General features: G+C 61.9%; 56 protein-coding genes and 1 pseudogene (1 of these 57 running past the window's edge). 19 read left to right on the top strand and 38 right to left on the bottom strand.

Annotated elements, in window-relative coordinates; all coding sequences use genetic code 11:
• Positions 1 to 174 carry the 3' portion of a hypothetical protein gene (locus AC07TV_RS20915; RefSeq protein ID WP_494650308.1) on the top strand. It extends 600 nt beyond the left edge of the window, so 174 of the gene's 774 nt are visible here — the last part of the coding sequence; its start codon lies beyond the left edge, outside the window; the stop codon is at positions 172 to 174.
• 353 nt (positions 175 to 527) lie between these two features.
• Here AC07TV_RS20915 and AC07TV_RS20910 read toward each other — a convergent pair whose 3' ends face one another.
• Positions 528 to 1079 carry a hypothetical protein gene (locus tag AC07TV_RS20910; protein WP_494650307.1) on the bottom strand — a complete coding sequence of 184 codons (552 nt, stop codon included), beginning with the start codon at positions 1077 to 1079 and terminating at the stop codon, positions 528 to 530.
• Between the two features lie 136 nt (positions 1080 to 1215).
• Here AC07TV_RS20910 and tfpB point away from each other — a divergent pair, with 136 nt between their 5' ends.
• The gene (gene tfpB, locus AC07TV_RS20905) at positions 1216 to 3000 is read left to right on the top strand and encodes a type IV pilus assembly ATPase TfpB (protein WP_494650306.1); all 1785 of its coding nucleotides are present in this window, start codon (positions 1216 to 1218) and stop codon (positions 2998 to 3000) included.
• A 70-nt stretch (positions 3001 to 3070) separates the two neighbouring features.
• On the opposite strand, the gene AC07TV_RS20900 is transcribed toward tfpB, so the two are convergent.
• The 3 genes from AC07TV_RS20900 to nth are packed head-to-tail and all read right to left on the bottom strand — an operon-like array spanning position 3071 to position 5140.
• Positions 3071 to 3502 (bottom strand): DUF1841 family protein, encoded by a 432-nt coding sequence (locus AC07TV_RS20900; protein WP_494650305.1) that lies wholly within the window; start codon positions 3500 to 3502, stop codon positions 3071 to 3073.
• Entirely contained in the window at positions 3495 to 4511 is a 1017-nt protein-coding gene (locus tag AC07TV_RS20895; RefSeq protein ID WP_494650304.1) for an FIST C-terminal domain-containing protein, read from the bottom strand. Before AC07TV_RS20895 ends, AC07TV_RS20900 begins: the two co-directional genes overlap by 8 nt.
• Positions 4508 to 5140 (bottom strand): endonuclease III, encoded by a 633-nt coding sequence (gene nth, locus AC07TV_RS20890; protein WP_494650303.1) that lies wholly within the window; start codon positions 5138 to 5140, stop codon positions 4508 to 4510. The genes AC07TV_RS20895 and nth overlap by 4 nt, the downstream gene beginning before the upstream one ends.
• An 85-nt stretch (positions 5141 to 5225) precedes the next feature.
• Between nth and AC07TV_RS20885 the strand changes: the two genes are divergently transcribed.
• Entirely contained in the window at positions 5226 to 6635 is a 1410-nt protein-coding gene (locus AC07TV_RS20885; protein ID WP_494650302.1) for a sensor domain-containing diguanylate cyclase, read from the top strand.
• Here the strand turns inward: AC07TV_RS20885 and AC07TV_RS20880 are convergent.
• The 8 genes from AC07TV_RS20880 to AC07TV_RS20845 form a co-directional block, all read right to left on the bottom strand.
• Positions 6624 to 7697 (bottom strand): RNA methyltransferase, encoded by a 1074-nt coding sequence (locus AC07TV_RS20880; RefSeq protein WP_494650301.1) that lies wholly within the window; start codon positions 7695 to 7697, stop codon positions 6624 to 6626. The genes AC07TV_RS20885 and AC07TV_RS20880 overlap by 12 nt on opposite strands.
• Positions 7698 to 7739: 42 nt before the next feature.
• Entirely contained in the window at positions 7740 to 8429 is a 690-nt protein-coding gene (locus tag AC07TV_RS20875) for an electron transport complex subunit E (protein WP_494650300.1), read from the bottom strand.
• Positions 8426 to 9091 carry an electron transport complex subunit RsxG gene (gene rsxG / locus AC07TV_RS20870; protein WP_494650299.1) on the bottom strand — a complete coding sequence of 222 codons (666 nt, stop codon included), beginning with the start codon at positions 9089 to 9091 and terminating at the stop codon, positions 8426 to 8428. The genes AC07TV_RS20875 and rsxG overlap by 4 nt, the downstream gene beginning before the upstream one ends.
• Positions 9088 to 10104, bottom strand: a complete 1017-nt coding sequence (locus AC07TV_RS20865; RefSeq protein WP_494650298.1) for an RnfABCDGE type electron transport complex subunit D — start codon at positions 10102 to 10104, stop codon at positions 9088 to 9090. Before AC07TV_RS20865 ends, rsxG begins: the two co-directional genes overlap by 4 nt.
• Positions 10104 to 11861: an electron transport complex subunit RsxC gene (rsxC, locus tag AC07TV_RS20860; protein WP_494650297.1), complete on the bottom strand. Its 1758-nt coding sequence runs from the start codon at positions 11859 to 11861 to the stop codon at positions 10104 to 10106. The genes AC07TV_RS20865 and rsxC overlap by 1 nt, the downstream gene beginning before the upstream one ends.
• Positions 11861 to 12406 carry an electron transport complex subunit RsxB gene (rsxB, locus tag AC07TV_RS20855; RefSeq protein ID WP_494650296.1) on the bottom strand — a complete coding sequence of 182 codons (546 nt, stop codon included), beginning with the start codon at positions 12404 to 12406 and terminating at the stop codon, positions 11861 to 11863. The genes rsxC and rsxB overlap by 1 nt, the downstream gene beginning before the upstream one ends.
• Complete coding sequence (gene rsxA / locus AC07TV_RS20850; RefSeq protein WP_494650295.1) at positions 12406 to 12990, bottom strand: electron transport complex subunit RsxA; 585 nt, start codon at positions 12988 to 12990, stop codon at positions 12406 to 12408. Before rsxA ends, rsxB begins: the two co-directional genes overlap by 1 nt.
• Before the next feature lie 72 nt (positions 12991 to 13062).
• Positions 13063 to 14106: a quinone-dependent dihydroorotate dehydrogenase gene (locus tag AC07TV_RS20845; protein ID WP_494650294.1), complete on the bottom strand. Its 1044-nt coding sequence runs from the start codon at positions 14104 to 14106 to the stop codon at positions 13063 to 13065.
• Between the two features lie 243 nt (positions 14107 to 14349).
• Between AC07TV_RS20845 and AC07TV_RS20840 the strand changes: the two genes are divergently transcribed.
• From AC07TV_RS20840 to AC07TV_RS20820, 5 genes are all read left to right on the top strand, one after another.
• Positions 14350 to 15735 carry a TolC family protein gene (locus AC07TV_RS20840; RefSeq protein ID WP_494650293.1) on the top strand — a complete coding sequence of 462 codons (1386 nt, stop codon included), beginning with the start codon at positions 14350 to 14352 and terminating at the stop codon, positions 15733 to 15735.
• Positions 15732 to 16982: an efflux RND transporter periplasmic adaptor subunit gene (locus AC07TV_RS20835; protein WP_494650292.1), complete on the top strand. Its 1251-nt coding sequence runs from the start codon at positions 15732 to 15734 to the stop codon at positions 16980 to 16982. The genes AC07TV_RS20840 and AC07TV_RS20835 overlap by 4 nt, the downstream gene beginning before the upstream one ends.
• The gene (locus AC07TV_RS20830; protein ID WP_494650291.1) at positions 16982 to 17683 is read left to right on the top strand and encodes an ABC transporter ATP-binding protein; all 702 of its coding nucleotides are present in this window, start codon (positions 16982 to 16984) and stop codon (positions 17681 to 17683) included. The genes AC07TV_RS20835 and AC07TV_RS20830 overlap by 1 nt, the downstream gene beginning before the upstream one ends.
• Before the next feature lie 79 nt (positions 17684 to 17762).
• A complete protein-coding gene (locus tag AC07TV_RS20825) occupies positions 17763 to 18983 on the top strand; it encodes an ABC transporter permease (RefSeq protein WP_494650290.1) in 1221 nt (406 codons plus the stop codon).
• Positions 18980 to 20239: an FAD-dependent oxidoreductase gene (locus AC07TV_RS20820; RefSeq protein WP_494650289.1), complete on the top strand. Its 1260-nt coding sequence runs from the start codon at positions 18980 to 18982 to the stop codon at positions 20237 to 20239. The genes AC07TV_RS20825 and AC07TV_RS20820 overlap by 4 nt, the downstream gene beginning before the upstream one ends.
• A gap of 78 nt (positions 20240 to 20317) precedes the next feature.
• Here the strand turns inward: AC07TV_RS20820 and AC07TV_RS20815 are convergent, their stop codons facing one another.
• From AC07TV_RS20815 to AC07TV_RS20790, 6 genes are all read right to left on the bottom strand, one after another.
• Complete coding sequence (locus AC07TV_RS20815; RefSeq protein WP_494650288.1) at positions 20318 to 20605, bottom strand: hypothetical protein; 288 nt, start codon at positions 20603 to 20605, stop codon at positions 20318 to 20320.
• A gap of 127 nt (positions 20606 to 20732) precedes the next feature.
• On the bottom strand, positions 20733 to 21068 hold the full coding sequence (locus AC07TV_RS20810; RefSeq protein WP_494650287.1) for a hypothetical protein: 336 nt from the start codon (positions 21066 to 21068) through the stop codon (positions 20733 to 20735).
• Between the two features lie 37 nt (positions 21069 to 21105).
• Positions 21106 to 23628, bottom strand: coding sequence for a hybrid sensor histidine kinase/response regulator (locus AC07TV_RS20805; protein WP_494650286.1), 2523 nt, complete (start codon positions 23626 to 23628; stop codon positions 21106 to 21108).
• Between the two features lie 176 nt (positions 23629 to 23804).
• Entirely contained in the window at positions 23805 to 24302 is a 498-nt protein-coding gene (locus AC07TV_RS20800; protein WP_494650285.1) for a DUF411 domain-containing protein, read from the bottom strand.
• Positions 24296 to 24769, bottom strand: a complete 474-nt coding sequence (locus tag AC07TV_RS20795; protein ID WP_494650284.1) for an ankyrin repeat domain-containing protein — start codon at positions 24767 to 24769, stop codon at positions 24296 to 24298. Before AC07TV_RS20795 ends, AC07TV_RS20800 begins: the two co-directional genes overlap by 7 nt.
• A gap of 158 nt (positions 24770 to 24927) precedes the next feature.
• Positions 24928 to 26793 carry a potassium transporter Kup gene (locus AC07TV_RS20790; protein WP_494650283.1) on the bottom strand — a complete coding sequence of 622 codons (1866 nt, stop codon included), beginning with the start codon at positions 26791 to 26793 and terminating at the stop codon, positions 24928 to 24930.
• Between the two features lie 161 nt (positions 26794 to 26954).
• On the opposite strand from AC07TV_RS20790, the gene AC07TV_RS20785 reads away from it, so the two are divergent.
• Positions 26955 to 27233: an acylphosphatase gene (locus AC07TV_RS20785; protein WP_494650282.1), complete on the top strand. Its 279-nt coding sequence runs from the start codon at positions 26955 to 26957 to the stop codon at positions 27231 to 27233.
• Here AC07TV_RS20785 and AC07TV_RS20780 read toward each other — a convergent pair.
• From AC07TV_RS20780 to AC07TV_RS20705, 16 genes are all read right to left on the bottom strand, one after another.
• On the bottom strand, positions 27175 to 27639 hold the full coding sequence (locus tag AC07TV_RS20780; RefSeq protein WP_494650281.1) for a cyclic nucleotide-binding domain-containing protein: 465 nt from the start codon (positions 27637 to 27639) through the stop codon (positions 27175 to 27177). The two genes, AC07TV_RS20785 and AC07TV_RS20780, sit on opposite strands and share 59 nt — an antisense overlap.
• An 81-nt stretch (positions 27640 to 27720) precedes the next feature.
• Entirely contained in the window at positions 27721 to 29085 is a 1365-nt protein-coding gene (ccoG, locus tag AC07TV_RS20775) for a cytochrome c oxidase accessory protein CcoG (protein ID WP_494650280.1), read from the bottom strand.
• A 97-nt stretch (positions 29086 to 29182) separates the two neighbouring features.
• Positions 29183 to 30595, bottom strand: a complete 1413-nt coding sequence (locus AC07TV_RS20770) for an aminotransferase-like domain-containing protein (protein WP_494650279.1) — start codon at positions 30593 to 30595, stop codon at positions 29183 to 29185.
• 34 nt (positions 30596 to 30629) lie between these two features.
• Positions 30630 to 31088 carry an alpha/beta fold hydrolase gene (locus tag AC07TV_RS20765; protein ID WP_494650278.1) on the bottom strand — a complete coding sequence of 153 codons (459 nt, stop codon included), beginning with the start codon at positions 31086 to 31088 and terminating at the stop codon, positions 30630 to 30632.
• 728 nt (positions 31089 to 31816) lie between these two features.
• Complete coding sequence (locus AC07TV_RS20760; protein WP_494650277.1) at positions 31817 to 32887, bottom strand: acyltransferase family protein; 1071 nt, start codon at positions 32885 to 32887, stop codon at positions 31817 to 31819.
• Positions 32888 to 33321: 434 nt separating this feature from the next.
• Positions 33322 to 33864, bottom strand: a complete 543-nt coding sequence (locus AC07TV_RS20755; RefSeq protein WP_494650276.1) for a flavin reductase family protein — start codon at positions 33862 to 33864, stop codon at positions 33322 to 33324.
• 55 nt (positions 33865 to 33919) lie between these two features.
• The gene (locus tag AC07TV_RS20750; protein ID WP_494650275.1) at positions 33920 to 34414 is read right to left on the bottom strand and encodes a TPM domain-containing protein; all 495 of its coding nucleotides are present in this window, start codon (positions 34412 to 34414) and stop codon (positions 33920 to 33922) included.
• 4 nt (positions 34415 to 34418) lie between these two features.
• The gene (locus tag AC07TV_RS20745) at positions 34419 to 35261 is read right to left on the bottom strand and encodes a TPM domain-containing protein (RefSeq protein WP_494650274.1); all 843 of its coding nucleotides are present in this window, start codon (positions 35259 to 35261) and stop codon (positions 34419 to 34421) included.
• 6 nt (positions 35262 to 35267) lie between these two features.
• Complete coding sequence (locus tag AC07TV_RS20740) at positions 35268 to 35873, bottom strand: LemA family protein (RefSeq protein ID WP_494650273.1); 606 nt, start codon at positions 35871 to 35873, stop codon at positions 35268 to 35270.
• A gap of 141 nt (positions 35874 to 36014) precedes the next feature.
• Entirely contained in the window at positions 36015 to 36464 is a 450-nt protein-coding gene (locus AC07TV_RS20735; protein ID WP_494650272.1) for a MaoC family dehydratase, read from the bottom strand.
• Between the two features lie 28 nt (positions 36465 to 36492).
• Positions 36493 to 37461 carry a CapA family protein gene (locus AC07TV_RS20730; protein ID WP_494650271.1) on the bottom strand — a complete coding sequence of 323 codons (969 nt, stop codon included), beginning with the start codon at positions 37459 to 37461 and terminating at the stop codon, positions 36493 to 36495.
• Entirely contained in the window at positions 37458 to 37877 is a 420-nt protein-coding gene (locus tag AC07TV_RS20725) for a hypothetical protein (RefSeq protein WP_494650270.1), read from the bottom strand. The genes AC07TV_RS20730 and AC07TV_RS20725 overlap by 4 nt, the downstream gene beginning before the upstream one ends.
• Positions 37861 to 38544 (bottom strand): YbaY family lipoprotein, encoded by a 684-nt coding sequence (locus AC07TV_RS20720; RefSeq protein WP_494650269.1) that lies wholly within the window; start codon positions 38542 to 38544, stop codon positions 37861 to 37863. Before AC07TV_RS20720 ends, AC07TV_RS20725 begins: the two co-directional genes overlap by 17 nt.
• Entirely contained in the window at positions 38541 to 39284 is a 744-nt protein-coding gene (locus AC07TV_RS20715) for an arginyltransferase (RefSeq protein ID WP_494650268.1), read from the bottom strand. The genes AC07TV_RS20720 and AC07TV_RS20715 overlap by 4 nt, the downstream gene beginning before the upstream one ends.
• Before the next feature lie 3 nt (positions 39285 to 39287).
• A complete protein-coding gene (gene aat, locus AC07TV_RS20710; RefSeq protein ID WP_494650267.1) occupies positions 39288 to 39992 on the bottom strand; it encodes a leucyl/phenylalanyl-tRNA--protein transferase in 705 nt (234 codons plus the stop codon).
• A 16-nt stretch (positions 39993 to 40008) separates the two neighbouring features.
• Positions 40009 to 41157 (bottom strand): ABC transporter ATP-binding protein, encoded by a 1149-nt coding sequence (locus tag AC07TV_RS20705; RefSeq protein ID WP_494650266.1) that lies wholly within the window; start codon positions 41155 to 41157, stop codon positions 40009 to 40011.
• Between the two features lie 30 nt (positions 41158 to 41187).
• Between AC07TV_RS20705 and AC07TV_RS20700 the strand changes: the two genes are divergently transcribed.
• Positions 41188 to 42825 carry an ABC transporter permease gene (locus AC07TV_RS20700; RefSeq protein WP_494650265.1) on the top strand — a complete coding sequence of 546 codons (1638 nt, stop codon included), beginning with the start codon at positions 41188 to 41190 and terminating at the stop codon, positions 42823 to 42825.
• A 39-nt stretch (positions 42826 to 42864) separates the two neighbouring features.
• Here the strand turns inward: AC07TV_RS20700 and AC07TV_RS20695 are convergent, their stop codons facing one another.
• From AC07TV_RS20695 to AC07TV_RS20685, 3 genes are all read right to left on the bottom strand, one after another.
• A complete protein-coding gene (locus AC07TV_RS20695) occupies positions 42865 to 43509 on the bottom strand; it encodes an ankyrin repeat domain-containing protein (RefSeq protein ID WP_494650264.1) in 645 nt (214 codons plus the stop codon).
• A gap of 65 nt (positions 43510 to 43574) precedes the next feature.
• A complete protein-coding gene (locus AC07TV_RS20690; protein WP_494650263.1) occupies positions 43575 to 44591 on the bottom strand; it encodes a Fe(3+) ABC transporter substrate-binding protein in 1017 nt (338 codons plus the stop codon).
• Positions 44592 to 44707: 116 nt separating this feature from the next.
• Positions 44708 to 45217, bottom strand: coding sequence for a C40 family peptidase (locus AC07TV_RS20685; protein WP_494650262.1), 510 nt, complete (start codon positions 45215 to 45217; stop codon positions 44708 to 44710).
• Between the two features lie 119 nt (positions 45218 to 45336).
• Here AC07TV_RS20685 and AC07TV_RS20680 point away from each other — a divergent pair, with 119 nt between their 5' ends.
• The 8 genes from AC07TV_RS20680 (at position 45337) to AC07TV_RS20645 (ending at position 54473) form a co-directional block, all read left to right on the top strand.
• A complete protein-coding gene (locus tag AC07TV_RS20680) occupies positions 45337 to 46332 on the top strand; it encodes an oxidoreductase (RefSeq protein WP_494650261.1) in 996 nt (331 codons plus the stop codon).
• A 1-nt stretch (position 46333) separates the two neighbouring features.
• Positions 46334 to 47449, top strand: a complete 1116-nt coding sequence (locus AC07TV_RS20675) for a GGDEF domain-containing response regulator (protein WP_494650260.1) — start codon at positions 46334 to 46336, stop codon at positions 47447 to 47449.
• A gap of 47 nt (positions 47450 to 47496) precedes the next feature.
• On the top strand, positions 47497 to 49389 hold the full coding sequence (locus AC07TV_RS20670) for a propionate--CoA ligase (protein ID WP_494650259.1): 1893 nt from the start codon (positions 47497 to 47499) through the stop codon (positions 49387 to 49389).
• A gap of 195 nt (positions 49390 to 49584) precedes the next feature.
• Positions 49585 to 51087, top strand: a complete 1503-nt coding sequence (gene ppx, locus AC07TV_RS20665) for an exopolyphosphatase (protein WP_494650258.1) — start codon at positions 49585 to 49587, stop codon at positions 51085 to 51087.
• Entirely contained in the window at positions 51084 to 52184 is a 1101-nt protein-coding gene (locus AC07TV_RS20660) for an ABC transporter permease (RefSeq protein WP_494650257.1), read from the top strand. Before ppx ends, AC07TV_RS20660 begins: the two co-directional genes overlap by 4 nt.
• 2 nt (positions 52185 to 52186) lie before the next feature.
• The gene (locus AC07TV_RS20655; protein ID WP_494650256.1) at positions 52187 to 52942 is read left to right on the top strand and encodes an ABC transporter ATP-binding protein; all 756 of its coding nucleotides are present in this window, start codon (positions 52187 to 52189) and stop codon (positions 52940 to 52942) included.
• A 9-nt stretch (positions 52943 to 52951) separates the two neighbouring features.
• A complete protein-coding gene (locus AC07TV_RS20650; RefSeq protein ID WP_494650255.1) occupies positions 52952 to 53878 on the top strand; it encodes an MlaD family protein in 927 nt (308 codons plus the stop codon).
• Between the two features lies 1 nt (position 53879).
• Positions 53880 to 54473 (top strand): ABC-type transport auxiliary lipoprotein family protein, encoded by a 594-nt coding sequence (locus AC07TV_RS20645; protein ID WP_494650254.1) that lies wholly within the window; start codon positions 53880 to 53882, stop codon positions 54471 to 54473.
• Here the strand turns inward: AC07TV_RS20645 and AC07TV_RS20640 are convergent.
• Entirely contained in the window at positions 54470 to 55093 is a 624-nt protein-coding gene (locus AC07TV_RS20640; RefSeq protein WP_494650253.1) for a TetR/AcrR family transcriptional regulator, read from the bottom strand. The genes AC07TV_RS20645 and AC07TV_RS20640 overlap by 4 nt on opposite strands.
• Before the next feature lie 113 nt (positions 55094 to 55206).
• Here AC07TV_RS20640 and AC07TV_RS20635 point away from each other — a divergent pair.
• Positions 55207 to 55340: pseudogene (locus AC07TV_RS20635) on the top strand (electron transfer flavoprotein subunit beta/FixA family protein); the annotation flags it as partial.

Genomic DNA, 55340 nt, shown 5'->3' with positions numbered 1-55340 from the left:
GCTGTTCGTCTTGCTACGTCCGTCCCCAATGAAAACTGGCGGCTAGTAGAGACCATCGGAGAATCGGCCTTGCTTATGGATCGCCAAATGGCCACTACAAAGCCACTGTTCAGAATGGTCAAAACAACCGATATCCTGTCGATCAACGCCACCGAGATTCAGACAACCAAGTGAGTGTAAGTTTTGGCTGGCTCCGCTGCCGTCAAATTGAGTGGGCAATTTGGCATAACCCCAGAATTTCTGAGGTGGTTAACCCCTTATTGCACCCGGATCTTCGCAAAAACCGCGCAGGCTGGTGAATTCGCACGTTCCTGAACGTCAGCTTCCCCCTGCCAGCTACTTCTGCTTTGGGCACACACCAGACCCACCATCGCTTCTAAATACCCCCAACAAAAAGGAACCCGAGAGGTTCCTTTTTGTTGGGCAACTATCTCGTTGATTGTCCCAATTTCACGGTCAACCGGAATTTTTGCCCAAAAATGAAATGCCGGCTTCCCAGCTTCCCAGCTTCCCGGCATCCCATGGCTTTATTTCACGCCGAACTGCTCACGCAGGCAGGCTTTGTGTTCCGGGCCGATTTTGTCCTGGCAGGCGGCGCGGGCTTTTTGGTGGAGGTCGCAGCGGGCCTGATTCGGGGCTTTGCTGCAGTCTACCGGTGGCATTTTCTGTTGCATGCACTGGCGGAAGGCGGGGCCGGTCTGGCCCTGGCATTCCTTGTAGGCCACCTTGCGCGCTTCGCATTGTTGCGGGTTGCCGGCCTTGGCGCAGTCGAAGTTCTGTCGTTGTTCCTGCATGCATTGCCGGCGTTGCGGGCCGGTGGTGTTCTTGCAGGCTTCTCGAGCCTGGGAGCGGGCTTCGCGCTGGGCGGTGCAGGCGGCCGGGTTCGGGGCCTGGCTGCAGTCACGCGGGGCACGGGCGCGCGGGCCGCCGCCTTGCATCATCCCGGCGCCGCCGCCGGGGCCCATGCCGTTCATGCCGCCACCCATGCCTCCCGAACCTTGAGCGGGCTGGGCGCTGGCCGGCAGGCAGATCAGGGAAGTCAGCAGGGCGCTGGCGATCATCATCAGGCGGGTTTTCATTTTTCGCTCCTTGCGCGTGGGGTAGAGCTTCATTCTAGGTGCATGGAATCGATTGTTTCCGGCAAGTTGTAAAGGTGTGCAAACAGAGTGCTTTCTGGTTACAAATCGTTACCTGCTGCGTGCTATATTGCCGCGCATGAGTGACAAGAATATCGGCGAACATCGCCTGGCACTGACCGAAGTGCTCGACTGGATGGTGGAGGATGGGCTGGTCAGCCAGGAGGCGGCTGATGCGCTCAAGAGCGAGCGTCGCCTGCATGGCGGCAAGACGCATCCGCTGATCGTCATTGCCGATCAGAAATGGCGACAGACCGAGCCGACTGTCCGCCTGCTGACGTTGGAAGTGCTGACCGAATGGCTGGCTGGCCGGGTCGGCCTCGACTACCAGCATATCGACCCGCTCAAGATCGATTTCACCGGCGTCGCCGAGGTCATGTCCAGCGCCTATGCCGCCCGTTTCGGCATTTTGCCGGTGCAGGTGACGACGCGCGAGATTGTCATCGCGACGGCCGAGCCCTTCGTTCGCGAATGGGTCGAGGAGTTGCAGCAGATCCTGCGCAAGCAGATTCGCCGGGTGATGGCCAACCCGGAGGACATCAGCCGTTACCTTGTTGAATTCTTCAACCTCGCCAAGTCGGTCAAGAAAGCCAACGCCCGGGGCGATGTGACCTCCGGCCTGTCGAGCTTCGAGCAACTGGTCGAGCTGGGCAAGGCCAACAAGCAGTTCGACGCCAACGACCAGCACATCGTCCATATCGTGGACTGGCTGTGGCAGTACGCCTTCGATCAGCGGGCTTCCGACATCCACATCGAGCCGCGGCGCAATCTGGGTATTGTCCGTTTCCGCATCGACGGCGTGCTGCATCAGGTTTACCAGATTCCGATGGCGGTCATGAACGCCATGACCAGCCGCATCAAGCTGCTCGGCCGCATGGACGTCATCGAAAAACGCCGGCCGCAGGATGGCCGGATCAAGACGCGGACGCCAGCCGGGCAGGAGGTCGAGCTGCGTTTGTCGACGCTGCCGACGGCCTTCGGCGAAAAGCTCGTGATGCGGATTTTCGATCCGGAAGTGCTGGTTCGCGACTTCCGCTCGCTGGGCTTTTCGGATGAAGACCAGGCGCGCTGGAAGCAGATGACAGCGACGCCGAACGGCATCATCCTGGTCACCGGCCCGACCGGTTCGGGCAAGACGACAACGCTCTACACGACCCTCAAGCAACTGGCGACGCCGGAAGTGAACGTGTGCACCATCGAGGATCCGATCGAAATGGTCGAGTCCTCGTTCAACCAGATGCAGGTCAGCCACGCCATCGAACTCGGCTTCGCCGACGGCGTGCGCGCCCTCATGCGACAGGACCCGGACATCGTCATGATCGGCGAAATCCGTGATCTGGAAACGGCCGAAATGGCCATCCAGGCGGCCTTGACCGGCCACCTCGTGCTGTCGACGCTGCACACCAACGACGCACCGTCGGCGATTACCCGCCTGCTCGACCTCGGCGTGCCGGCCTACCTGATCAACTCGACGCTGCTCGGCGTCATGGCCCAGCGCCTCGTTCGCACCCTGTGCCCGCATTGCAAGAAGCCTGTCCAGATGCGCGAAGAGCAGCGTGCCGCCTGGCGCGCGCTGGTCGCCCCGTGGAAATCGGCCGAGCCGACCCAGATCTGGCAGCCGGTTGGTTGCCTGGAATGCCGGATGACCGGCTATTCCGGCCGGGTCGGCGTCTATGAAATCCTGGTCAATTCGCCGGAAATTCGCCGCATGATCAAGCCGCTCACCGAGATTCCCAAGTTGCGCGAACAGGCCTTCCGCGAAGGCATGCGGCCGCTGCGAATTTCCGGCGCGCTCAAGGTGGCGCAGGGGATAACCTCGCTCGAAGAGGTTATCAAGGTCGCACCGCCGTCGGACGACAGCTAGGCCAGCATTTCAATTTTGGCCTTTATTTCCGGTTGACCGTGGAAGAGCGGTTTCGCGGCCGGTTGAACCCCTAAATCAGGCTAGCCTTGCGCTTCACCGCATCAACGTAGGCCATCGCGTCCATCGGCTGGCCCTGGCTCTGGGCGCGCCAGATCGTTTCGCCCAGGCAGTCGAGCAGCACGTGCTCGGCGTCGTGCGGGTCCATGCGGGCACGCAGTTGCTCGAAGGCCATGCGGATGCCCGGCGGCTGGTCGATGCTGACCTGCTCGTGGATGGCGAGGTGCAGCGAGAGGTGGAGGAAGGGGTTCATGGCCCCGCCTTCCGGCGTCCATTCCTTGTCCACAGCGGCTTTCGGATCGTTGAGCAGGGCGTGGTATTCCGGGTGGCGGGCGGCGATGTCGGCGGCGGTGACTTCGGCGCCGACCAGCGGCAGGCGGTCGACGTGTTTTTTCCAGGCATCGCAAAAGAAGAGGCGGACCTGCTCGCGGGAAGGATTAAACATGAGCGCTTTCGAACAATAAGGTGAGTGCGGTGTTGTGGAACAGGCGGTTGTGGCCGGTCAGCGGGGCGATTTGCCCGGTGCCGTAGGCGCCGAGCAGCGGCGTGTCGGGGAAGGTGTCGCGGAAGGCGACGAGGTCGCGGTCATCGTTGCCGTAAAACAGCGGGCCGCGGCCGATGCAGGAAAACATCAGGGCGAAATTTGGCCGTTTTTTCGGGTTGACCGTGGCAGTGAGCGCTTCACGCATTTCCTGCTCGGCGGCGAGCGGCTGGCGGATGGCCCAGGTGATCGTCTCGCCTTCGTTGAGGTTTTCGGCCAGGGTCAGCGAACCATCGGCGTTGGCCGAGAGGATGGCGATGCCCGGCGCATCAGGCTGGCGTTGCGCGGCGATCAGGTGCAGGGGCGGGCGCTCGCGCAAATCGGCGGGCAGGGCGCGGTGCAGGCTGTCGACGGCGCTGTGGCCACCAATGCGGCGTAACTCGTAGCCGGCGCATTGCTCGACGGGCAGCGGCTCGCCAAGCAGGCGCAGGCCTGACGAGCGGACCAGCCGGGCGTTTACGCCGGGCAGACTGAACTCGGCGCAGCCGTTGTCCGCCGTCCGGCCATGCGACCAGGCAGCCGCGTCGGTATCGAGCAGGCCAACCCGTGCCGGGCCGTCCTGCCATTCGAAGGGCAGCCGGCCATGGCCGCTGAAGGAGAGCAGTGGCGCTTCAGCCGGTGCTTTGCCAGCCGGTGTCGAATAAACGAGGGCCGCCGCCGTCGGTTGATCGAGACGCCAGCCGTGCTCGGTAAACAGCCCGCTGGCCGTGCCGCCGCTGACCGTCAGGCAGCCGGCGGCGCGTGCCGCGACGAGTACGGCGGGCTGCGGATTTCGATTGAAATCGTGGGTCAGAAAAAGGATGACGTTATCGGCGCGCACCAGCCCGGCAGCGGCCAGTGCCGCCTCGACGGCGGCCTGGGCCAGCTCCGCTTCCGGTCGCTGGCCGGCAACGAGGGCGGTGCCGACTTTCATACGCTCTTGCTGCGGTAGCTGCACAGGTCGAGCACGACGCAGCGGCCGCAGTCCGGCTTGCGTGCCTTGCAGACGTAGCGGCCGTGCAGGATCAGCCAGTGGTGGGCGTCCTTCTTGAATTCGTCAGGCGTCACCTTGAGCAGCTTCTTTTCGACGTCCTCGACCGTCTTGCCGGGGGCCAGCCCGGTGCGGTTGCCGAGGCGGAAGATGTGCGTGTCGACGGCAATGGTCGGCTGGCCGAAAGCGGTATTGAGCACGACATTGGCCGTCTTGCGGCCGACGCCGGGCAGGGCTTCAAGGGCAGCGCGGTCGTCCGGCACCTCGCCGTCGTGCAGCTCAAGCAGCATGCGGCAGGTGGCGATGACGTTTTTCGCCTTGGTCCGGTACAGGCCGATGGTCTTGATGTAGTCGGTCAGACCCTCTTCGCCGAGCGCCAGCATGGCAGACGGGGTTGGCGCCACCGGATAGAGCCGGGCCGTCGCCTTGTTGACGCCGACGTCGGTGGCCTGGGCCGAGAGGATGACGGCGATCAGCAACTGGAAGGGCGTGGCGTAGTGCAACTCGGTGGTCGGCGCCGGATTGGCGTCGCGCAGGCGGCTGTAGAACTGCTCGATGTTGGCTTTTTTCACGAAGGGGGCTTGGATGGATTGTCAGGCGCGGCGGGATGCGCCATATTGTCACAAACAATTCTACCTGACAGAGAAGGCAGACCCGATGCCGCTTACAACAGAAGGCAGCCTGAATGGGCTGACCCAGTGGCTGGAAGTCAATCCGGTGGCAACGCTCATCATTGACGCGGAGCATCGGGTGACCCACTGGAATCCGGCGTGTGCCGCCCTCACCGGTATCTCGGCCAAGCAGATGATCGGCTGCGCCGAGCCATGGCGGGCTTTCTACCCGTCTCCCCGTCCGATTCTGGCCGATCTGGTGGTGGATAGCGCCCCCGCCAAGGTGGTCGAGCAGTATTACCCGGGAAAGTATCGGCGTCTGGAACCGGAAGACGCGGTTTATGAAGCGGAGGATTTTTTCCCCGCTTGCGGCAATGGTGGTCGCTGGCTGTTTTTCTCTGCTGCGCCCATTCGCAACGCGGCCGGCAAAATCATCGGGGCCATCGAAACGCTTCAGGACGTCTCCGAACGTCGGTGCGCCGAGGCGGCATTGCGCGACAGTGAGGCCTATCTGGCGCAGATTGTCGATGGTTCATCGGTGGCCACGCTGGTCATCGATGCCGGACACCGCGTCACCCACTGGAACCGTGCCTGCGAGGCGATGACCGGGACGCTGGCCAGTGATGTCATCGGCACCAATGGCCAGTGGAAGGCTTTCTATCCGTCAAAGCGTCCGATCATGGCTGATCTGGTTCTGGATGATGCCAGCGAGAATGCGATTGACCGTCTTTATCACGGACGCTTCCGGCCTTCGTTGCTGATTCCCGGCGGTTATGAGGCAGAGGATTTCTTCCCGCATTTTGGCGACAGTGGTCGCTGGTTGTTTTTTACTGCCGCGCCATTGCGCAATGGCAAAGGCGAACTCGTCGGCGCCATCGAAACCTTGCAGGATGTCAGCGAACGTCGTTGGGCCGAGGAGGCGCTGCGCGAAAGCGAAGAGCGTTATCGTTGCCTGAGTCAGACCGATTCGCTGACCGGGCTGTACAACTCGCGCTACCTGCACGAGCGCCTGCCTGGAGAATTGGAGCGGGCCACCCGCTATGGTCGTCCGCTGTCGCTGCTCGTCCTTGATTGCGACAATTTCAAGAGCATCAACGACTGCTATGGCCACCTCGAAGGCGACAAGGTTTTACAGAATCTGGCGGAGGTGATCAGGCATTGCCTGCGCCGGTCGGACAGCGCTTTTCGTTACGGCGGAGAGGAGTTCGTCGTCTTGCTGCCGGAGGCCGATACCGCGGCAGCCCAAGCCTTCGCCGAGCGCCTGCGCAGCATGTTCGCCGCGCAGGAAACCATCTCGCCAGGCGGCGAGAGAATCTGCTGCACGGTCAGTATCGGCGTTGCCCGGCATCTGCCGAGCGATACCGAAAGCAGTTTGATCCGGCGGGCCGACGACGCCTGTTATGCGGCCAAGCAGCAGGGCAAGAACTGTGTGGTGCTGGCCGGTTCAACCAGCTGAGCCGACGCCCGGGACATTTCGTTTTTGGCCAATTTTTCCGGTTGACCGTAGCAACGGGCGAGCGCTTTCGCGGGCCCGCAACTGGCCGCAGCCGCCGTCGACATCCTGCCCGGCCGAGTTGCGTACCGTCGTCCGGATGCCTTTTGCGTGCAGATAGCGGGTCAGCTCGGTGATGCGCTCGACCGCTGGCCGGCGGTAGGCAAGGGCGGCCGTGGCGTTGTAGGGGATCAGGTTCATGATCGCGTACTTGCCGGTGAGCAGGCGGACGATGCCGTCCATTTCCTCGATGCTGTCGTTGATGCCGTCGATCAGCGTCCATTGGTACTGGATCGGATAGCTCGTCGTCCGGGCATAATGCTCGGCAAGCTCGACCAGCTCCGCCGGGTCGATGCGCGACGCCTTGGGCAGCAGTTCGGCGCGCAGTTCGGCGCGGGTCGAATGCAGTGAAATGGCCAGCGCCGGTTTGACCGTTTCCTGCGGCAGCCGCTCGAAAACGCGCAAATCGCCAACCGTCGAGAACACCAGATTCTTGTGGCCGATGCCGCCGGCCGTGCCAAGCAGATCAATCGCTTCGAGCACGTTGTCGATGTTGTGCGACGGCTCGCCCATGCCCATGAAAACGACGCGCGTTACCTTGCGCCGGGCCCGGCCGAGGATGACCTGGGCGACCATTTCGCCGCTGCTCACCTGACGTAGCAGGCCGTCACGACCGGTCATGCAGAAGGTGCAGCCGACGGCGCAGCCGATCTGCGTCGAGATGCACAGGCCGTCGCGCGGCAGCAGCACGCTTTCGACGGTCTGGCCGTCGGCCAGTTCGACGAGCAGGCGCGACGAACCATCCTCGCCCGGGTGTTCGGAGCGGACGCGGGCCAGCGCTGAGAGTTCATCGTGCAAGCCGGGCAGCGCATTGCGCAGGGCCAGCGGCAGAAAGGTTTCCGGTGGGTGGCTGCGCGGCCCGGCATCGAGCGGCTTACCTTGCGCCCAGGCGCGCATGACGCGGTCGACGTGGCAATCCTTGGCGCCCGTGGCGAACAGGGCTTGGCGGATGGTTTCGATGCGCATGCGGGCGTTTTCGTCAGGCCCGCAACGGGCCGCCGGGAATGATCAGTGGCAACCGGCCGTGGCGACCGGGGCTGGCGGCTTGCGCTTGGCGCGCTCTGCGGCCTTGGCTTCCATCCAGTTCTTCCAGGCGATCATGCAGCCGAGCAGGATGAAGGCGCCGGGCGGCAGCAGGGCGAGCAGGAAGCCGGGGTAGCTTTCCGGCAGTACCTGGATCGGTTGCAGGCTCGGAAAAACCATGTCGATGCCACCGAGGATGGTGCCGCTGCCGAGAAATTCGCGCATGGCGCCCAACAGTCCGAGCGTCCACAGCATGCCGATGCCCATGAAAATGCCGTCAAAACTGGCCTGTGCCGGGGCGTTTTTGGCGGCAAAGGCTTCGACGCGGGCAAGCACGATGCAGTTGGTGACGATGAGCGGAATGAAGATGCCGAGGACCAGGTAAAGCTCATGCAGGTTGGCGTTGAACAGCAGGTCGACGACGGTGACCAGGGCAGCAACGATCAGGATGAAGACCGGGATGCGGATTTCGTGCGGAATCAGGTTGCGCAGCGAGGCGACAGCAAAGCCCGAAATGGCCATGACGATAATCGTTGCCAGCGACAGCATGATGCCGTTGACGGCGTTGGTGGTGACGGCGAGCAGCGGGCACAGGCCGAGAATCTGGACGATGGAGGTGTTCTGCTTCCAGATGCCGTTGCCGGCGATGGTCTTCAATTCGTCACGCGTGATCATTTGGCGGCTCCTTCGGCGAACAGTCGGTCACGATTGGCTTCGGCCCATTGGACAGCCTTCAGCACAGCCTTCGACACTGCCCGCGGCGTCACGGTGGCGCCGGCGTGGTAGTCGATCTGGCCGCCATCCTTCTTGAGCTTCCAGTCCTTGTCGGCGACCTTGGCCAGGGACATGCTGTTGAATTGCGTGATCCACGGCCGGGCCTTGTTCTTGTCCTTCTTGATCTCGACGTAATCGCCGAGGCCGGGCGTTTCCTTGTGCTGCGTCACGCGTACGCCAGCCACTTCGCCATTGGCGCGCATGGCAATGATCAGGCGGATCTTGCCGGCGTAGCCATCGGGGGCAACGGCTTCAAAAACCAGCGCGACCGGCTGGCCACCCTGGCGGGCGCGAAACAGCGTAGTCGGGTCTTTCAAACCAAGTTCAGGCGTGGCCGGCAGGGCGACGGTGTCTGCGAGCAGGGCGTTGTCGTACTCGGTGCGCGGCAGCACTTCGTCGACCAGTTTCATTTTTTCTTCGGTAGCCGAAGCCTCGATGGCCGGCTTGGTCCACAGATAGGCACCGGAAAGCAGGCCGGTAAAAATGGCGACAAAAACGAACAGCGTCGCTGCCGTGCGGGCAGCCATGACGGGTGCGGTGTATTCCTTCGGCGCGCTGGTCATGCCTTGTCCTTCATGCCGAAGACCGGCGGCTGGGTGAGCAGGTCAATGACCGGGGCAGACAGGTTCATGAGCAGCACGGCGAAGGCGACGCCATCCGGATAACCGCCAAAAACGCGAATGATGTAGGCGAGCAGGCCACAGCCGGCACCGAAGATCAGCTTGCCGCGCGGTGTCGTGCAGCCGGAAACCGGGTCGGTGGCGATGAAGAAGGCGCCGAGCATGGCCCCGCCGGAAAGCAGGTGAAAGAGCGGGCTGGCAAACTGGCTCGGGTTGTAGAGCCAGAGCGCGCCGGAAATCAGGCTCAGGGATCCGACGAAGGCGAGCGGTACGTGCCAGGTGATCAGCTTGCGATGCCATAACCAGAGGCCGCCGAGCAGGTAGCCGGCAGCCACCCATTCCCAGCCGCGGCCGGCGAAGTTGCCATAGATGTCCTGGTTGGCGAGCAGCGTGCTGACATCGAAACTGCCTTCGCCGAGCTTGAGCGCCGTCTTCATTGCATCGAGCGGCGTCGCGCCGGACAGGGCATCGACGCGCGGCGCCCAGCCGAGAATGATGTTCATCTGGTCAATCAGGCCCAGTTGCAGGCCGACGCTCGGCCACTGCGACATCAGTGCCGGGAAGGCGACGATGCAGACGGCGAAGGCAACCATGGCCGGATTGAAGGGGTTCTGGCCCAGCCCGCCGTAGAGGTGCTTGGCGACGACGACGGCAAAGACGGTGCCGGTGACGACCAGCCACCACGGCGCCAGCGGCGGGAAGGTCAGGGCGATCAGCCAGGCGGTGACAATGGCCGAGCCGTCGGTCAGGAAGAGGGCCAGCGGTTTGCCGCGCACCTTGAGCATGACCGCTTCGGCGACCAGCGCGGCGAGCGTGGCGATGACCAGCTGAACCAGGATGGCCGGGCCGACCAGGCTGGCGTAGGCGGCAATGCCCGGGATCAGCGCGACGCAGACCTGGATCATGACCTGGCTGACGCTGACGTCTTTGAGAAGGAAGGGGGCGGGGGCGAACATTATTCGGATTTCTCGCTGGCCGGAGTGACCGGCTCGGGTTCGATCAGGTGGGCGGCGATCCGGCGCGCCTCGATGTCGGCGGCAGCCTTCTGCTGCTCCGCCGTCAGGTTCTCGGTGTTCTTTGGCTGAACGGCCTCGCGCTGAGCCTTGGCACGGGCCATGGCAGCCTCGATGGTGGCGCGTTTTGCGTCTTTTTCCGGGTTGACCGTGGCAGCCGGTGCATCGTCGGGGGCGGCGACTGCCGGTGCAGCGGCCGTATCGGCGGCCGGCGCGGCTCCGCTTTCCGCTGCCGCTGCAGCCGCTTCAGCAGCCTTCTTGGCAGCTTGAGCAGCGGCCGCCTTGGCCAGTTTTTCAGCCTTGTCGGCCTTTTCTCGTTCTTCGCGCAACTGCTTGAACTCGAAACGGGCCTTGGCCTGGTCGGAGGCATTCTTTTCGCGTTCGCGCGCCCAGATTTCGCTCTTGGCAAAACGGAAATACTGGACCAGCGGGATGCGTGACGGGCAGACGTAGGAGCAGCAACCGCATTCGATGCAGTCGAAAATGTTGTATTCCTGCGTCTTGCCGAAATTCTTGGCGCGCGCGAACCAGTACATTTCGAACGGTTGCAGTTCGTGTGGACAGGCCCGGGCGCAGGCACCACAGCGGATGCACGGCATCTCCGGGGCCTTGGGCGGGAACAGCCGGTCGTCGTGGGCGATCAGGCAGTTGGTCGTCTTGACCACCGGGACCTGCGGGTTGGGTACCAGGAAACCCATCATCGGCCCCCCCATCAGGATACCGTCGGTGTCCGGATGTGGCTGGGCGAGGGTCAGCAACTCATCCATCGGCGTGCCGATCAGCACTTCGTAATTGCGCGGCGCGTGGACGTTGCCGGTGATGGTCAGAATACGCGAAATCAGCGGTTCGCCGTGGGCGACGGCGCGCCAGGCGCTATAGGCGGTGCCGACGTTGAAGACCTGAACGCCCATGTCGGCGGTCGACCGCATCGAGCCCGGTACTTCCTTGCCGGTCAGCACGCGGATCAACTGCTTGGCACCACCGGCCGGGTAAAGCGTCGGTACGGCAACGACGGAAAACGGCTCTTTTTGGGCGTCGACCGCAGCACGCATGGCGGCGATGGCTTCCGGCTTGTTGTCCTCAATGCCGATCAGCACCTTTTTCGGTTGCAGCAGGTCACGGAAAACGGCGATGCCGCGCACGACTTGATCGGCGCGCTCACGCATCAGCAGGTCGTCGCAGGTGATGAAAGGTTCGCACTCGGCGCCGTTGATGATCAGCTCATCCATCGGCACGCCCTTGCTCGGCGTCAGCTTGCCGTGAGCCGGGAAGCCGGCGCCGCCGAGGCCGACGATGCCGCATTGCTGCAGGTGATGAAAGACATCGGCCGGCGCTACGGCCTTGTGATCGATCGGCGTGCGGGTGATCCACTCGTCCTTGCCATCAGGTTCAATGACGACGCACAGCGAGTCGAGACCGGAGGGGTGAGGACGAACATGCATCGCCACTTCGCGTACGGTGCCCGAGGTCGGGGCGTGCACAGCGGCGGAAATCCAGCCGTCAGCCTCGCCGATCATCTGGCCCTTGAGGACATGATCGCCAGCGGCGACGATCGGCCGCGGCGTGCCACCAATGCTCTGGTGGAGCGGTACGACCAGGCGCGAAGGCATCGGCACCTGGGCAATCGGCAGATGGTTCGATTGCAGCTTGTTGCTCGGCGGCTTGACGCCACCCTTGAACTTGAACAGATTCATCAGCATCAGGCGGCCGCCTTGATCTCGATGACCGGATACTTCCACTTCCAGTTGTCGATGGTTTCGGGGATGACTTCCATGTGGATGCACTCGACCGGGCAGGGCGGCAGGCACAGCTCGCAGCCGGTACATTGCTGGGCGATGATGGTGTGCATCTGCTTGGCAGCGCCGACAATGGCATCGACCGGGCAGGCCTGGATGCACAGCGTGCAGCCGATGCAGGTGTTCTCGTCGATGATGGCGACCTGCTTCGGTTTTTCCTCGGCGTCAAGCGGCTTGACTTCGCGCCCGAGCAGGTCGGCCAGGCGCTGCACGCCCTCAGCCCCGCCCGGCGGGCACTTGTTGATTTCTTCGCCATTGACGATGGCTTCGGCATAGGGCTTGCAACCGGGATAGCCGCACTGGCCGCACTGGGTCTGGGGCAGGATGGCTTCGATTTTTTCGACCAGCGGGTCGCCTTCGACCTTGAACTTGATCGCGGCAAAACCGAGCAAGGCGCCCAACACGACGGCCCCGAGGGCCATGATGGCGATGGCGAGCAGGATGTCCATTATTGGTACTTGTCCAGACCGGCAAAACCCATGAAGGCGAGTGCCATCAGGCCGGCGGTGACCATGGCGATGGCCGCGCCGCGGAAATGCGTCGGCACCTCGGCGCCCTCGACCCGCTCGCGGATGCCGGCGAAGAGGATCAGGACGAGCGAGAAACCGACCGCACTGCCGGCGCCGAAGAGCAGGGATTCAACGAAGTTGTAGCCGTTCGAAATATTGAGCAACGGCACGCCAAGCACGGCGCAGTTGGTGGTGATCAGCGGCAGGTAGATGCCCAGCGTTTGCTGCAGCGTCGGCGAGGTCTTGGCGATGACCATCTCGGTCAGCTGGACGATGGCGGCGATGGTGACGATGAAGGACAGCGTGCGCAGGTATTCCAGCCCGAACGGCATCAGCAGGTAATGGTCGATGATGTAGCTGGCGCCGGTTGCCATGGTCAGCACGAAGGTCGTCGCGGCGCCCATGCCGTAGGCGGTCTCCAGTTTCTTGGAAACGCCCATGAAGGGGCAAAGACCGAGGATCTTCACCAGCACGACGTTGTTGACCAGCACCGCGCCGACGAGGATGAATAAATAGTGGCTCATAAATTGGGCAAGCTTGAGGCGCGTATTATCGGGCTTAGTGACAGTGCAAACAACCGCACGCTGCTTGTGGCTTTAGCTGGTTTTCCGCATGACGTGGGCCAGGGTTTCCGCCACTTCGGCCACCAGATCGGGGCCGCGGTAGATGAAACCGCTGTAGAACTGCACCAGGCTCGCGCCGGCGCGGACTTTTTCGGCTGCATCTTCGCCGCCCATGATGCCGCCGACGCCGATGATCGGCAGTTCGCCAGCCAGGGCAATCGACAGTTTTTTCTGCACTGCGGTCGATTTGGCGAAAACCGGCTTGCCCGACAGGCCGCCCGTTTCAGCGCCATTCGGCAGGCCTTCGACGCCGTCGCGTGACAGCGTGGTGTTGGTCGCGATGACGCCGTCGAAACGGTGACGACGTAGTGCGTCGGCGATGGCGGTGATCTGTTCGTCGTCGAGATCGGGGGCGATCTTGAGGGCCATCGGCACGTATTTGCCGTGCTGGTCGGCCAGTTGCAGCTGTCTGGCCTTGAGCTGGGACAGCAGGTCGTCGAGTGCCTCGTCCTTCTGCAGTTCGCGCAAATTCTTGGTGTTCGGCGACGAAATGTTGACCGTCACGTAGCTGGCGTCGTTGTACACCTTGTCGAGGCAGATCAGGTAGTCGTCGGCGGCCTTCTCGATTGGCGTCGTGGCGTTCTTGCCAATATTGATGCCGAGGATGCCGCCCTTTTTCGGGAATTCGGCTACGCGGACGTTTTCCAGCAGCTTGTCGACACCGGCGTTGTTGAAGCCCATCCGGTTGATGATGCCCTGCGCTTCCGGGATGCGGAAGAGGCGCGGCTTCGGGTTGCCATCCTGCGGGCGCGGCGTGATCGTGCCGATTTCGATGAAACCGAAGCCGAGCTTGGCCAGCGCATCGATGTGGTCGCCATTCTTGTCGAGGCCGGCGGCCAAGCCGACCGGATTCGGGAACTTGAGGCCCATGACGTCGACCGGGCAGGCGGCGACCTTTTTGGCGACCAGGCAGGAGAAGCCGGCGGCGTTGAGGAAATCGATGCCATTCATGCCAATGCCGTGAGCGGTTTCGGCGTCGAGAGCGAAAAAGAACTTGCGGATAAGGGGATAGAGCATAGTGGGCGCGATTTTACCGCAATGCCGGTACCCTTGCCCGGCGAATCAGCATCATTCGCGGTACGTTTTTCTTGATTTCCGGGGTTGGCGAAGCCCGCCAGAGCTGGCGATAATCAGCTTGCCCGGAACATTGGCAAGCGCTGGCGATTGACCCCGGACGGCTGGTTGCGAGCGGTGCCAGGCATTGCTGCCGGAAACAAACTGTAACGACTGATCTGTCAGGCTGAGGCTAAACTTCCGTCCATGCGATTTTTACCCTGTTTTTTCCTGTTGACCGTGGCATTTCCCGCCTGGGCGGGTGGTCTGGACGATCCGTTTGGCACAGATGCCATGGCGCCGCTCAAGGTGTCGCCCAGTCTGGCTGCCCGGGTTGGCGAAGCGCCCTGTGCCACGGCTTTGCCGGTCACGCCACTGACGGCCCTCGATGCGGTCGATCTGGCCTTGTGCAACCATCCGCAGACGCGCGAAGTGTGGGCCTCGGCGCGGGTGCAGGCGGCGCTGGTCGGCGTCGCCCGGGCCGGCTGGTTGCCGAATCTCGATGCCAGCGCCAGCGCGACGCGTTTTCAGTATGACGATGGTTCGTATAACCGGCGGGCCGCTGCGCTGACGCTGTCCTGGCTGCTGATCGATTTCGGTCAGCGTTCGGCCAATGTCGAGAATGCGCAGCAATTACTCAATGCGGCCGCGGCGACGCAGGATGCGACGGTCCAGTCGTTGTTCCTCGCCGCACTGCAGACCTACTACACGGCGCAGGCGACGCAGGCGGCGGTGATTTCGGCGAGCGAGGCCGAGCGTTCGGCGCGTGAGAGTTTTCAGGCCGCTGATGCGCGCTACAACGTCGGCGTCGCCACGCCGGCTGATCGCCTGCAGGCGCAGACGGCGCTGTCGCAGGCGACGCTCAATCGCATCCGGGCCGAGGGCGAGGCGCGCAACGGGCTGGGGGCGCTGGCCAATGCGCTCGGTTTTGAGGCGCAGCAAAAAATCGCGTTGGCTGAACTGCCGGCCTTGCCGGCCGAGCTGGCTTTCCAGAAGGAAGTCGATGCCATGATTGCCGAGGCGCAGGCCCGGCGGCCTGATCTCAAGGCGGCCGAGGCGCAGCTCAAGGCGGCCGAGGCTAGCGTTGATCTGGCCCGCGCCCAGGGCCGGCCGACCGTTTCCTTGGCTGCCGGACCGAGCTGGCAAAACACCGCCGGCGTCGTCACGCAGGGTGGCAGCATTGGCCTGACGCTCAACGTGCCGATCTTTGCCGGCTTCGACACGACTTACCGCGTGCGTTCGGCCGCGGCGCAGGCCGACGTGCGCGCCGCGCAGCGCGACCGGATCAAAAACCAGATCGCCCTCGATGTCTGGAAGTCCTACCAGAGCCTGACGACGGCGACGCAAAGCCTGAAGACCTCGGCTGATCTGGTGGCCAGCGCCGAGCAGTCGGAGCGCGTCGCGCTTGGCCGTTACAAGGCTGGCGTCGGTACCGTACTTGATTTGCTGTCGGCGCAGAGTGCCTTGGCCAGCGCCCGCCTGCAGCGCATTCAGGCGCAGCTCGACTGGAATGTTTATCGCGCCACGCTGGCTCAGTCCATGGGCGCGCTCGATTACACGCTGCTGCAACCGGCGGCGGAAGGAAGACCATGAAACAAATCGGCAAGATTTTGCTTGGTGTCACGGTGATTGCCGGCCTGATCGGCGGCGGCGTCTGGTACAGCAAGCAGCGCGCGGCACAGAACCCGGAAACCCGCTACAAGCTGGCGACGGTCGAGAAGGGCGGCGTGACGCAGACGGTGTCGGCCAATGGCACGCTCAATCCGGTGGTGCTGATCAGCGTCGGTACGCAGGTGTCGGGTACGGTGAAAAAGCTCTACGTCGACTTCAACGACAAGGTGAAGAAGGGCCAGCCGCTGCTTGAACTTGACGATGCGCTGGTCTCGGCCACCGAGCGGCAGAGCGCGGCGAATGTGGTCAATGCCCAAGCGACGCTGGAACTGGCGCAGGCCAACGAGGCGCGCATGAAGTCGCTGATTGCCCAGGAATACGTCTCGAAACAGGAATACGACCAGTCCATCCAGGCCCTCAAATCGGCCCGGGCGCAACTGGCGCTGGCCAAGGCGCAGAACGAGCGCGACCGGGCCAACCTCAATTTCACGGTGATCCGCTCGCCGGTCGACGGCGTCGTCATCGACCGCGTCGTCGATCTCGGTCAGACGGTAGCGGCCAGCTTCCAGACGCCGACGCTGATCAAGATCGCCCAGGATCTGTCGGAAATGCGCATCGACACGAGCTTTGCCGAGGCCGATATCGGCAACATCCGCGAGGGGCAAAAGGCGCGTTTCACGGTTGATGCCTTCCCGAGCCGCAGTTTCGTCGGTGATGTGCAACAGATTCGCCTGAATCCGACCAATCAGCAGAATGTGGTGACCTACAACGTTCGCATCAACGTCGCCAACCCCGAGCAGGTGCTGTTGCCGGGCATGACGGCCTACGTCAATATCGGCGTGCAGAAGCGCGAGGGCGCGCTGCTCGTGCCGAATGCCGCGCTGCGCTTCAAACCGGCCGATGGCGGTGAGAAAAAATCCGAAAATGGCCAAAAATCGCCGTCGACCGCAGGACCCTCGAGCGTCGGACCGGGCATGGGTGCCGGTTCCGATGGCAGCGCCGCCAAGGCTGGTGCCGGCAAGGGCAAGAAGCGCGATGGCCAGAGCGGGACGGTTTATGTGCTGACCGGCGAGGAACTCAAACCGGTCAGCGTCCAGCTCGGCATCACCGACAACCGCAACACCGAAATCGTCGGCGGCGAGTTGAAGGAGGGCGACCGCATCGTTACCGGCGAGAACGGTAGCGGGCAGACCGGCAAGCCGTCCAGCGTCGGCATGCGGATGTTCTGATGACTGAACCAGTTATCCGGGTTGTCGGCCTGGGCAAATCCTATGAAACGGCGGCGGGCTTGTTCCCAGCGCTGAAGGGCGTCAATCTTGATATCCAGCCCGGCGAATACATCGCCATCATGGGCCCGTCCGGCTCGGGCAAATCGACTTTCATGAACCTGCTCGGTTGCCTCGATACGCCGACCATGGGCGACTACTTTCTGACCGGCAAGAATGTCGCGCAAATGGACAAGGACGCCTTGGCCATCCTGCGCAACCGGACGCTGGGCTTCGTTTTTCAGGGCTTCAATCTGCTGCCGCGCATGAGCCTGCAGGACAACGTCGCGTTGCCGCTGGTCTATGCCGGCGCCGACAAGGAATCGCGGCGGGCCAGAGCGCGCGAAATGCTCGCCAAGGTTGGCCTCGGCCAGTACGCCGAATCCCTGCCCAACCGGATATCCGGCGGCCAGCAGCAACGCGTCGCCATCGCCCGGGCGCTGGTCAATGCGCCGCGCCTGATTCTCGCCGACGAGCCGACCGGCAATCTCGACAGCCACACCAGCGAGGAAATCATGCGCCTGTTCGGCGAACTTAACGCCGAGGGCATCACGATTGTGCTCGTCACCCATGAGCCGGACATCGCGGCCCACGCCAAGCGGCAGGTCAAGTTTCTCGACGGCGAGATCGTCAGCGATCACCTGACGGAGCACGCACCGGCATGAGGGCGGACATTTCAATTTTGACCAATTTTTCCAGTCGACCGTGGGAATCACCAAAAAGCCGCAACCGTGAGGTTTCCCCGTGTTGAAAGCGATGCTCGGCGAAGCCTGGCTGGCCATGGGCGCCAACCGCCTGCGGACGGCGCTGACCATGCTCGGCATGGTCATCGGCGTCGGCGCCGTGGTCATCATGATGGCCATCGGGCAGGGCGCGCAGTATGCCGTACAGCAGACGATCAGCACGATGGGCTCGAACCTCTTCATCGTCCTTTCGGGCTCCTTCACCACGGCCGGCGTGCGCAGCGGCTCGGCCGGCGGGCCGACGCTCAACGTGGCCGATGGCGAGGCGATTGCCGAACTCGACGGTGTCGCCAACGTGGCGCCAACGCATCAAGGTTCCCGGCAACTGGTCTATGGCTCGCAGAACTGGAGTTCGCAGATCGTCGGCACGACCCCGGCCTATCTCGAGGCGCGGGCGTGGAGCATCGTCAACGGGGCCGGCTTCGGCGATTCGGATGTGCGTTCGTCGACGCGGGTGGCGGTCATCGGCAAGACCGTGGCCGAGAACCTGTTCGGCGCCGAAGACCCGGTTGGCAAGACCATGCGCATCCAGCAGAACCCTTTTCTGGTCATCGGCGTGCTCGGCAGCAAGGGGCAGAACCTCGACGGCCGCGACCAGGACGACACCGTGATCATTCCGCTGAGCACCGCCCAGCGCAAGGTTTTCGGCACGCCTTTCCTGGGTTCGGTGCGGATGATCATGATTCAGGCCGATTCGGCCGAAACGATGCCGAAAGTCATGGACAGCGTGACCAGCCTCCTGCGTCAGCGCCACCGCCTGCGCGACGGCATGCCGGACGATTTCTTCATGCGCAACTTGTCGGCGGCGGCCGAATCCGAGGCCGAAACGACGCGCACCATGTCCATCCTGCTCGGCGCCATCGCCTCGATTTCGCTGCTTGTCGGCGGCATCGGCATCATGAATATCATGCTCGTTTCGGTCACCGAACGGACGCGCGAAATCGGCATCCGCATGGCCATCGGCGCCCGGCAGAAGGACATCCTGAGCCAGTTCCTGCTCGAAGCCGTGATGATTTCCTTTGCCGGCTGTCTGCTTGGCCTGCTCATCGGCCTCGGCGTCGCGCTCGGCATCAATTTCTTCACCGGCATGGTCATCGTCGTCTCCGGCAGCGCGGCGCTCATCGCCTTTGCTGTCGCGGCCGGCGTCGGCATTTTCTTCGGCTGGTATCCGGCCCAGAAGGCGGCGCAGCTCGACCCGATCGAGGCGCTACGCTACCAATGAGGGCAGGGCGCCGCCAGTTCCTGCTTGCAGCCGGGATGCTGCCCTTGGTCCGGCCATTACGCGCGGCTGGCGAGCGGGTGGTGATCGTCGGTGGCGGCTGGGGTGGGCTGGCGGCAGCCAGTCATCTTCGCCGCTTGGCCCCGGAAATTGACGTAGTGCTCGTCGACCGCCAGTCGGCCTTCACCTCGTTCGCCCTGAGTAACCGCTGGCTGGTCGATCATGGCAACAGCAGCATCGAAAAGCATGACTACGCCGCGCTGGCCGCCCGCTGGGGCTACCGCTTCGTGCCGGCCAGCGTCGACAGCATTGACCGTGCTCAGCGCACGGTAAACACGTCTGCCGGTCGCCTGCCCTACGATTGGCTGGTGCTGGCCCCCGGCATCCGCGAAAACTACGCCGCCTGGCAGGTCAACGATCCGCAGGTCGTGGCCGAGCTGCGCCAGCACTATTCAGGTGCCATGCTCAATGCCGCCGACCTGCCGACGCTCAAGAAACGCCTCGCCGGGTTCAAGGGCGGCGATCTGCTGATGACCATCCCGCCAGCGCCCTACCGTTGCCCGCCGGCGCCCTACGAGCGGGCGATGCTGATCGCCTGGTGGCTCAAGACGCAGAAAATTCCGGGCAAGCTGGTCATCATCGATCCCAACCCGATGATGCCGGCCTTCAAGTCCATTTTGCTCGAACGTTTCAAGGCGCAGGTCACCTACCTGGACCACGCCAGAGTTCGTCAGATCGATCCGGCACGCAAGACGGTGAGCACCGATATCGACGACATTCGCTTCGACGAAGCCATGCTCTCACCGCCGCAGGAAGCAGCCGGGCTGCTCTGGCAGGCCGGCCTGATTCGTCGCGATGCTGGTGGAAACTCGACAGGCTGGGCCGACCAGGGCGGGCTCGATTTTCGCAGCGTGGCAGACCAGCGGGTATTCATCATCGGCGATGCGGCTGGCCTCGTTTCGCCGGTATTTGGCCATTACCCGAAAACAGGCCATGTCGCCAACCGCATGGGCGCCATCGTTGCCCGGCAGATTGCTGCCAGTGCGACCGGCAAGACGCATCCGGCGTTGTTGCCGGAAAGCGTTTGTCACGTCGTGAGCAGCGTCGAGCCGCTGGAATACACCCGCATCGAGGCCAGCTACCGGCAGCGCGGCGACGGCTTCCTGATGCAGCAGGTCAAACAGGTGCGCGAGCCGAATCCGGCCGGCGAAGACAGCGCCTGGGCCGAGGCCATGTACCGCGACTTTCTGCGTCCCTGAAAAGCAAAGAGCCAGATGACAGCTCTGGCTCTTGTGGTCGGTTCCCGGCTGGGCAAATGTTTGCCGGCGCTTTGGCTATCAGTGCAGAAGCCTGGCTTCAAAAATTGATTCGGTCTGGTCGGAAAAACTGTACTGGGCAAAGACGCGCTGCAGTTCAGCCGACAATTCGGCCGATTTCATGTCCGGGTTGGCCATGAAGCTGATGCCGATCCGGTCTCCCTGCTTGACCAGCGTGGTGAAGGCATAGTGCCATTCGCGGGCTTCTTCCAGGCGTTCAATCACTTCGCGCTCCTTGCTGATGGCGACGCCGGCGCCTTTGAGCGACTCGATGAACAGGGTGGATTCGGTATTGGGGTTGTGGATCATGATCTCTCCGCAGGGTTTGAGGTGCTATGTCTGCTTAACGATCAGGTTGGCGTTGGCGATGACGAGCGTTGTGTAGCAGCGTGTAACGGTCTGTCCGTCGCGCTGGGCGGGAGTCACTCCGGAGATGTCAGTCTTCGTCCTCGTAGCCGTGTTCAGACTCCAGTTCCTCGGTGAATTGCCGGGTCAGCTCGGCCCGGCCTTGCCGGGTCTCGATGCGCTGTAGCAAGCGTTCGAAAGCGTCGTCGTCAATATCGCCAGAGGCCCGATTGACCGACAGGACATAGACCAGAAACTCGATGTTCTCGAGGTCTTCATCGTTGCCCGGGGCATTGCCCAGGGCCGCGGTCAGGGCGCTGGCCAGCGAGTTGGCCTGGCCTTTCGGCGGTTTCGGGGCAATGTCGCGATGAGCGGCTTGCACAATCCTGATCATGTCAGGGTGGTTTTCCGGGAGTGTCTGTTCCATGGCGCGAGGTTGTCAGGTGAGGAGGAATCGCGTGTCGTTAGCGCAACGCGAACGGGTGGCTGCTCAGCCATTTGAGCAAGGTGTCGAACAGCAGGTCGGGGGCGACCGGTTTGCCGATGTGGTCGTTCATGCCGGCTTCGATGCAAATCTGCCGGTCCTCCTCGAAAGCGTTGGCGGTTATCGCCAGAATGGGCGTGTCCTCATAGCCGGACAAGGACCGGATTGCCCGCGTCGCATCGACGCCATTCATCCTCGGCATCTGCATGTCCATCAGGATCAGTGCGTAGTGCGTCTGGCGCGCCATGGCCACTGCAACCAGACCGTCCTCGGCCAGGTCGACCGACAGCCCCGCTTCTTCGAGCAGGCACATTGAGACTTCCTGATTGATCGGTTCGTCCTCGACGAGGAGGACCCGGGTGCCCGAGAAGCGCTCCTTGATCATCGTTTCCGACGAGTACTTGAATTGCATTACCGGCGGTCGGGCGTCTGCCAAAACCTGCTGCAGCCTTACGGTAAACCAGAATGTGCTGCCGACACCCGGTGCGCTTTCGAGGCCGATGTCGCCGCCCATCAATTTGACGAGACGCTTGCTGATGGCCAGGCCGAGGCCGGTCCCGCCGTATTTCCGGGACATCGAACCATCGGCTTGCTCGAAGGCGTTGAAAACGTGCTTTTGATCTTCCGGCGCGATGCCGATGCCGCTGTCGGTGACCTCGAAGCGCAATACGACGGCGTTGGCGATGCTGTCCGAAAGCCGGATGCGGACAACGATCCCGCCCTGGTTGGTGAATTTGACCGCATTGGCCGATAGATTGAGCAAAATCTGGCCAAGACGAAACGGATCGCCATTGAGCAACAGGCCGGCGACGTCGGGGGGCGAGTCAATTTCCAGGTGCAGCCCCTTGTCGGCGGCGCGTTGCCCAATCAGGCTGCGCAGATTGTCGAGCACTTCACCGATGCGGAAATCTATATGCTCCAGATGCATGTGCTCGGCCTCGATTTTCGAGATGTCGAGAATGTCGTTGATGACGCTGAGCAGGTGATTGGCAGCAAGCTCGATCTTGCCGAGCTGATTCTGCAATTTGGGGTCTGCGGCCTTGCGCAGCGCCAACCCGGTCATGCCGAGGATGGCATTCATCGGGGTGCGCAGTTCATGACTCATGTTGGCCAGGAAGGTGCTTTTCGCCAGGCTGGCCGCTTCGGCAGCTTCCTTGGTTTGCTGCAATTCTGCCGTACGCTCGGCCACCAGCCGCTCCAGATTGTCACGGTGCGTCTGCAGCTCGGCGTGAGCTTGCTTGAGTTCGGTGACGTCCGTTACCGCCCCGATCAGTCCGGCTATTTCACCGTCAACGCGACGGAAAGTGGCTTTGTGGAAGATGACATTGCGCGCCTCGCAGCCTTTGACGGTCAACCAGTCGTAGGTCTGGGTGCCGGGCTGACTGAACAACTCGTCGTCCTTTTCCTTGTAGCGCTGGGCTATGTCGGGTGGCGCCATGTCAAAAACGGATTTGCCGATAATGTCGTGACGGGATTTGCCCAGCGAATCCTCAAAAGCGTGGTTGCAGCCCAGATAGCGACCGGTTGTGTCCTTGTAGAAGAGCGGGACCGGGATGCTCTCGATCAACGTCTCGAGAAACAGGGTCTGATTCTGGATTTTCTGCCAGTAACGTCGCAACAACCAGGCGCCAAGCACTGTCGCCGTCAGGAATCCGAGAATGAGCAACATCGCGTTACGCAATTCGATATTCCAGTCGTCCAGATAATCACGCGGGGCCATGCCGACCGCGACGAAAAAGGGGGTTTGCGGAACACGACGGAAGGTATAGGTCCGCTCGACGCCATCCGGCATATTGGCCGTGTGGAAAATCCCGGTTTGGCTCCCAGCATCCAGTTGGGCCTTGAATTCCGGCGGGACCAGTCGATTGCCGGCCTGCCCTGCCGGCCCGTCGACAGGCGGGAAATGGGCCAGCAAAGCGGAATTCTGATGACGGATGAGGGCCGATCCATGCTCGCCCAGTTTGATAGTGGATAGCACCCCGGTGAAATGCTCGAGATTGACCGCGGCGGTGACAACTCCGGCGAAAGAGCCATCGGCATTCCGATACGAGCGGGTCAGAGCGACGACCCATATTTTGGATACACGCCCCAGGATCGGCTCGGAGATGATCAGGTTTTCCCCCGGCCTGCGCTGATGCTCTTCGAAGAAAGAGCGGTCGGCATAGGTGACAGTGGTTTCGGGCGTTATGCCTTTGCCCCAGACGACCTTGCCATGCTGATTGCTGACCCGGAAGGCATCAACGGCCGGGTGACGCTGCTCATGCAGCTTGAGCATTTGCCGGACTTGGTCGGCATCGATGTGCCCGTCCTTGAACCTGCCCTCCAGCGCGTCAACAATGTCGAGAAGTCCGAGATCGATGCGGCGGACCGAGTCGGCCACGTTCAGTTCGAGTAGTGCAGCCAGGTTGTCGGTCATGCCAACCACCTGTTCCACCGTGCGTTTCTTGTGATCGAGCAGATTGACGACGCTGACCGAAATCATCACGGCGTTGATGAGTAACACGCCAAGTATCAACAAGCCAAAAAAACGGAAAGCCGATTTCCGTGAATCAATGGACGCTGCGATTAAGGATGCGGGTTGGGACAAGTTGATGCAACCGGGAGTTGGGGTGCGTTTACAAAACCTTGATTATTGCACTCCCGGCGCGTTTGGTGGCAGTCTGTCTGGTGCTGTGCCGCTCAGTGGCGGGCAAAGCGGGAGGGCCTGCCCTTGCGGTCAACCAGAAAAGTCTCGAAAAATTCGCGGCGGACGGTTTGTTCGACGCCTTCCTTGTCGAGCATCGTGCACGCCGTTTCGCAGGTCGGGTTCGAGAATTCCCGGCCCGGCGCGCCCTGCGGCAGACCGGGAACAGCGAGGCCAAGGGCGCGCGGCTTTTCACTGAGAAGCAGCTTGATGTCCTCGGCCGGCACATGGCCTTCAATGAAATAGCCGGCAACCAGGGCACTGGGCACCGATTCCATGTCCTTCGGCACCTTGAGGCGGCGTTTCAATGCATCCATGTCGACCGTCGGCGTCACTTTGACCGGGAAGCCGTTCTGGCGCAGGTGCTCAGCCCATTCGATGCAAGTCAGGCAGACCGTTGGCGTGAACACTTCAACCGAAGGCAGCGGGGCTACCGGCTCGGCGCCAGCACTGCCTGCCAAGATGGCGAGCAACAGCGGAATGGCCTTCAGCATGGCTGGCCGGCCTTGCAGCCCTTGAGTACCCACAGCGAAAGGACGCCGGCCGCTTCGTCGGCCTTGACCTTGCGCGCCATCGAGCCGGGGTCGCGGCCGTTGTCAGTCTTGGCAAAAGGGTCGGCGCCGGCTTCAAGCAGCATCTGGACATTCTTGGCCCGGCTCGAATAGGCAGCCATGTGCAGCGGCGTTGCCCCGTCGTTATCACGGGCCATTACATTGGCGCCAGCGGCGATCAGCGCCTGCATGGCTGTCGTATCCGGGTTGGTGGCGGCCAGGTGCAAGGGGGTCGAGCCTTGTTCCGTGCGTATTTCACGCTGTTTCGGGTCGGCCTTGAGGAGGCGGCGAACGTCGTTACCGCTACCGGCCCGCGCGGCATCATGGATCGGCCGGTCGAAACTCAGTACCTCGGCAAACACCGGGAAGGCGAGACTGGCAGCGAAAAACAGGGAGAGCAGGCGCTTCATGCGGGCATCCGGAAATGGTTGATCTGGCGATTGTTGCCGCTTGCGTATCGGACAGCCTTGATCTGCGCTAGTTTCAGTTTTTGCTGATATGGCCGCGCCGCGCCAATGAAAAACGCCCTGCCGGGCCGGGCAGGGCGTCGATGGCATGAAGATGGCGCTCAGATGACCAGTTGCGTGCCCAGTTCGACGACGCGGTTGGTCGGAATGTGGAAGAAGTCGCTGGCGCTCGTCGCGTTCTTCGACATGATGGCGAAGAGCCGGGCGCGGATCGGCAGCATGCCACGGGACATCGACGGGACAATGGTTTCGCGTGACAGGTAGAAGGTGGTGTCCATCATGTCGAAACTCTCGCCGAAGCGTTTGCATTGCTCCAGCGCCCCCGGTACGTCCGGACTTTCCATGAAGCCGTAGCGGATGATCAGGCGCTTGAAACCCTTCTTCATGTCGTGCAGGTAGATGCGGTCCATGTCGTTGACGTGTGGCGTCGGCATGGTTTGCACGGTGACCAGCACGACGCGCTCGTGCAGCACCTGGTTGTGCTTGAGGTTGTGGAGCAGGGCCGGCGGCACGCCGTCCTTGGCGCTGGTCATGAAGATGGCCGTGCCGTAAATGCGGTGCACGTCGTCGATGGACTCCAGAAAGTCGTCCATCGGGATGCTTTGCTTGGCCATTTCGTCTGAGACCATGCGCCGGCCGCGCCGCCAGGTGGTCAGCACGGTGAAGGAAACGATGCCCATGGCCAGCGGAAACCAGCCGCCCTGCGGGATCTTGATCGCGTTGGCGGCGAAGAAGGCGATGTCGACGACGAGCAGCGAGCCGGCAATGAGCGCAACGAGCAGCCTGTTCCACTTCCACATCAGAACCATGACAAAGGCGACGAGAATGGTGTCGATGAGCATCGTGCCAGTGACCGCGATGCCGTAGGCGGCGGCGAGGTTGGACGAATTCTTGAAGCCGATGACCAGGGCGACGACGGCCAGGTAGAGCGACCAGTTGGTGAAGGGCACGTAGATCTGGCCTTCTTCCATGCCCGAGGTGTGGATGATCTGCATGCGTGGCAGCAGGCCCATCTGGATCGACTGGCGGGCGACCGAGAAGGCGCCGGAAATGACCGCCTGCGAGGCGATGACGGTAGCAGCGGTAGCCAGGCCGACCATCGGGATCAGCGCCCAGTCGGGGGCGAGGTGGAAGAAGGGGCTGGCGATGGCTTCTGGATCGACCAGCAGCAGGGCGCCCTGACCGAAGTAATTGAGGACCAGCGCCGGCATGACAAAGCCGAACCAGGCGAGGCGAATCGGGAAGCGGCCAAAGTGGCCCATGTCGGTGTACAGCGCTTCGCCACCGGTCACGGCGAGCACCACCGAGCCGAGGGCGAGGAAGGCGAGGCCGGGGTGCTCGGCGATGAAAACGATGGCGAATAGCGGATTGAGGGCGAGCAGGACGGCCGGGTTATGGGCGATCTGCAGCACACCGAGCACGGCGAGAATGGCGAACCAGGCCACCATGACCGGTCCGAAGAGTTTGCCGACGGCGCCGGTGCCGTGTTTCTGGATGAAGAACAGGCCGGTCAGGATGCCGAGCGTGATCGGGATGACGTAGGGCTTGAGGTCGGGCGTGATGATCTCCAGACCTTCGACGGCGGAGAGTACGGAAATGGCCGGCGTGATCATGCTGTCGCCGTAGAACAGGGCGGCGGCGAAGATGCCGAGCAGGGTGACGATCCACGCCAGGCGCGGGTTCTTGGCCCGTTCGGTGACCAGCGCCAACAGCGCCAGCGAGCCGCCCTCGCCGCGGTTGTCGGCGCGCATGATGATGGCGACGTATTTGATCGTGACGAGAACGATGATTGCCCAGAAAACCAGCGACAGCACGCCGAGAATGTTTTCCGGGGTGACCGGGATCGGGTGGTGGCCGTTGAAGATTTCCTTCAGCGCGTAAAGCGGACTGGTCCCGATGTCGCCGAAGACGACCCCGATGGCAGCGACCGTGATGGCCGGCAAGGCTTGCTTGTTTTGCGACGACATCTATTCCCCTGTTGCGCCTGTGGCGCAGAATTTTGCAGTGCTGCTTGCCTAGCTGCGCCTTTCTCTGGGGAGCGCGGTCTGGCAAGCCCGCCAATCTAGCACTTTGCACCGAGCTTTGGTATAGATGGCAGCATCGGCAGCATGCTGGCACGGAGCGAAAAATGGCAAGAATCGGGCGTCATCTGGTGGTCGAGGGACGGGTTCAGGGCGTCGGCTATCGCTGGTCCATGGTCGAGCAGGCGCGGGCGCTCGGCGTTGTCGGCTGGGTGCGCAATCTGGCTGACGGCCGGGTCGAGGCGATGGCGGTCGGCGAAGAAGTGGCCGTGATCGAATTGATAAACTGGGCGCGGCGCGGGCCGAGCCATGCGATCGTTCAGCGGGTCAATATCGCGCTGGGCGACGGCGATTTTCGGAGTTTTGAGCAGGTTCCGAACGGTTGATGGCAAATGCCACGGTCAACCGGAAAAAACGGCCAAAAATGCAATCCGGGATCTGCCATTGAAGGCCAATCAGCCACCCGGTCCGCAAGCCTTCTTCGATGACCGGGTGATTGCCCACCAGGCCTTCGTTGCCAACCAGCGCAGTTTCGCTCGAAGAGCCGTCTTCAAGGGTATAAATCAGCGAAACGATACCGGAGACGGGAAAGTGCAAAAAGTTAACATGGTCTCCAGATTCAGAAACCGTCGATCGCAACGGCATCTCCACCAATTTCAGATCGGGTAGCAAGCGCGCGTAATCTTTCGCGGGAAGGCTTGCGAGAATGCCGTTTTGCCTTGGCTCTGGCGCCCACCGCAAACCTCGAATAGTGCAACTCTGCCAGCAAAACGTCTGTGCGTTGCCGCACATTGGCGTTAATTTCGTTCGGTGCTCAGGCCGCTCTCAACAGGTGCCGTCTGCGGCTGGCTGGAAGGTGTGGTCTCGACCAACTCAGGGCAGCGCGAAACTGGTTTTTTCGCTGACTTGCTGGCCACCGGCATGCGGGCTGGTGATGTTCAGTCGAATCGGTTGCAGGCCGGACAGGGCGGTGCCACCCGGCGCGGCCAGCGTCAGTTGGACCGGTCGGATATTGCCGGCGGGGACCAGGAATCGTTGCGGGCCGACGATGCTCAGGTTCGGGATGCCTTCGGCGCCGATGCTCAGTTCCTGTTCGTGATCGGCCAGATTCATCAGTTTCAGCGTGTAGGCGTTCTCGATGCGGCCATCCGGCATTTCGCGCAGCAGGGCGCCGCGGTCGCGAATGACGTCGACCAGCAGCAGCGAGCGTTGGTCCAGCGTCCACGCGCCGAGGGTGAGGAAGACTGTGAGCAGGGCGAGATAGACGGCGAGGCGTGGCCGGTTGCTGGTGCCGGGTTGGCCGGACAGTTCCCATTCCGAGGCGAAGCGGATCAGGCCGCCCGGTTTGCCGGTGCGGGCCATCACCTGGTCGCATGCGTCGATGCACAAGCCGCAGTTGATGCACTGGTATTGCAGGCCCTGGCGGATGTCGATGCCGGTCGGGCAGACCTCGACGCAGATGCCGCAATCGATGCAGTCGCCTCCGGCCTGGCGCGGTTCGCCGCGCCGGCTGTCATAGGCAACGTTGCGAGTCGCCGGGTCGAACATGACGCCCTGGAAACGGGCATAGGGGCACATGTGCTGACAGACCGCCTCGCGGGCCAGACCGGCCTGAATGTAGGTGAAGCTGCCATAGAACAGCAGCCAGAAGCTTTCCCAGGGGCCGACGGCCAGTTCGGCCAAGGCCGGCAGCAATTCGCGGATCGGCGTGAAGTAGCCGACGAAGCTGATCGCCGTCCATGCCGCGATCAGCAGCCAGATGGCGTGCTTCGTAAGCTTGCGTATCGCCTTGCCGGCGCTTGGCGGGGCGCTGTCGAGTTTCAGTCGGGCCAGATGGTCGCCTTCGATCCGGCTTTCGATCCAGACGAACAGGCTGGTATAAACCGTTTGCGGGCAGACAAAACCGCAGAATAATCGACCAGCCAGCGCGGTAACGAAAAACAGCCCGAGTGCCGCCAGGATCAGCGCGATGGCCAGCAGTAGCGCATCCTGCGGCCAGAGCACGAGGCCGAACAGGTAGAGCTTTTCATGGGCGATGTCGAACAGGATGGCTTGCCGGCTCGCTCCGTCGACCTGCCATTGCAGCCAGCAAGCGCCGTAGAAAACGATCTGAGTCAGCCAGACCATGCTCCAGCGCAGGGTGTTGAACCTGCCGCTGACCGCCTTGGCGTGAATCTTTCCCTTCTTGCGGTAAAGCTCCAGTTTGGCGCTGCGAATTTTGCTGACCGGCGTGTCCATTGCTGCGTTCCTTGGCTAATTATCGTAGATGCCAAGTTAATCAGCCGGCGTTCGATAGGAACAGATTCAGACGGTCGTGTTTTCTATAGGAACAGATTCAGCAAAGCGCTGTGGCCAGGCGGCCAAGGGTGGCCACAGCGGCTTCCAGCCCCGGGCTGTCCGGATGGCCGAAATTGAGCCGCAGGTAGTGAGCGAAGGCGCGCTGTGCCGAGAAAATTGGCCCGGGCGCGGTGCTGATGCCGAGCGCCAGTGCCTGTTGATGCAGGGTCAGCGCATCGACCGTTGGCGGCAGCTCCAGCCACAGGAAATAGCCGCCTTGCGGCCGCGCCAGCCGGGTTTTTGGCGGAAAATGGCGGTTGACCGCAGCAACCAGCAGCGCTTCCTGCTCAGCCAGCGTCCGCCGCAGTTGGCGCAGGTGGTGGTCGTAGCCGCCGTGCTTCAGGTAGTCGGCCAGCGCGATCTGGACTGGCACGGTGGTAGCCAGGCTGGTGGACAGTTTCTGGCGCTGGATTTGCCCGGCAAAACGTCCGGCAGCGACCCAGCCGAGGCGATAGCCGGGGGCCAGGCATTTGGCGAAGGACGAAATGTGCATGACCAGCCCGTCGCTGTCTTCAGCCTTGCTGCACAGCGGCGCTTGCGGCCCGAAATACAGCTCGCTGTAGACGTCGTCCTCAATCAGCGGCACCTGGTGGCGGCGCAGCAGGGCGAGCAGTTCCTTCTTGCGCGCGTCGGGCAGCAGGCTGCCGCTCGGGTTGGCGAAGTTGAGCATGAGCAGGCAGGCCTTGACCGGGTGCTGCTGCAGGATGTCGGCGAGCGCTTCCAGGCTGACCCCGTCGCGCGGATGGGTGGGAATCTCGACGACACGCAGGCCGAGCCGCTCCGCCGCCTGCAGGCCGGCATAGAAGGTCGGTGATTCGACGGCGATCAGGTCGCCGGGCCGGGTTACGGCTTGCAGGCAGAGGTTGATCCCTTCCAGCGCGCCTGAGGTGACGACGATTTCATCTGGCGCCACCGGGGCGCCCCGGGCCAGGTAGCGCAGGGCCAGTTGGCGGCGCAGTTCGGCGTTGCCCGGCGGCAGGTCGCTGATCGTCGCCTGCGGGTCGAGATGGCGGGCAGCGTGGGCCAGGAAGCGGCCGAGCTTGGCCAGCGGAAACAGGGTGGGGCTGGGGAAGCTGGAGCCAAGCGGGACGACGGCGCGATCCTTGACGCTGTCGAGGATGCGGAAAATGAAATCGCTGATCTGCAATTCACTGGCCCCGGCCGGTGGCTGGCTCATGTCCGGCTCGGCCAGTTGCAGGGCCGGACGTGCCCGAACGAAATAGCCGGAACGTGGGCGGGCTTCGATCAGCCCCCGGCTTTCCAACTGGTAATAGGCCTGGGTAACCGTGATCGGGCTGACCCCATGCGCCCGGCAGGCGTCGCGGATCGACGGCAGGCGCTCGCCGGCGCGCAGCACGCCTTGGGTGATCAGGTTTGTAGTGTGCTCGGCCAGTTGCTGATAACGACTCATGGGGTGATGTTAGCAGCAGCCCTTGCCCGGTGGATCAGTTCTGGTCATCCTTGCCCAGACTGCTCGCCATCGACTGGATGACGCCACGCACCGCAGGCAGGTTCATGCGAACCGGATGCGGGAGCAGCGGCAGCAGTTGTTCGGTCACGGCATCCAGATCCGTTGCCGCCAGCTTGATCAGCGCTTCCCGTTTCGCACTGGCCTCCGGCGTATCGGGGCGCGCCGTCGTATCCATCAGCACCAGTCCGGTCACCCGCTCCGGTGCCTGGCGCATGATTTCGAAGGCGACATAGCCGCCAAGTGACAAGCCAAGCAGCACAAAATGCTTGGCCGAGGTCAGCTTGAGGACGCTGGCTGCGAGATCGGGGATTGTTTCAGCAACCGTCAGGTCGCCAACTTCGACGGTAGACATTGCCGACAAGGCGGCAACCTGGTTGGTAAAAACGCTCGCGTCATTGAGCAAGCCGGGCAACAACAAAATGTTTGGTTTCATGGTTTGTTCCTGAATTGACAGTGAAGGCCGTGCCTGACAAAGACCGGTGAAATAACTGAAAAACAATCCATGTCCGGCACCTCGAGGCAAGTTGCCGAGAAGAGTCATGGCTTCATATTGCCCGCAACCAAGGTGACGACTCGGTGCGCGAGCGCACATAAAACCGCAAGTTGTTACCGCACCATCAACGGTATTGCTCTGTGTCCAATCGAACTGAGCCGCAACGGACTCGCTGAAATAATCAGCGAACCGGACTCAAGCGGCTTCAGGAGACAGCAATGCTGAATGCAATAAACAATGAATGCCTTCATCATCACAGTCCGTGGCGATGAGGCGACGCATCGCGATGTCAATCATCGATTTGCGGGCCAGCTGAGTTCATTGGAGCTGGGATAAAAGCTGATTCCGGTGTTCGTTTCCGGATATGAATGGGCTGGCTCAGTGGGGGCTCTGAGTCTGCAGCCTCTTCCGCTTCGTGCCCATTGCTGTCATTCATCACCATGATCACCCAACGGCAGGTGGTTGAACGCAACAGTCATTTCGGTTCCTTTGCGAGCTGGTACTCCTCGGACTTAACGCCATTGGTTCGGTTGTCAGGATTGGCCAGCAACTCGCTGGACAAAGATGTCGCCTGGAAGCATGGGATCAGAGGGTAAATATGGACGCCAACACATTGAAGCAGCTAGCTAGGTGGAACGGATAATGCGCGGCTTGCGCCGGAATCTTCCTTACGCTGGAACATAGCGAACAACCAAGCGCTTCTTAGCGTTGTTCAAGAGTTGGTTTTGTTCTATGTGGCGATGGCTCCAGCGCGATACCAGCCATGTGCAGACGGTGACTAGGACTAGGATCAGCAGGGTATCGAGCGAGTTGCCGGTAAAGTACAGAAGCACATTGATGGTCAGCATATGGGCTAGATAGGTCGAATATGATTCGTCACCCAACCGTATAAGCGTCTTGAGTACAGCCGAGTCGGGATTGACGAACTTTTCGAGAAGCAGGAACTGGAAGACAACGGTCATCGCCAAGGGAAATTTCAGGTCCGGAAACCGGGGCAGCATGAAGCACATCGCCAGCAATATAGGCAAGACGATGAGTTGCGTGGGCAGCGCGCGGGCGTCGAGAAAGCGTTGCGCCCGCGGGTTGGAATACAACATAGCGAGGCTCAACCCGAGGACGAATTCATAAAGTAACTTTCTGCCAGCAATTTCGGCATAGTACATATTGGACGGATAGACGATCGGCAGAATCAAGATGGCGGCCATGCAGATGAATATCGCGTGTTTTCGATTCAGCATCAGGCAGCTGCCCAGCGTTAGGTAGAAAAACATCTCGAAATTCAGGGTCCATCCCACCGGCAGCAAGGGAAACACACCAATTCCGGCTGGGTTTTGATGTGGCAGAAAGAACAGCGACATTAGCACGCTGTTGGCGTCAATATTAGTAAAGCGGAAGGTGCGCGCGAAAACGACGGAGCACAGCATGGTGGCTGCGGTGTAGAACCAGTACACCGGCATGACGCGGAAGGCGCGATTTACCAGAAATTCCACCCCAGACTGATTTTTGTTGCGGGCGGAAAAATACATGACGAATCCGCTCAGCACGAAGAAGATATCCACGCCAAAGTTTCCGTATTTGGCAAAGAAGTGCCCGATGGCGGAGTCGGCGTGAAATGAGAAATAGAACTGCATTACGTGGTGATAAACCACCATCCAGGCAGCGATGCCGCGCAGAATCTGCAATGAGTGAAAGTGCGATGACACCAATGGCATGGACGGATCGCTGGATGTGGACATCATGCGGAAGCGCTTTTCGATTGGGGCGACGAGGACGGCGTATTCTCCCGACTTGATGCCGGTGGGGGGAGTGCCCGGAAGGGGGTCATTATAACGCCTTGGGTCGGCGCGACTTGATGACCGACCGCTGCCATCATGATGGCAAACGGACCTCTTTGATAACCTGTATGGGAAATACCTGAACACATCTTTAAGGAGGGGAATGGCTGTCGCGCAAGCGAAAAAGGGAACAGAGACCAACTTGCAAGGCTACCGCCGCGGACCGCAACGTTGCTGCGCCTCGCCGCGACGCACCTTACCATCCGCGTTTTTGTCGAGGTGCTAACGCAGTTCGTATGGCAGGTTTCAAAGTGAAGCAGCTATTTGGTCGTCCGTTTACTAGATTGGGCGAGAGGCCGGTCTTGGCCGACTTGAGCCGGTGGCCAAGCCAATAACCCCTAAACCCCCGGCGGAAGCTTGGCGGCCATCATCTTCTTCCGGTCGATCTTGCGTCCGTCGACGATGAAGGTTCCGTCGCCCACGGCGTGAACCGTGCGCTTTTCTTTGCGTTCGCCGTCGATGTAGGCGGCGACAGCTTCCAGCACGACGATGTTGTGCTTTTCGATGATGTCGATGACCTTGCATTCGATGTTGGCGAGGCATTCCTTGATCAGGGGCGGCTTGACGAGTTTGGCCGGGACTGGCGTGAGCTTGAAGCGGGCGAATTTGTCGGTGTCTGCCCCGGAGCATGTCCCGATGCCGACGACCGTGTCGAGCAGGTCGACGGTGGGAATGGCGATGACGCATTCCCGATGCTTGCGCAGCGCCGCGTAGGAGTGGTTCCATGCGCCTGTGGTGATGGCAAATATCGGGGTGAAATCCATCACCATGGTCCACGAGATGGTCATGATGTTGTCTTTCTTGCCGTCATGGGTGGTGACGAGGATGACGGGCCCTGATTCGATCAGGGTGAAAGCCTTGTTCAGTTCCAGTTCTTGCATGGGAGCACCTCTGATGATCGTGCCTAGCTTGTCTGTTCGATGTCGCCCCTGAAAATCAAAGCAGCGTTGGCGCGTCGTCCAGTTCGTTCGGGTTGTCGCCGGTGGCCGGGAAGTGCTGGGCGAGCAGGGCCGTGATGCGCTCGATGGCGTCCACCATGCCGGTTTGGTAGTTACCGGCGGCAAATGCTGTCTCCATGCGGCGGCAGACGGCTTCCCATTCGGTTGGCGGGACGAGGGCAGAAATGCCGCGGTCGGCAAGGATTTCGACCTGATGGTCGACCAGCTGAACGTAAACGAGGATGCCGTTGGCCTCGCGTGTCGCCGCCACGCCGAGCGACTGGAAGAGTGCTGCCGCCCGGTCGCGGCAGGATTCTTCGCGGAGCAGGGCGCGGAGCGGTAGCGGGCCTTCGATGGCGATGCGGATTTCGCCGCGCTGCTTTGCTTCGGAAGCCTTTACCGCCGCGCCGATGGCTGCCAGATCGTTGGCGCGGAAGGCTCTTCTGGCCCACCAGCCGGGCGATGAGAGGTGTTTGAGCAGGCGTGTCAGCATGGTTTTACCAGTTCCCCGAGGCGCCGCCGCCACCAAAGCCACCACCGCCGCCGGAAAATCCGCCGCCACCCGAGCCGCCGCCAAATCCGCCGGGGAAGCCGCCTCTACCGCCGGAGGACCAGCCGCCGCGGCCAAGGCGGATGAAGGAGAGCACGAAGGCGACCAGCGCGGCGCCGCCGGCCAGGCCGAGCGAGGCGAAGACGGTCCACGCCAGCCAGCCGGCGATGCCGGACACGGCCAGCGAGCCGAGCAGGCCGAACATCGAGCGGATGACGCCGGCCATGAAGAAAACGATGAGCAGGAAGGTCAGCGCGTCTCCGGGGTCGGTGCCGCCCTCGGCGGTTTTGACGACGGGCGCTGGGAGTTGTTCTCCGCGAATGACCTTGTCGAGCGTCGCCACGGTGGCCCGCAAGCCGCCGGCGAAGTCGCCCTCGCGGAAACGCGGCGCCATCTGTTCGGCCACGATGCGCTTGGCGATGGCGTCGGGAATGGCGCCCTCCAGCCCGTAGCCGACTTCGATGCGCATGCGCCGGTCGTCCTTGGCAACGATGACGATCACCCCGTCATCAATGCCCTTGCGGCCGATTTTCCAGGCCTCGGCGAGGCGGATGCCGAATTGTTCGATGCTTTCCGGCTGCGTTGTCGGCAGCATGACAATGGCGACCTGCGCGCCCTTGTCTTTCTCAAGCGCTGCGAGGCTGGCCGTCAGCCCGGCTTTATCCGCGGCCGACAGCGTGCCGGTCAGGTCCGTGACACGCTCGGTCAGCGCCGGCAGCGCCACCTCGTTGGCGCTCCAGCCGAGCAGCGGCAGCAGCGCGAAACAGAGAGCGGCGAGCCAGCGGAGCATCGGGATTTATTTGGCTGGTGCCGGAGTGTCGAATTTGACGACCGGCGGCGTCGAAATGGCCTTCTCGTCCTCGACCGTGAAGTTGGCCTTGGGCTTGTAGCCCATGACCATCGCCGTCAGGTTGTTCGGGAAGGTACGGACCGAAATGTTGTACTGGCGCACGCTGTCGATGTAGCGGTTGCGCGCCACGGTGATGCGGTTTTCGGTGCCTTCAAGCTGCGCCTGCAGGTCACGGAAATTGGCGTCGGCCTTGAGGTTCGGGTAGTTCTCGGCGACCACCAGCAGGCGAGACAGGGCGCCGGACAGCTCGCCCTGCGCCTTCTGGAATTTGGCGAAGGCGGCCTCGTCGTTGATCAGTTCCGGCGTGATCTTCATGCCGGCAACGTTGGCGCGCGCCTCGGTGACGCGGGTCAGTACTTCCTTTTCATGCGCGGCATAGCCCTGGACGACGGAAACCAGGTTGGGAATCAGGTCGGCCCGGCGTTTGTACTGGTTGAGCACTTCTGACCACGCGGCGTTGACGCCTTCGTCGTTGATCTGAATCTGGTTGTAACCGCAGCCGGAAAGCAGGCTGGCGATGAGGACGAGTACGGAGTAGAGACGAATGCGCATGAAGGTGGCTCCCGAAAAATGGTTCGCGATGAAGCATACCATCGTGATATTTTTTCATAGCAGGCAAAGCCAGGTTTGGCCAGCCGGATGCCACGGTCAACCGGAAAAAGCGGCCAAAATTGAAATCGTCGGGCGACCGCCTCAGCCCGGTTTGCGGCGCAGCAGATGCATGACGATGAAACTCAGCACCGCCTCGCCACGCTGGTTGACCGCCTGATACTTGAGGCGCGCAATGCCGCGGTCCGGCTTCGAGTTCGATGGCCGCACCTCCAGCACTTCGATCTCGCTGTGCAGCGTATCGCCCGGCCGCACCGGCGCCAGCCAGCGCAATTCGTCGATGCCCGGCGAGCCCATGCTCGATTCGGCCAGGATGCCGGACTGGATGAACAATCGAAAGCAGATGGCCAGACTCTGGAAACCGCTGGCGATCAGCCCGCCATACGGCGAGTCGGCAGCGGCATTGGCGTCGAGATGGAAAGGCTGCGGGTCATAGCGCCAGGCGAAGTCGATGATCTCGGCTTCAGTCAGCGTCAGTCCCGGCGAGGTGAAGCGCTGGCCGGGGGTGAGGTCGTCGAGAAAACGGGTGTCCATGGCGGTTAGTCCTTTGATTGTATGGGGCTTACGGATTCCGGCACTGCGCCACCTGCGTGTCGCCGGCCTTGCCGCAGGGTGTCAGCGTGCCGGGCATCGGGTGCGGCGTGCCGTGCTTGTCCATGTGGGCGGCCAGGGTGTCCCATTCGAGTACGCCGGTTTTGTCGAGCTTGAGGCGGAGCAGCCAGCCGACTTTGGCTTCCGGGGCGTCGAAGCCGTCGAAGACGAAATTGCCGAGGCTGTAGATGATCGGTTTGCCCTGATAAACGTCGGCGCCTTGCGTGACGTGCGGGTGGCTGCCGACGACCATGCTGGCGCCTTCGTCGATCATGCGCCGGGCGAAGCTTTGCAGGCGCGGGCTGGCTGCCGGCTCGTATTCCCAGCCCCAGTGCATGAAGGGAATGATCAGGTCGGCGCCGGCGGCCTTGGCGGCGCGGATGTCGGAGATCACGTGATCGTCCTCGCTCCATGCCGTGCCGGGCGTGTCGGCACCGGCTTCGAAGGCGCGCGGGGCGAATTCGTTGTAGCCGAGGATGGCGATCTTGAGGCCCTGGCGTTCGATCCACAGCGGTTTGTGGGCTTCGACGAGGTTCTGGCCGGCGCCGAAATGGGCGATGCCGGCGTGGTCGAGGCGCTGCATGGTTTCGAGCAGGGCCTGGTGGCCGTAGTCGCCGACGTGGTTGTTGGCCAGCGTGACGGCGTCGAAGCGGCCTTGCAGGATGCGCAGGGTGCGCGGGTGGGCGCGGAAGGTGTAGGGCTTGTCGGCGAGGCGCCTGCCGCTTCTGGCGACGGAGGTTTCGAGGTTGGCGATGCGGTAGTCGGCGGCCTTGAGCGTTTTGGCAAAGGGCGCGAGCGGGTCGCCGCCTTTGGCGATGAGCCGGCCGGGGCCGTCGTCGAGCATGACGTCGCCAGCGAAAATGAGCGTCATGGGCTCAGCCTGGGCGTTAAGGGCGGCCAGAAACACCATTGCCACGGTCAACCGGAAAAATCGGCTCATTTTGAAATGCCCTCGCGCAGTTCGCACCAGTAGTCGAGAACCAGGCCGTAGCGCGGCTCGTAGGCGTGGTTCAGCCCGGTGAAACCGTAGGCGCCGGCAGGGACAGGCGGGTAGGCGTAGGTCGCTTGATGAATTAGCGGACGGCCGTCGACGTCAGCGTGCTGGGCGTAGGTGTAGAGCTTGATGCTGGCGAGGTCGGCCGGTTCGTTGCGAAAGACGATGCGGAACAGCAGGTAGGAGCCGAATTTGATCGGCGCCACGGTGTAGGGCGAGGTAGTCGGTCGGGCTTCGACGGTTTTGGTCTCGCCGCCGTAGGTGACGTGGCAGGCCACTGTCTCGCTCGCCCCGGCGTGCGCCGTTGCGGCGCCGAGGAGCAGGGCGCCGATCAGCGCCCGGCTTCTAGCGCGGAGTGCCACGGTTCGCTGGTTTGAGCACGATGTCGACCGGAATCGGCTGGCCGTTTTTGGTCGCCGGAGTGGGTTTCGCGCTGGCAAAAAGCAGTTTGCCGCCGGCCTCGATCCGGGCGCTGACGGTGGCGTTGGCTTTCTTGCCCATCAGGTCGCGGTCGACGGTGGCGCTGAAGGGAATCGGCACCTGGGCGCCATTCAGTTCGTAACGTTGATCGGCCAGCGTACGCTGGCCGGACTGGATGCGGATCTTGAGGATGGCGTTGGGTGGCAGGGCAATGCGGGCGAGATAGCTGACGCGGCCGGCGATGTCGATGAAGCTGCTGGTCGCCGCCGGCTGCGCTGCGGCCTGGGGCATGACCGGCGCCACGCTGCCGCGCGTACAGCGGCGCAGGTTGTTCTTGCCATCCTCGAAAATGGCGTCGTCGCCCTTGGTGGCCAGGCGGATGTCGCCGCTGCGATAGAGGGCGCCGGAGGCGGCTGGCACTTGCGGCAAAACGACGGCCTGGTCGGCGAAGTGCAGTGTCGCCTGCGGTCGACCGGAAATGTCGGCCGAAAATGAAATGTCGATGCGGCTTCCGTTGTCGCAGGTGTAGGCGAGGCGTTCGTCGCCGGCCAGGGCGCTGAGCGGGAGGAGCAGGACAAGCGGCAGCGCCAGCAGGGGGCGGAGGTTCATGGGTTTTCCGGTTTTGGGAGAGGAATCCAGCGCCCGTCGAGCAGACCTTCGATGGGATGAAAGGCAGATTTGTAGGCCATCTTGCGGCTTTCGGCAATCCAGTAGCCGAGGTACAGGTAAGGTAGGCCGAGGGCGGCGCACTGGGCAGCTTGCCACAGGATGTTGTAGGTGCCGAAACTGGCGTGCTGGATGTCCGGGTCGTAAAAGGTGTAGACCGACGACAGGCCGTCGTCGAGGACGTCGATCAGGCTCACCATGCGCACGATGCCGTTTTCCGAGAACTCGATCAGCCGCGTGTCGACGCGGCTTTGCAGAAGGAACTGGGCGTACTGGTCGTGGCTGTCCTCGTCCATGCCACCGCCGGGGTGGCGGGCCTGCTGATAACGGTTGTAGAGCAGGTAATGCTCTTCGTAATAAAGCAGCGGCAGTTCGCGGGCGCGCAGGTTGGCGTGGTGCTTTGTGGCCCGGCGCTGGCTGCGGTTGGGCTGCAGCTCGGCGACCGGCAGGCGCACCGGTATGCAGGCCTGGCATTTGTCGCAATGCGGCCGGTAGGTGAAGATGCCGCTGCGGCGGAAGCCGGCACGAACCAGCGTGCTGTAGATTTGGCTGTCGATCAGGTGGGCCGGCGTCGCCACCTGTGAGCGCGCCTCGCGGTCGGCCAGATAGCTGCACGGATAGGGCGAGGTAGCGTAGTACTGGAGCAGCGAGAAGGGCAGTTCGGCGTCGTCAGGCTGGGCCATGGCTTACCACGCGAGTTCGAGTTGCTTGGCCGACCAGCGGACGCGCGCCGACTCGGCTGCGGTCAACGCCGACAGCCGGGCCAAAAACGAGTCCCGCGGAATTTCGCGGCCGCCGAGCGAGGCGAGGTGGTCGGTATGCATCTGACAATCAATCATGCCGAATTGGTTGGCCACAAGATAACTCACGAGATAGGCAAAGGCGACCTTCGATGCGTCGCTGCGATGGGAGAACATCGATTCGCCGTAGAACATGCGACCGATCGCCAGCCCGTACAGGCCGCCGACCAGCGTATCTCCCTCATAGCTTTCGACCGAGTGCGCCCAGCCGAGTTCATGCAGGCGGCAGTAGGCTTCCTTCATTTCCGGCGTGATCCAGGTGCCATCCTGGCCGGCCCGTGGCGTCGTCGCGCAGGCGTCCATGACACCGGGAAAATCGGTGTCGAAGCGGACCGCGAATTTCCCCGCGCGCAGCGTTTTCCGCAGCGAACGGGTTAGCCGGAACTCTTCGGGAAACAGCACCATGCGCGGATCGGGCGAATACCACAGGGGCAGGCTATCGACCGTTCCCCACGGGAAAATGCCCCGCCGGTAGGCGTCGAGCAGACGGTCCGGCTGCAGGCCGCCACCGACGGCTAGCAGGCCGCCCATTTCTTCCCGGGCCATGTCGACCGGCGGGAAAAGGTCGTGCGGGCCGAGAAACGGGATCATGCGTGATCGTGAAAAACTAGCGGGCGCTGTTGGTGGCGTGCCAGGTGACCGGCTTGACCTGCTGTTCGAGCTTGATTTCGCAGGCCGGATCGTCGCATTCCTCATGCTTCATGAAGGCGATGACATGGTCGGCATCGAGCCGGATGCCGATTTTTTCGCCGAGCGCATGATTGTGGTGCGACGGAACCAGCGACAGGACCTGCGTGCCGCTGGCCAGACGCAGCGTATACAGGATGTCGGCACCGCGGAAAGCCTTGTTCAGCACTTCGGCCTGGACGGCACTGGTGTCGTCGTGAACGATATCGTCCGGCCGCAACAGCACGTCGACTTTGCAGCCGTTGTCGCAGGCGGCGCAGGTTTCGTTGCACTCGACCGGGGTGTCGGAAGTCAGCGTGCCGAGTTCCATACGCACACTGTTGTTGTCGCCGACCGTGCCAGTCACCAGCACGCCCTGACCGATGAAGTCGGCGACGAAACGATTGGCCGGCCGGTGATACAGGTTGTACGGGACGTCCCACTGCTGGATGCGGCCTTCGTACATGATGCCGATCTCGTCGGCCATGGCGAACGCCTCGTTCTGGTCGTGCGTGACCATGACTGCCGTCGAACCTTCGCGCTTGAGAATTTCGCGCACCTCGGCCGACAGCCGCTCGCGCAGGCCGACGTCGAGGTTGGAAAATGGTTCGTCGAGCAGGATCAGTTCCGGCCGCGGCGCCAGGGCGCGGGCCAGCGCTACGCGCTGCTGTTGGCCGCCGGAAAGCTCATGCGGAAACTTGCTGCCCTGTCCATGCAGGCCGACCGTCGCCAGCAATTGACGAACACGCAGATGGGCGTCCTCGCCCGGATTGCGACCGAGGCCGAAGGCGACATTTGCTTCGATGGAAAGGTGCGGAAACAGCGCGTAATCCTGAAAAACCATGCCGATCCGCCGCTTCTCGGGGGAGACTCGCTGGCCGGCCTGGCTGACGACTTTGCCATGCAGGCGGATTTCGCCACCGGCGATGTCCTCGAAGCCGGCAATGCAGCGCAGCAAAGTCGTCTTGCCGCAGCCGGAAGGACCAAGCAGGCAGGCGATGCTGCCGGCTTCGAGCGAGAAGTTCACGCCGTCGACGACGGTGTGGTTGCCGTAGCGCTGGACGACGCCATTTAGTTCAAGTTGGGCCATAGCGGTCGATTATAATTCGCATTCACACACATGCGTACCGCCCTTTATTCCCCCCTGCTGACGGTCGGAATCGTCGTCGCCCTGCTCGCTGGATTGCCGGTGGCCAGCGTCGGCCTCAATCTCTTTGTTGGCGGTACCAGCGCCACCTGGACGCATCTGGCCGACACCGTACTTTCCGAATACATCGCCAATTCGCTCTGGCTGTGCCTCGGCGTTGGCTGCGGCGTCGGCATCGTCGGCGTGGCGACGGCCTGGTTGACGGCCATGCACGAATTCCCCGGTCGGCGCTTCTTCGAATGGGCCATGGTCCTGCCACTGGCTGTTCCGGCCTATGTCATGGCTTACGTGTACACCGATTTCCTGCAGTTCGTCGGCCCGGTGCAGACTTTCCTGCGCGACACCTTCGGCTGGGAACACGGCGACTACTGGTTTCCGGACATCCGCACCTTGCCCGGCGCCATGCTGATGTTCGTCAGCGTGCTCTATCCCTACGTTTACCTGCTCGCCCGCACGGCCTTTCTCGAACGCGCCAGCGGCATGCTCGAAGCAGCGCGCACGCTGGGCATGGGGCCATGGTGGGGCTTCTTCGCCGTATCCCTGCCGTTGGCTCGTCCGGCTATCGTCGTCGGCATCGCGCTGGCGCTTATGGAAACGCTAGCCGACTACGGCACGGTGGCCTATTTCGCGGTCAACACCTTCACCACCGGTATCTACCGCGCCTGGTTCTCGCTCGGCGACCGCGTCGCTGCCGCCCAACTGGCCGCCATGCTGCTCGCCTTCGTGCTCTTCCTGCTCATGGCCGAACGCACCTCGCGGGGCCGGGCGCGCTATCACAACACGACCGGCCGCAACCGGCCGATGGCTGGCGCCCGGTTGCGCGGTCCGGCTGCCTGGCTGGCGACGCTGGCTTGTGCGGTGCCCTTGCTGCTCGGTTTCGTGCTGCCAGCAATCCTGCTGCTCAAAATGGCCCTGACCGAAGGTGACGCCCAGTTCGGCGAACGCTTCCTGGTGCTCGCCCGCAACAGTTTCGTGCTGGCCGGCGTGACGGCCGCCATCGCGGTCATGCTCGCCCTGCTCATGGGCTACGGCGCCCGCCTGTCGAAAACGACCTTTGCCAACGGCCTGAACCGCCTTGTCGGTCTGGGCTACGCGGTGCCGGGGGCGGTGATCGCGGTCGGCGTGCTGATTCCCGTGACGCGCCTCGACAACTGGCTGGCCGGGCAATGGGAGCTGTGGTTCGGCCACAACCCCGGACTTTTGCTGACCGGCGGCATCGCCGCGCTGATCTACGCCTATCTCGTGCGTTTCCTCGCGGTGGCGCTCCACACGGTTGAATCCAGCCTGGCCAAGATCACGCCGAACATGGACGACGCGGCGCGCAGCCTGGGCCTGGGGCAGGGCGAAACCCTGCGCCGCGTGCATGTGCCGATGCTGCGCGGCAGTCTGCTGACGGCGGGTTTGCTGGTTTTTGTCGATGTGATGAAGGAATTGCCGGCCACTCTGGTCATGCGGCCCTTCAATTTCGATACGCTGGCGACGCAGGCCTATACGCTGGCCTCGGATGAGCGGCTGGCCGAGGCATCGACGGCCGCCCTGGCCATCGTCGCCGTGGGTTTGTTGCCGCTGATCGCCCTGTCGCGGCAAATTACGGCAGCGCGCCGGCACTAGCCGGCTTTCTCCGTTTTTGGTTGAGAACCAGGCAGATCGCTAGTGTTTCTCTGGCGGCTGCGGCGAGGCGTCCGGATTGTCGTCTTCTTCGAGAAAAAGCAGGTCCATGCTCAGCAGGCTGGTATCGGTCCCGAAGTGGCTCGGCTCCTCCGCTTCGTCGGCCGAGAGGGGTAAGTCGGAAGACGAAAATTCGATGAGGTTGCCAGGTTTGCTGTCGGGAAGTGGCGGATAAATCGCTTCTCCGGACGGTGGAGGGGCGATGGAGTGGGTAAATTCGATGACGTTGTCCGGCCTGGTCTCGATGGACTTGGTGATTTCGTCGGGCAACGGGACGCTCGGCACATCCAGGATCACAGCGGGAAGAACCATGCCGTCGGGAGGTGTGGCACCCTTTTGCAGCAGCAGATCGGTAATGTCCTGATGCCCTTTTCTCAAAGCCAGGCGCAGTGGCGCTCCCGGGCCATCGCTGGCGATGGCGTTTGGATTGGCGCCACGATTCAGCAACTCGCGAACGATCGCCAGATTCCCTTCAAAACAGGCCGTACGTAGCGGCAAGCCGCTGTAGCCGTGCATGTCGGGCAGTTCGATGTCACCGCCGTCGTCCAGCGCATTGAGCACATCACTCAAGCTGCCAGAGTGGATAGCGTCAATCAGTTTATTTCTTGTAAAACCTTTGACCGTCATATTCCAGTTATCCCGTAGGCCCCGGGAATTGTAGGGAATTGCCGGGGCTTTGGCGAGAACTGGCGTTATTTGAATCCGGCCCGGTCAAAAATGATCTGGGCTTTGGTCTGGTACATGGCCAGATCTTTGACTGGCAATTTATCGGCCTTGAACTTGCCCATGGCATCCAATGCCGGATTCGCCACTTTTACGCTGTCGACCGCAGGCCATTCGTTGTTGCCATCGGCGAAATAGCGCTGCGCCTGATCGGAGGCCAGGTATTCGAGGAACTGGATGGCCGCTTCGCGATGCGGCGCAGTCTTCAGCACGCCGCCGCCGGAAACGTTGATGTGGGCGCCATTTCCGCTCTGGTCCGGCCAGACGATGCCGACCCGCTCCATCATTTTCAGTTCTTCCACCTTGGTCGAGCGGAGCAGGCGAGCCACGTAGTAGGTATTCGAAATGGCGACGCCGCATTCGCCGGCGGCAACCGCCTTGATCTGGTCGGTGTCGCCGCCCTTCGGGGCGCGGGCGAAATTGGCGACCATGCCACGGGCCAGTTCTTCAGCCTTGGCTTCGCCTTGGTGAGCGATGATCGATGCCATCAGCGACAGGTTGTAGGGGTGCGAACCGGAACGCGAGCAGAATTTGCCTTTGAGCTTCGGATTGGCCAGGTCGGCGTAGTTCTGCACGTCTTCCGGCTTGACTGCGAGCTTGTTGTAAACGATTACCCGCGCCCGTGTCGAAAACGAAAACCAGTCTTCGGTGCGCAAGTGGGTCGGGATGCGTGATTCGAGCAGCTTGGACGAAATCGGAGCAAACAGGCCAAGTTCATGCGCTTTGGCCAGGCGGGCTGCATCAACGGTCAGGAAAATGTCGGCGGGGCTGTTGGCACCCTCGTTCTTGATCCGCTCGAGAAGTTCATCCTCCTTGCCTTCAATCCGGTTGATCTTGATGCCGGTCTGTTGCGTGAAGTTGGCATAGAGTGCCTCATCCGTCTGATAGTGGCGGGCGGAATACAGGTTGAGGATCTTTTCCTGCGCAAACGCAGGGCAGGCAACGGTAAAAGTTGCGGCGGCGATCAGGGCGGGCATCAGCTTCATGCAGGAACTCCGGCAGGATATGAGAATGGCCTCAGTTTACTTGCTGCGGGAAAATATGTAAATGAGAATGATTATCTTCTTTGGGTGTAAAAAAAGCGGCTCGAAGCCGCTTTCGTCTAGTTACCTTCGAGTATTCGTCGCGCCCCGTTGTAGCGGGTCATCCAGTAGTTGCTCTCCATGCTTTCAACGCGTACTTCGGCGCCTTTGCGCGGAGCATGCAGGAAATGGTTGTCGCCGAGATAAATGCCGACGTGCGAAAAGGTGCGGCGCATGGTGTTGAAAAAGACCAGATCGCCTGGCTTCAACTGGTTGGCATCGACCTGCTGGCCGACTTCGCTCATTTCGCGGGCGGTGCGTGGTAGCGAGGTGCCGGTGCTGTCCTTGAACACCAGACGGACGAAACCGCTGCAGTCCAGACCGCTGTCTTCGTCGTTGCCGCCCCAGCGATAACGAACGCCAACCAGCTTCAGACCTTGCAGGATGACATCCTGAGCGGCGTTGGTGTAACGTTCAAAAAATGACTGTTGTTCTTCTGGCTTGCGAATCGATTCTGCTGCCGATGGCGCACTGATCCCGCCGACGAGCAGCGAGGAGGCGAGCAGAAGCGAAACCAGTACTTTATGCATAGCGGCGAAATATATTTGAAAAGTAGTCGGCTGTAAAGGCGATGAAAATTCAGCATCTGCAACTATGTTCATAGTCTGTAATTATGAATACAATTTCGTTCCCAAGGCGCGAGGCAAACATGGATTCCTTCAAGGCACTGCTGATTGAAGAATGCGATGGCAAGGTGAGCAGTGGCTTTGTCCAGATGGACGAAAGCGGGCTTGATGCCGGGAACGTGACGATCAAGGTTGCCTATTCGAGCATCAATTACAAGGATGCGCTGGCCGCAACGGGGGCCGGCAAGATCATTCGGCGCTTTCCATGCGTCGGGGGCATCGACCTCTCCGGAACGGTGATCGAGAGTGGCGATGCACGCTTCAAGCCGGGCGATCCGGTGATTGCCACGAGTTTTGATATCGGCGTCGCGCATCACGGCGGCTATGCCGAATTCGCCCGGGTGCCGGGTGACTGGGTGGTGCCGTTGCCGGCCGGCCTGTCGCTCTATGATGCGATGGCCTTGGGCACCGCCGGGTTTACCGCGGCGCTGGCCATTGTCCGCATGGAAGAAAACGGTTTGCGACCGAGCAAGGGGCCGGTCATCGTCACCGGCGCCACCGGCGGCGTCGGTAGCCTGGCGGTCGATATGCTGGCCAGGATTGGTTATCACGTGGTGGCGCTGACCGGCAAGGAGAGCGAAGCGGATTACTTGCGTGGCCTGGGGGCCGCCGAGGTCATGCTGCGCCAGAGTCTGGACCTGTCGAAAATCAGGCCGCTGGATCGGGCGCGCTGGGCGGGGGCCGTGGACAATCTCGGGGGGGATGTTCTGGCCTGGATCGCCAGCACCATGGAGCAGGGCGGCACTATCGCCAGCATCGGGCTGGCGGCCAGCATGTCGCTGAACACGACGGTGGCGCCTTTTATCCTGCGTGGGGTTTCCTTGCTCGGCGTCGATTCGGGCTATATCCGGGAGCCTTATCGGAGCGGTGTCTGGCAACGTCTGGCCAGCGATTTGCGTCCACCACATTTGGCCGCGATGTCGCGCCGGATTCCGTTTGACGATCTGCCGGCCACTTTCGGTGATTACATTGCCGGACAGGCCAAGGGGCGAGTGGTGGTGGACATTGGCGGAGGCTGACGTGGCCGAGTTGCCGCGCATTCTGGTGGTCGATGACTCACGGGTGGTCAGAATATCGCTCATTCAGCATTTGAAGGGGCAGTACGAGGTTCGGGAGGAGGGTGACGGCGAAGCGGCGTGGCAGACGCTGGTGCTCGATCACTCCATTTGCGCTGTGATATCCGATCTGCAGATGCCGAAACTGAATGGTTACGAGTTGCTGGAACGCGTCCGCACGTCGAAGCTGCGACGCTTGCAGCAATTGCCGTTCATTCTGGTTTCCGGCGAGGAAACCGAGGAGGAGCGGGCCAAGGCCAAGGCGCTTGGCGTTTCCGATTTCGTCACCAAGGGCGCGGGGTGTACGGAGCTTTTGACCCGTCTGAATAACTTGCTGGTCTTGACTGACGCCAAGGAACATCTTGATGCCAGTCGCGAGCATATGGTTCAGGATCCGGCCAGCGGGTTGTTTACCAGAAAATATCTGGAATTGCAGGCGGCTCAGGCGATGTCTCATGCCACCCGACATGGCGTCGATGTCAGCGTGATGGTGCTTGGCTTCGATGGCTACGAAAAGATGTGCGAGCGGCTTGGGAGTCTGGTTGCCGAGGAAGTCGGTAACCGCTTTGCCAAGATGCTGAGTGCCAAGATGCGCCAGGAAGACAGCCTGGGCCATTTTGGCGCCGGGCAGTATTCAGTTGTTTCGCCGGGGACTGCTCCGGCGTTTTGTGCGACTTTTGCCGAACGGGTGCGCGAAGCGGTCGAGGTGGCGCGTTTGTCGGTTCAGGGGCAGACCGTAGCGCTGACGGTCAGTGTCGGCCTGGCCAGTGTGCCGACCGATTTGGTGACTTCGGCCGGGGCGCTGCTTGATCTGGCCGGTGAGCGCATGCATGCCGCCATGCGGGCGGGGGGGAACCGAACAGAGTCAGGCGGCGTCTCGCCTGCCTCGAGGCCGATTTCCATTCACCACGCGCTGGAGTTGCTGGCCGCCAATCGGTTGGCGCCGGTGATTCCGCATCTACCGTCGCTGGCCGAGCGCTTGTTGCCGTTGATGAAACTGATGAATCAGGAACTCGATTTGGCTTTGCCCGTGGCAGAGATTGAACGTCTTTTGAGTGAACGGAAATCTCAAAATAATTAGTCCGTTCTGTATTTTGTTGTGCAGGAATTTTAGCTAGAGGGATTTTTATGGCGACGTACAAGGAGTTTCATCAGTATTCCATCGAAAAACCGAACGAGTTCTGGACCGAGCAGGCCCAACTCGTGGATTGGAAGGAGCCGTTCACCCAGGTGTGCGACTATTCCCGTCCGCCGTTTGCCAAATGGTTCGTCGGTGGCAAGACCAATCTGTGCCACAACGCGGTTGACCGTCACGTGGCCAAGCGTCCGAACGACCGGGCGCTGATCTTCATTTCGACCGAAACCGATGAAGAAACGGTCTACAGCTTTGCCGAACTGCAGCGCGAAATCGAGCGCATGGCGGCGATATACCAGAGTCTCGGTGTCAAGAAGGGCGACCGCGTCCTGATCTACATGCCGATGATCGCCCAGGCAACCTTTGCCATCCTGGCCGCAACGCGCATTGGCGCCATCCACTCGGTGGTCTTCGGCGGCTTTGCCTCCGGTTCGCTGGCCACCCGCATCGACGACGCCAAGCCGGTGCTGATCGTTTCGTCCGACGCCGGCATGCGTGGCGGCAAGGCGGTTCCGTACAAGCACCTGCTCGACGAAGCCATCGAGCTGGCCGAACACAAGCCGGCCAAGGTGCTGATGGTCGATCGTGGTCTGGACAAGGCTTTCAACAAGGTTGCCGGTCGCGATGTCGATTACGCTACCGAACGCGCCAAGTTCATGGATGCCAAGGTGCCGTGCGAATGGCTGGAGTCTTCCGAGCCGTCCTACATCCTCTACACCTCCGGCACGACCGGCAAGCCGAAGGGCGTCCAGCGCGACACCGGCGGTTATGCCGTGGCGCTGGCTTCGTCGATGAAGCACATCTACTGCGGCGGCGAAGGCGAAACCTTCTTCTCCACCTCCGACATTGGCTGGGTGGTCGGTCACTCCTACATCATCTATGGCCCGCTGATCGCCGGCATGGCCACCGTGATGTACGAAGGCACGCCGCTGCGTCCGGATGCCGGCATCTGGTGGAAGATCGTCGAGAAATACAAGGTCACCGTGATGTTCTCGGCGCCGACCGCGGCTCGCGTGCTGAAGAAGCAGGATCCGGCCTTCATGCACAAGTACGATCTGTCGTCACTCAAGCACATCTTCATGGCTGGCGAGCCGCTTGATCAGCCGACCCATGAGTGGTTCATGACCGAACTGCAAAAGCCGGTCATAGACAACTACTGGCAGACCGAAACGGGCTGGCCGATGCTGGCCGCGCTGCCGGGCGTTGAGCAGACCCCGATCAAGTACGGTTCGCCGTCCTTCCCGGTCTATGGCTACAACCTGCAGATTTTCCGCGAAGACGGCTCGGTTTGCGGTGCCAACGAGAAGGGCATCGCCGCGGTCATTCCGCCGCTGCCGCCCGGCTGTTTGTCCACCGTCTGGGGCCAGGACGACCGTTTTGTCAGCACCTACTTCACCCTGTTCAAGGAGCCGCTGGTTTATTCCTCATACGACTGGGCGATCAAGGATGAAGACGGTTACTTCACCATCCTTGGCCGGACTGACGACGTGATCAACGTTGCCGGTCACCGTCTGGGCACCCGTGAGATCGAAGAAGCCATCCAGAACCACCCGGCGATCGCCGAAGTGGCCGTGGTCGGTGTCGAGGACAAGCTCAAGGGCCAGGTGCCGATGGCGTTCGCTGTCGTTAAGGATGCCTCCAAGCTTTCATCGCCGGAACTGATCAAGGCGCTGGAGAAGGAAGTCTTCGGTACGGTCGACAGCATTCTCGGCGCCATTGGCCGTCCGGCCCGTGTGCATTTCGTGACCGGTCTGCCCAAGACCCGTTCCGGCAAGATGCTGCGCCGTTCGCTGCAGGCGCTGGCTGAAGGCCGTGATCCGGGCGATCTGACGACCATCGACGATCCGTCGACGCTGGAGCAGATCAAGAACGCGCTGGCCAGCTAAGCGTCGTTCTCGTCTTATCAAGCCCGCCGATGCGAATCGGCGGGCTTTTTTACGTGCGCCATTTCAATTTTAGCCATTTTTTCCGGTTGACCGTGGAAGTCTGCGCAATGACGGCGTTTGCTTCGGCGTCACAATCCGTCCGAGGGTCGGGTGGTAGAATGCCCGCCAACTGAAGCTTTCTGTGGTTTTTGAAAAATGATTTACGAAACCGTTGCCGCCGTCGATCTGGGCTCCAACAGCTTCCGCCTGCAGGTCGGGCGGGTGGTGGATAACCAGATTTACACGCTCGATTCGATGAAGGAGCCGGTTCGCCTGGCCTCCGGATTGATGGCTGACAAGCGCCTCGATGCGCCGGCCCAGGCTCGCGCCCTGGACGCGCTGCGCCGTTTTGGCGAACGCTTGGGTGGGCTGGACAAAGGGGCGGTGCGGGCCGTGGCGACCAATACGCTGCGCGTAGCCAAGAATGCCTTCGAGTTCCTGCCGCTGGCCGAAGAGGCGCTCGGCTTCCCCATCGAAGTCATCGCCGGTCGCGAAGAGGCTCGCCTGATCTACATCGGCGCCTCCCATTCACTGCCGTCGGCGGCGCACAAGCGCTTGGTCATCGACATCGGCGGCGGGTCCACCGAATTCATTATCGGCAAGCGTCACGAGCCACAGCTCATGGAGTCGTTGTACATGGGCTGCGTCAGCTACACGCTGCGTTTTTTCCCCGATCGCAAGATCGACCGCAAGCGCCTGCGCGAGGCGCAGGTGGCGGCCGCCAAGGAAATCGAGCTGATTGCGGCCGATTATCAGCGCTTGGGCTGGAAGGAGGCCATTGGCTCCTCCGGTTCGGCGCGGGCGATTGCCGATGTGCTCGAACTGAACGGCCTGAATCCGAACAACGAAAGCGGCATCACGCGGGTCGGGCTGGACAAGCTGTGCAATCTGCTCATCAAGGCCGGTTCGGCCGAAGCGCTCGACCTGCCCGGGGTCAAGGGCGACCGCCTGCCGGTATTCCCGGGTGGCGTGGCGATCATGTCGGCGATTTTCGAAGAGCTCAACATCGAAAAAATGTCCTATGCCGACGGGGCTTTGCGCCTGGGCGTGCTCTACGACCTGCTCGGCCGCTTTCATCATCACGATATGCGGGATTCGACCGTGGCCCAGTTCCGTCGGCGCTATCAGGTCGAAGGCGACCAGGTCGAGCGGGTCGAAGCGACGGCGCTCTCGGCGCTGACCCAGTTGTTTGACGGCGTGCCGGGCGAGGCCGATGTCCAGTTCCTGTCGTGGGCCTGCCGCCTGCATGAAATCGGCATTTCCGTGGCGCACAACGCCTATCACAAGCATGGCGCCTACATCCTGACCTACGCCGACATGCCAGGCTTCTCCAAGAAGGATCAGGCGCGGCTGGCCATGGTGGTACTCGGCCATCGCGGCAAACTCGAAAAACTGGGGGCGATTCCCGCGGTCGACAGCGCCTGGGACCTCATTTTCTGCCTGCGCCTGGCGGTCCTGCTGCACCGTACGCGCGATGACCGGGCCATTCCTGCCTGGCGCGCCAGCCGTGGGGCAAACGGCTATGTTATCGAAGTCCCTGCTGACTGGCTGGCCGCCAATCCGTGGACAGCCGCCGCTTTCGGCGAAGAGGCCAGCGTCTGGAAACAGCTTGGGCGGGACTACATCCTCCACTCTAAGCCGACGAGGAAAATTGCATGAGCGAATCCCCGTGCTTGCTGGTCGAGCCGGGGAGAGTGGTGCTGTCCGGTTGCTGGACGCTAGCCGAAATGCTGCCTCAAATGCCGGCCTTGCAGGCCGATCTGGCAGCTTGTTCAAGCGGTATCGAACACTGGGATTTGTCGCCGGTAACGCGGCTGGATAGTGCTGCAGCCGTCCTGTTGTGGCGTACCTGGGGGGCGACGTGGCCGCCTGGACTGATCGCTGGGAAACTCCACCGGCAGGTGCTTCAGCGGGTGGCCGAATTGCCTCTGGAAATTCCGGCACTGGCCAGACCCCGAGCCCGGTTCCCCGAACTCGTCGGTGCCCTGGTGCTCAAGGCTGTCGTCAACCTGCGCGGCATGATCGCCATGTTCGGCCAGTTGCTGCTCGATACGGCCTATCTCTTCCGCCATCCGCAGGATGTGCCTTGGAAAGAAATTACCGCCAATGTCTACAAGTCGGGGGCGCAGGCGCTGGCTGTCACCGCGCTGGTTGGCTTCCTGATCGGGGTGACGATCAGCTATCTGTCGGCGTTGCAGCTCAAGAGCTTTGGGGCCGATCTGTTCATCGTCAATATTCTCGGCATCTCGATCATTCGCGAGTTGGGGCCGGTGCTCGTCGCCGTGCTGGTCGCCGGTCGTTCCGGTTCGGCGATGACGGCGCAAATCGGCGTGATGCGGGTAACCGAGGAAATCGACGTGCTGTCGACGATGGGCATTTCGCGCAGCATCCGTATCGTTTTACCCAAAATTTTCGGGTTGACCGTGGCAATGCCTCTGCTTGTGCTGTGGACCTCCGCCGTGGCGCTCTTCGGAGGCATGCTGGCCGCGCTACTTCAGCTTGACCTGTCCCTCGTCTATTTTCTCGACAACCTGCCGCGCGCCGTGCCGGTCTCCAATCTCGTCATCGGCCTGAGCAAGGGGGTTGTCTTCGGCTTCGTCATCGCCGTCGTCGCCTGCCACTTCGGCCTGCACGTCAAACCCAATACCGAGAGCCTGTCGGCCAATACGACCAGTGCCGTGGTGACGGCGATTACCACGGTCATTCTTTTCGATGCAGTTTTCGCCGTGTTCACACGGAACATTGGTGTGCCCTAGCCATGAGCCCGTTACCTGTCATCGAACTGAACGGCGTTGGCGTGAGTTTCCGCGGAAAAGCTGTTCATCGCGATCTTTCGCTGCGTGTCGAGGAGGGGCAGATCGTTGGTTTGCTCGGCGGTTCGGGTAGCGGCAAGACAACCTTGTTGCGCGAAATTCTCGGCCTGTTGCGGCCGGATTCCGGCAGCGTTCGCCTGTTCGGTATCGATCTCAATGACCCGGATGTCCAGATGCAGCGCAATCTGCGTCGGCGTCTCGGCATGCTGTTTCAGCAAGGCGCCCTGTTTTCGGCCCTGTCGGTCTTCGACAATATCGCCTTTCCGCTACGCGAACTGCGTTGTCTCGACGCCGATTGGATTCGCCGCCTGGTCCATCTCAAGCTGGCGATGGTCGGGCTGGAGCCGGACCACGGCAAACTGATGCCGGCCGAACTCTCCGGTGGCATGGTCAAGCGCGTTGCGCTCGCCCGCGCCCTGGCGCTCGAGCCCGAACTGCTGTTGCTCGATGAGCCGACGGCCGGCCTCGATCCCGACCGTAGCCAGAATTTCGTTGAACTGGTCGGCGATCTGCAGCGCGAACTCGGCCTGACCGTTGTCATGGTCACCCACGACCTCAACACCCTGGCCGGGCTGGCCACCCATGTCGCCGTGCTGGCCGATCAGCACATCATTGCCTTTGGTCCGAAAGCCGAGGTCATGACAGTCGATCATCCGTTTGTTACCGGCTTTTTTGGCGCAGACCGCCGGAAGCTGCTTTAATTGGCATCCATGGAAAACAAGTCATACGCCTTCGCTGCCGGTCTCTTTGCCCTACTCCTCGGAGTGGCTGCGCTGCTGGCCGTGTATTGGCTGAGCGACAGCAAGGACTCTGAGCACGAATACATCGTCGTTACCAAGCAGAATATCGGTGGCCTGAACCCGCAGGCGCAGGTCCGCTATCGTGGCATCCGCGTCGGCAAGGTCAGCGACATCCGCCTCGATCCCGAGGATTACAGCAACATTCTGGTGACCATCTCGGTCAACGACGATGTGCCGCTGACCAAAGGGACCGTGGCCAAACTGAACTATCAGGGGGTCACCGGCCTGGCTCACATCCTCCTGCTGGAAACCGGCAAGGACAACGAGCCGCTGGCGCCAAACGACGCGCAGCCGCCACGCATCACGATGATTCCCTCCTTGCTCGAGGAATTGGGTGAAACCGGCATGGCTACGCTCAAGCAGGCGCGTCAACTGATGGCGAGCGCCAACGCCTCGCTGGATGATGAAAATCGCGCTCTCCTCAAGGCGACGCTGGCCAATCTTGAAGCAGCCTCCGGCAACATGAAGCCGGTTCTCGAAAACCTCAACACGACGCTGTTGCAGGTCAATAAGCTGCTCGACGACCGCAATATCCGGAATTTGTCGCAGGCGGCTGGAGAGGTTCAGCCCCTGCTGGCCGATACTCGTGTCCTGATCGGCAAAATGCAGGTGGCCACCGACAAGTTCGATGTCGCTATCGGCGATGCCTCGGCTGGTGGAACCTCGGCCCTGATGCCGCGCCTAAACGAACTCGCCACTGATTTCTCGCTGACCTCGCGCCAGTTGAGCCGCGTTCTTCGTGTTCTCGAAGATACGCCGCAAGGCCTGGTCTTTGGCGCGCCAGCCCAGTTGCCCGGTCCGGGCGAAGCCGGCTTCAATCCGGGCGGGGAGAAATAAGATGCGCTGGTTGCTTTCCCTGCTGCTTTGCGGCCTGCTGTCAGCCTGTTTCACGGCTGGCAAGCGCGGCGGCGATAGCGCGCTGGCCGTCTATGATTTTGGTCCGGCGCCAATGAGCCTGCTGGCCGCGCCGCGCAAGCAGCCTATGGCGCTGGAGGTGCGGGCGCCATTGTGGTTCGATTCGCTGGGTATCGATTATCGGCTGGCCTACGTCGATGTCGCGCGTTTGCGCGAGTACGCCCGGGCGCGCTGGGCCGGACCGCCGGCGCAAATGATTCAGCAGCGATTGATGCAGCAACTCGATTATTCAATTTCCGGGCAAGGGCAGGCGCGTTGCCTCGTGCGTCTGGAAATTACCGAATTCAGCCAGTTGTTCGCCAGTCCGGAAAGCAGCAAGGGCGTGCTGCAAGGACGTGTCGTTTTGCTCGACCAGTCGCGTCGCCAGTTGGCCGAGCTGGATTTGAGAATCGAAAAAATGGCGGTCAGTCACGATGCGCGCGGTGGCGTCAGCGCCTTGACGGCTACCGTGGAGCAATTGGCCGCAGATCTGCTGGCTTGGGAAACGTCGCAAGGTGCTGGTATTTGCGCTGGCTAGCTGGCAATGATTCGGTCGGCGATGCGTTGTTTGAGATCTGCCAGATTGTCGTCGAAGTGCGTGTAATGCATCAGCGACAGTCCGAATACGCAAGCGTAGAGCAATAAGCTGCGGCTCTTGGCCTCGGCATCCGACATGCCTGATTCAACAAATAATTTACGCGTGCATTCCAGTCGATAAAGGTCTACCGCCTCGACGACTGCCGCGGCCCGCGAGTCGTGGCGCGCCCAGTCACGAATGGCCAGTTCGATCGACATGCCCTTGCGGTTTCGGCTGGCGCCGTACACTTCGATGGCGTAGTGCAATTGCTGGCGCTCATTGCCGGCGGTAACTGAAGTCGTTTTTTCGATGTCGCGAATGCGGCCGATTTTCCATTGTTCGAGAACGGCATCAAGCAGCGCCTGCCGATCCTTGAAATGCCAGTAGAAACTGCCTTTGGTAACGCCGCAACGTTTGGCCAGCACCTCGACGCGCAAACCAGTGACACCTTCTTTCGCCAGAACGTCGATAGCCTCATCAACCCAGCGTTCGGGGTCGAGTTGCGTGCGTGTTACGGCGGCCCGCTTGCGGGGTTTGACGGATGAGGATCTAATCAAGGGCTTGACAGGTTTGTTTTCCATACGCTACCGTATGCGTTTCCATACGACACAGTATGGTCATTGTGCTGATTGAGTGATCGTCTGTCAAACAGGCGGCAGTAATTCAAAAAAGTCGAACCGAAAAGGAGATGCTGGTGAAGATTCTCGTACCCGTAAAACGTGTCGTTGATTACAACGTCAAAGTTCGTGTGAAGGCAGATGGTTCCGGAGTGGATCTGGCCAACGTCAAGATGAGCATGAACCCCTTCGACGAAATCGCCATCGAAGA

This window comes from Azonexus sp. GW821-FHT04F04 (genome assembly GCF_059420025.1).
The sequence above is the reverse complement of the archived record's forward strand: the minus strand, read 5'-3'. Positions and strand labels throughout refer to the sequence as shown.

Coding starts and splice junctions, on each gene's coding strand:
- AC07TV_RS20865 (WP_494650298.1), bottom strand. CDS start 10,104: ATGTTCGCCCCCGCCCCCTTCCTTCTCAAAGACGTCAGCGTCAGCCAG.
- AC07TV_RS20740 (WP_494650273.1), bottom strand. CDS start 35,873: ATGCGCATTCGTCTCTACTCCGTACTCGTCCTCATCGCCAGCCTGCTT.
- AC07TV_RS20685 (WP_494650262.1), bottom strand. CDS start 45,217: ATGCATAAAGTACTGGTTTCGCTTCTGCTCGCCTCCTCGCTGCTCGTC.
- AC07TV_RS20700 (WP_494650265.1), top strand. CDS start 41,188: ATGCGTACCGCCCTTTATTCCCCCCTGCTGACGGTCGGAATCGTCGTC.
- AC07TV_RS20780 (WP_494650281.1), bottom strand. CDS start 27,639: ATGTGCGGCAACGCACAGACGTTTTGCTGGCAGAGTTGCACTATTCGA.
- AC07TV_RS20640 (WP_494650253.1), bottom strand. CDS start 55,093: ATGGAAAACAAACCTGTCAAGCCCTTGATTAGATCCTCATCCGTCAAA.
- AC07TV_RS20875 (WP_494650300.1), bottom strand. CDS start 8,429: ATGATCACGCGTGACGAATTGAAGACCATCGCCGGCAACGGCATCTGG.
- AC07TV_RS20910 (WP_494650307.1), bottom strand. CDS start 1,079: ATGAAAACCCGCCTGATGATGATCGCCAGCGCCCTGCTGACTTCCCTG.
- AC07TV_RS20720 (WP_494650269.1), bottom strand. CDS start 38,544: ATGAACCTCCGCCCCCTGCTGGCGCTGCCGCTTGTCCTGCTCCTCCCG.
- AC07TV_RS20770 (WP_494650279.1), bottom strand. CDS start 30,595: ATGAGTCGTTATCAGCAACTGGCCGAGCACACTACAAACCTGATCACC.
- AC07TV_RS20830 (WP_494650291.1), top strand. CDS start 16,982: ATGACTGAACCAGTTATCCGGGTTGTCGGCCTGGGCAAATCCTATGAA.
- AC07TV_RS20705 (WP_494650266.1), bottom strand. CDS start 41,157: ATGGCCCAACTTGAACTAAATGGCGTCGTCCAGCGCTACGGCAACCAC.
- AC07TV_RS20760 (WP_494650277.1), bottom strand. CDS start 32,887: ATGATGTCCACATCCAGCGATCCGTCCATGCCATTGGTGTCATCGCAC.
- AC07TV_RS20660 (WP_494650257.1), top strand. CDS start 51,084: ATGAGCGAATCCCCGTGCTTGCTGGTCGAGCCGGGGAGAGTGGTGCTG.
- AC07TV_RS20690 (WP_494650263.1), bottom strand. CDS start 44,591: ATGAAGCTGATGCCCGCCCTGATCGCCGCCGCAACTTTTACCGTTGCC.
- AC07TV_RS20655 (WP_494650256.1), top strand. CDS start 52,187: ATGAGCCCGTTACCTGTCATCGAACTGAACGGCGTTGGCGTGAGTTTC.
- AC07TV_RS20800 (WP_494650285.1), bottom strand. CDS start 24,302: ATGCTGAAGGCCATTCCGCTGTTGCTCGCCATCTTGGCAGGCAGTGCT.
- ccoG (WP_494650280.1), bottom strand. CDS start 29,085: ATGGACACGCCGGTCAGCAAAATTCGCAGCGCCAAACTGGAGCTTTAC.
- AC07TV_RS20845 (WP_494650294.1), bottom strand. CDS start 14,106: ATGCTCTATCCCCTTATCCGCAAGTTCTTTTTCGCTCTCGACGCCGAA.
- AC07TV_RS20650 (WP_494650255.1), top strand. CDS start 52,952: ATGGAAAACAAGTCATACGCCTTCGCTGCCGGTCTCTTTGCCCTACTC.
- AC07TV_RS20815 (WP_494650288.1), bottom strand. CDS start 20,605: ATGATCCACAACCCCAATACCGAATCCACCCTGTTCATCGAGTCGCTC.
- rsxA (WP_494650295.1), bottom strand. CDS start 12,990: ATGAGCCACTATTTATTCATCCTCGTCGGCGCGGTGCTGGTCAACAAC.
- ppx (WP_494650258.1), top strand. CDS start 49,585: ATGATTTACGAAACCGTTGCCGCCGTCGATCTGGGCTCCAACAGCTTC.
- rsxB (WP_494650296.1), bottom strand. CDS start 12,406: ATGGACATCCTGCTCGCCATCGCCATCATGGCCCTCGGGGCCGTCGTG.
- aat (WP_494650267.1), bottom strand. CDS start 39,992: ATGATCCCGTTTCTCGGCCCGCACGACCTTTTCCCGCCGGTCGACATG.
- AC07TV_RS20680 (WP_494650261.1), top strand. CDS start 45,337: ATGGATTCCTTCAAGGCACTGCTGATTGAAGAATGCGATGGCAAGGTG.
- AC07TV_RS20765 (WP_494650278.1), bottom strand. CDS start 31,088: ATGAAACCAAACATTTTGTTGTTGCCCGGCTTGCTCAATGACGCGAGC.
- AC07TV_RS20645 (WP_494650254.1), top strand. CDS start 53,880: ATGCGCTGGTTGCTTTCCCTGCTGCTTTGCGGCCTGCTGTCAGCCTGT.
- AC07TV_RS20840 (WP_494650293.1), top strand. CDS start 14,350: ATGCGATTTTTACCCTGTTTTTTCCTGTTGACCGTGGCATTTCCCGCC.
- tfpB (WP_494650306.1), top strand. CDS start 1,216: ATGAGTGACAAGAATATCGGCGAACATCGCCTGGCACTGACCGAAGTG.
- AC07TV_RS20900 (WP_494650305.1), bottom strand. CDS start 3,502: ATGTTTAATCCTTCCCGCGAGCAGGTCCGCCTCTTCTTTTGCGATGCC.
- AC07TV_RS20750 (WP_494650275.1), bottom strand. CDS start 34,414: ATGCTGACACGCCTGCTCAAACACCTCTCATCGCCCGGCTGGTGGGCC.
- AC07TV_RS20670 (WP_494650259.1), top strand. CDS start 47,497: ATGGCGACGTACAAGGAGTTTCATCAGTATTCCATCGAAAAACCGAAC.
- AC07TV_RS20755 (WP_494650276.1), bottom strand. CDS start 33,864: ATGCAAGAACTGGAACTGAACAAGGCTTTCACCCTGATCGAATCAGGG.
- AC07TV_RS20730 (WP_494650271.1), bottom strand. CDS start 37,461: ATGAGCCGATTTTTCCGGTTGACCGTGGCAATGGTGTTTCTGGCCGCC.
- AC07TV_RS20735 (WP_494650272.1), bottom strand. CDS start 36,464: ATGGACACCCGTTTTCTCGACGACCTCACCCCCGGCCAGCGCTTCACC.
- AC07TV_RS20880 (WP_494650301.1), bottom strand. CDS start 7,697: ATGCGCATCGAAACCATCCGCCAAGCCCTGTTCGCCACGGGCGCCAAG.
- AC07TV_RS20695 (WP_494650264.1), bottom strand. CDS start 43,509: ATGACGGTCAAAGGTTTTACAAGAAATAAACTGATTGACGCTATCCAC.
- AC07TV_RS20790 (WP_494650283.1), bottom strand. CDS start 26,793: ATGTCGTCGCAAAACAAGCAAGCCTTGCCGGCCATCACGGTCGCTGCC.
- AC07TV_RS20885 (WP_494650302.1), top strand. CDS start 5,226: ATGCCGCTTACAACAGAAGGCAGCCTGAATGGGCTGACCCAGTGGCTG.
- AC07TV_RS20820 (WP_494650289.1), top strand. CDS start 18,980: ATGAGGGCAGGGCGCCGCCAGTTCCTGCTTGCAGCCGGGATGCTGCCC.
- AC07TV_RS20785 (WP_494650282.1), top strand. CDS start 26,955: ATGGCAAGAATCGGGCGTCATCTGGTGGTCGAGGGACGGGTTCAGGGC.
- AC07TV_RS20745 (WP_494650274.1), bottom strand. CDS start 35,261: ATGCTCCGCTGGCTCGCCGCTCTCTGTTTCGCGCTGCTGCCGCTGCTC.
- rsxG (WP_494650299.1), bottom strand. CDS start 9,091: ATGACCAGCGCGCCGAAGGAATACACCGCACCCGTCATGGCTGCCCGC.
- AC07TV_RS20810 (WP_494650287.1), bottom strand. CDS start 21,068: ATGGAACAGACACTCCCGGAAAACCACCCTGACATGATCAGGATTGTG.
- AC07TV_RS20715 (WP_494650268.1), bottom strand. CDS start 39,284: ATGGCCCAGCCTGACGACGCCGAACTGCCCTTCTCGCTGCTCCAGTAC.
- AC07TV_RS20895 (WP_494650304.1), bottom strand. CDS start 4,511: ATGAAAGTCGGCACCGCCCTCGTTGCCGGCCAGCGACCGGAAGCGGAG.
- AC07TV_RS20835 (WP_494650292.1), top strand. CDS start 15,732: ATGAAACAAATCGGCAAGATTTTGCTTGGTGTCACGGTGATTGCCGGC.
- AC07TV_RS20795 (WP_494650284.1), bottom strand. CDS start 24,769: ATGAAGCGCCTGCTCTCCCTGTTTTTCGCTGCCAGTCTCGCCTTCCCG.
- rsxC (WP_494650297.1), bottom strand. CDS start 11,861: ATGCTGATGAATCTGTTCAAGTTCAAGGGTGGCGTCAAGCCGCCGAGC.